The sequence below is a fragment of the Acidovorax sp. genome (assembly GCF_027492855.1).
Lineage (GTDB): Bacteria > Pseudomonadota > Gammaproteobacteria > Burkholderiales > Burkholderiaceae_C > Acidovorax.
Window position 1 is genome coordinate 57,672 of the sequence record NZ_JAPUDY010000072.1, and the last position, 56,412, is coordinate 114,083.

Annotated in this window: 55 protein-coding genes and 2 tRNA genes (2 of these 57 running past the window's edge); 23 read left to right on the forward strand and 34 right to left on the reverse strand. The window is 63.0% G+C overall.

Annotated elements, in window-relative coordinates:
* Window positions 1-162, forward strand: the 3' portion of a protein-coding gene (gene ugpE, locus Q0105_RS13790) for a sn-glycerol-3-phosphate ABC transporter permease UgpE (RefSeq protein ID WP_298212709.1). The gene continues 690 nt to the left of window position 1, outside the view; 162 of the gene's 852 nt are visible here — the last part of the coding sequence; its start codon lies beyond the left edge, outside the window; its stop codon occupies window positions 160-162.
* Window positions 163-234: 72 nt separating this feature from the next.
* Window positions 235-1,245 (forward strand): sn-glycerol-3-phosphate import ATP-binding protein UgpC, encoded by a 1,011-nt coding sequence (locus Q0105_RS13795; protein ID WP_298212710.1) that lies wholly within the window; start codon window positions 235-237, stop codon window positions 1,243-1,245.
* 22 nt (window positions 1,246-1,267) lie between these two features.
* Here Q0105_RS13795 and Q0105_RS13800 read toward each other — a convergent pair whose 3' ends face one another.
* A complete protein-coding gene (locus Q0105_RS13800) occupies window positions 1,268-2,485 on the reverse strand; it encodes a GGDEF domain-containing protein (protein WP_298212711.1) in 1,218 nt (405 codons plus the stop codon).
* Between the two features lie 150 nt (window positions 2,486-2,635).
* Here Q0105_RS13800 and ugpQ point away from each other — a divergent pair, with 150 nt between their 5' ends.
* Entirely contained in the window at window positions 2,636-3,409 is a 774-nt protein-coding gene (gene ugpQ, locus Q0105_RS13805; protein WP_298212712.1) for a glycerophosphodiester phosphodiesterase, read from the forward strand.
* Between the two features lie 13 nt (window positions 3,410-3,422).
* Here ugpQ and Q0105_RS13810 read toward each other — a convergent pair whose 3' ends face one another.
* Complete coding sequence (locus Q0105_RS13810; protein WP_298212713.1) at window positions 3,423-3,701, reverse strand: hypothetical protein; 279 nt, start codon at window positions 3,699-3,701, stop codon at window positions 3,423-3,425.
* Window positions 3,702-3,772: 71 nt separating this feature from the next.
* Here Q0105_RS13810 and hemA point away from each other — a divergent pair, with 71 nt between their 5' ends.
* From hemA to Q0105_RS13840, 6 genes are all read left to right on the forward strand, one after another.
* Window positions 3,773-5,089: a glutamyl-tRNA reductase gene (hemA, locus tag Q0105_RS13815; protein WP_298212714.1), complete on the forward strand. Its 1,317-nt coding sequence runs from the start codon at window positions 3,773-3,775 to the stop codon at window positions 5,087-5,089.
* Between the two features lie 115 nt (window positions 5,090-5,204).
* Window positions 5,205-6,293: a peptide chain release factor 1 gene (prfA, locus tag Q0105_RS13820; protein ID WP_298212715.1), complete on the forward strand. Its 1,089-nt coding sequence runs from the start codon at window positions 5,205-5,207 to the stop codon at window positions 6,291-6,293.
* Between the two features lie 175 nt (window positions 6,294-6,468).
* The gene (prmC, locus tag Q0105_RS13825; protein WP_298212716.1) at window positions 6,469-7,314 is read left to right on the forward strand and encodes a peptide chain release factor N(5)-glutamine methyltransferase; all 846 of its coding nucleotides are present in this window, start codon (window positions 6,469-6,471) and stop codon (window positions 7,312-7,314) included.
* 61 nt (window positions 7,315-7,375) lie between these two features.
* On the forward strand, window positions 7,376-7,702 hold the full coding sequence (gene grxD, locus Q0105_RS13830; protein WP_298212717.1) for a Grx4 family monothiol glutaredoxin: 327 nt from the start codon (window positions 7,376-7,378) through the stop codon (window positions 7,700-7,702).
* A gap of 158 nt (window positions 7,703-7,860) precedes the next feature.
* The gene (locus Q0105_RS13835; protein ID WP_298212718.1) at window positions 7,861-8,868 is read left to right on the forward strand and encodes an AAA family ATPase; all 1,008 of its coding nucleotides are present in this window, start codon (window positions 7,861-7,863) and stop codon (window positions 8,866-8,868) included.
* Between the two features lie 117 nt (window positions 8,869-8,985).
* Window positions 8,986-10,350, forward strand: coding sequence for a hemolysin family protein (locus tag Q0105_RS13840; RefSeq protein ID WP_298212719.1), 1,365 nt, complete (start codon window positions 8,986-8,988; stop codon window positions 10,348-10,350).
* Window positions 10,351-10,409: 59 nt separating this feature from the next.
* Here Q0105_RS13840 and Q0105_RS13845 read toward each other — a convergent pair whose 3' ends face one another.
* Both Q0105_RS13845 and Q0105_RS13850 read right to left on the reverse strand, forming a co-directional pair.
* Window positions 10,410-11,114, reverse strand: coding sequence for a lytic transglycosylase domain-containing protein (locus Q0105_RS13845; protein ID WP_298212720.1), 705 nt, complete (start codon window positions 11,112-11,114; stop codon window positions 10,410-10,412).
* A gap of 2 nt (window positions 11,115-11,116) precedes the next feature.
* On the reverse strand, window positions 11,117-12,859 hold the full coding sequence (locus Q0105_RS13850) for a proline--tRNA ligase (RefSeq protein ID WP_298212721.1): 1,743 nt from the start codon (window positions 12,857-12,859) through the stop codon (window positions 11,117-11,119).
* A gap of 92 nt (window positions 12,860-12,951) precedes the next feature.
* On the opposite strand from Q0105_RS13850, the gene Q0105_RS13855 reads away from it, so the two are divergent.
* Window positions 12,952-13,626 (forward strand): RNA pyrophosphohydrolase, encoded by a 675-nt coding sequence (locus tag Q0105_RS13855; protein ID WP_298212722.1) that lies wholly within the window; start codon window positions 12,952-12,954, stop codon window positions 13,624-13,626.
* Between the two features lie 71 nt (window positions 13,627-13,697).
* Here Q0105_RS13855 and proB read toward each other — a convergent pair whose 3' ends face one another.
* The 4 genes from proB to rplU all read right to left on the reverse strand — a co-directional run bounded on the left by proB (window position 13,698) and on the right by rplU (window position 16,785).
* On the reverse strand, window positions 13,698-14,840 hold the full coding sequence (gene proB / locus Q0105_RS13860) for a glutamate 5-kinase (protein ID WP_298212723.1): 1,143 nt from the start codon (window positions 14,838-14,840) through the stop codon (window positions 13,698-13,700).
* A gap of 104 nt (window positions 14,841-14,944) precedes the next feature.
* The gene (cgtA, locus tag Q0105_RS13865; protein ID WP_298212724.1) at window positions 14,945-16,015 is read right to left on the reverse strand and encodes an Obg family GTPase CgtA; all 1,071 of its coding nucleotides are present in this window, start codon (window positions 16,013-16,015) and stop codon (window positions 14,945-14,947) included.
* Between the two features lie 185 nt (window positions 16,016-16,200).
* The gene (gene rpmA, locus Q0105_RS13870; RefSeq protein ID WP_008905145.1) at window positions 16,201-16,458 is read right to left on the reverse strand and encodes a 50S ribosomal protein L27; all 258 of its coding nucleotides are present in this window, start codon (window positions 16,456-16,458) and stop codon (window positions 16,201-16,203) included.
* Window positions 16,459-16,473: 15 nt separating this feature from the next.
* On the reverse strand, window positions 16,474-16,785 hold the full coding sequence (rplU, locus tag Q0105_RS13875; RefSeq protein ID WP_005794184.1) for a 50S ribosomal protein L21: 312 nt from the start codon (window positions 16,783-16,785) through the stop codon (window positions 16,474-16,476).
* Between the two features lie 160 nt (window positions 16,786-16,945).
* Between rplU and Q0105_RS13880 the strand changes: the two genes are divergently transcribed.
* The 8 genes from Q0105_RS13880 (at window position 16,946) to Q0105_RS13915 (ending at window position 23,811) form a co-directional block, all read left to right on the forward strand.
* Complete coding sequence (locus Q0105_RS13880) at window positions 16,946-17,941, forward strand: polyprenyl synthetase family protein (RefSeq protein ID WP_298212725.1); 996 nt, start codon at window positions 16,946-16,948, stop codon at window positions 17,939-17,941.
* 40 nt (window positions 17,942-17,981) lie between these two features.
* Window positions 17,982-18,058: transfer RNA gene (locus Q0105_RS13885), tRNA-Pro, on the forward strand.
* Between the two features lie 131 nt (window positions 18,059-18,189).
* Window positions 18,190-19,929: a type IV-A pilus assembly ATPase PilB gene (gene pilB, locus Q0105_RS13890; RefSeq protein ID WP_298212726.1), complete on the forward strand. Its 1,740-nt coding sequence runs from the start codon at window positions 18,190-18,192 to the stop codon at window positions 19,927-19,929.
* A gap of 20 nt (window positions 19,930-19,949) precedes the next feature.
* The gene (locus Q0105_RS13895) at window positions 19,950-21,170 is read left to right on the forward strand and encodes a type II secretion system F family protein (protein ID WP_298212727.1); all 1,221 of its coding nucleotides are present in this window, start codon (window positions 19,950-19,952) and stop codon (window positions 21,168-21,170) included.
* Window positions 21,170-22,042, forward strand: coding sequence for an A24 family peptidase (locus tag Q0105_RS13900; RefSeq protein ID WP_298212728.1), 873 nt, complete (start codon window positions 21,170-21,172; stop codon window positions 22,040-22,042). The genes Q0105_RS13895 and Q0105_RS13900 overlap by 1 nt, the downstream gene beginning before the upstream one ends.
* 11 nt (window positions 22,043-22,053) lie before the next feature.
* A complete protein-coding gene (coaE, locus tag Q0105_RS13905; protein WP_298212729.1) occupies window positions 22,054-22,680 on the forward strand; it encodes a dephospho-CoA kinase in 627 nt (208 codons plus the stop codon).
* An 85-nt stretch (window positions 22,681-22,765) separates the two neighbouring features.
* A complete protein-coding gene (zapD, locus tag Q0105_RS13910; RefSeq protein WP_298212730.1) occupies window positions 22,766-23,521 on the forward strand; it encodes a cell division protein ZapD in 756 nt (251 codons plus the stop codon).
* Between the two features lie 71 nt (window positions 23,522-23,592).
* Window positions 23,593-23,811, forward strand: a complete 219-nt coding sequence (locus Q0105_RS13915; RefSeq protein ID WP_298212731.1) for a DNA gyrase inhibitor YacG — start codon at window positions 23,593-23,595, stop codon at window positions 23,809-23,811.
* 101 nt (window positions 23,812-23,912) lie between these two features.
* Here the strand turns inward: Q0105_RS13915 and Q0105_RS13920 are convergent, their stop codons facing one another.
* The 5 genes from Q0105_RS13920 to Q0105_RS13940 all read right to left on the reverse strand — a co-directional run bounded on the left by Q0105_RS13920 (window position 23,913) and on the right by Q0105_RS13940 (window position 30,440).
* Window positions 23,913-24,338, reverse strand: a complete 426-nt coding sequence (locus Q0105_RS13920) for an NUDIX domain-containing protein (RefSeq protein WP_298212732.1) — start codon at window positions 24,336-24,338, stop codon at window positions 23,913-23,915.
* The gene (locus Q0105_RS13925; RefSeq protein WP_298212733.1) at window positions 24,331-25,203 is read right to left on the reverse strand and encodes an ATP-binding protein; all 873 of its coding nucleotides are present in this window, start codon (window positions 25,201-25,203) and stop codon (window positions 24,331-24,333) included. Before Q0105_RS13925 ends, Q0105_RS13920 begins: the two co-directional genes overlap by 8 nt.
* Before the next feature lie 59 nt (window positions 25,204-25,262).
* Complete coding sequence (gene argJ / locus Q0105_RS13930; protein WP_298212734.1) at window positions 25,263-26,492, reverse strand: bifunctional glutamate N-acetyltransferase/amino-acid acetyltransferase ArgJ; 1,230 nt, start codon at window positions 26,490-26,492, stop codon at window positions 25,263-25,265.
* Between the two features lie 95 nt (window positions 26,493-26,587).
* Entirely contained in the window at window positions 26,588-29,341 is a 2,754-nt protein-coding gene (gene secA / locus Q0105_RS13935; RefSeq protein ID WP_298212735.1) for a preprotein translocase subunit SecA, read from the reverse strand.
* Window positions 29,342-29,477: 136 nt separating this feature from the next.
* The gene (locus Q0105_RS13940) at window positions 29,478-30,440 is read right to left on the reverse strand and encodes a M23 family metallopeptidase (protein WP_298212736.1); all 963 of its coding nucleotides are present in this window, start codon (window positions 30,438-30,440) and stop codon (window positions 29,478-29,480) included.
* A gap of 32 nt (window positions 30,441-30,472) precedes the next feature.
* Here Q0105_RS13940 and Q0105_RS13945 point away from each other — a divergent pair, with 32 nt between their 5' ends.
* Entirely contained in the window at window positions 30,473-30,772 is a 300-nt protein-coding gene (locus tag Q0105_RS13945; RefSeq protein WP_298212737.1) for a hypothetical protein, read from the forward strand.
* Between the two features lie 46 nt (window positions 30,773-30,818).
* Here Q0105_RS13945 and Q0105_RS13950 read toward each other — a convergent pair.
* From Q0105_RS13950 to petA, 6 genes are all read right to left on the reverse strand, one after another.
* Window positions 30,819-30,894: transfer RNA gene (locus Q0105_RS13950), tRNA-Thr, on the reverse strand.
* Between the two features lie 49 nt (window positions 30,895-30,943).
* Window positions 30,944-31,474 (reverse strand): ClpXP protease specificity-enhancing factor, encoded by a 531-nt coding sequence (locus Q0105_RS13955; RefSeq protein ID WP_298212738.1) that lies wholly within the window; start codon window positions 31,472-31,474, stop codon window positions 30,944-30,946.
* Between the two features lie 54 nt (window positions 31,475-31,528).
* Complete coding sequence (locus Q0105_RS13960) at window positions 31,529-32,140, reverse strand: glutathione S-transferase N-terminal domain-containing protein (protein ID WP_298212739.1); 612 nt, start codon at window positions 32,138-32,140, stop codon at window positions 31,529-31,531.
* A 117-nt stretch (window positions 32,141-32,257) separates the two neighbouring features.
* Window positions 32,258-33,019 (reverse strand): cytochrome c1, encoded by a 762-nt coding sequence (locus Q0105_RS13965; RefSeq protein WP_298212740.1) that lies wholly within the window; start codon window positions 33,017-33,019, stop codon window positions 32,258-32,260.
* Between the two features lie 17 nt (window positions 33,020-33,036).
* Window positions 33,037-34,452 (reverse strand): cytochrome bc complex cytochrome b subunit, encoded by a 1,416-nt coding sequence (locus Q0105_RS13970; protein WP_298212741.1) that lies wholly within the window; start codon window positions 34,450-34,452, stop codon window positions 33,037-33,039.
* An 11-nt stretch (window positions 34,453-34,463) separates the two neighbouring features.
* Window positions 34,464-35,063 (reverse strand): ubiquinol-cytochrome c reductase iron-sulfur subunit, encoded by a 600-nt coding sequence (petA, locus tag Q0105_RS13975; RefSeq protein ID WP_298212742.1) that lies wholly within the window; start codon window positions 35,061-35,063, stop codon window positions 34,464-34,466.
* A 169-nt stretch (window positions 35,064-35,232) separates the two neighbouring features.
* On the opposite strand from petA, the gene mscL reads away from it, so the two are divergent.
* Window positions 35,233-35,661 (forward strand): large conductance mechanosensitive channel protein MscL, encoded by a 429-nt coding sequence (gene mscL, locus Q0105_RS13980; protein ID WP_298212743.1) that lies wholly within the window; start codon window positions 35,233-35,235, stop codon window positions 35,659-35,661.
* Window positions 35,662-35,736: 75 nt separating this feature from the next.
* Here the strand turns inward: mscL and pdxA are convergent, their stop codons facing one another.
* From pdxA to Q0105_RS14005, 5 genes are all read right to left on the reverse strand, one after another.
* Entirely contained in the window at window positions 35,737-36,771 is a 1,035-nt protein-coding gene (pdxA, locus tag Q0105_RS13985; RefSeq protein ID WP_298212744.1) for a 4-hydroxythreonine-4-phosphate dehydrogenase PdxA, read from the reverse strand.
* 98 nt (window positions 36,772-36,869) lie between these two features.
* The gene (locus Q0105_RS13990; RefSeq protein ID WP_298212745.1) at window positions 36,870-37,667 is read right to left on the reverse strand and encodes a Nif3-like dinuclear metal center hexameric protein; all 798 of its coding nucleotides are present in this window, start codon (window positions 37,665-37,667) and stop codon (window positions 36,870-36,872) included.
* Window positions 37,668-37,749: 82 nt separating this feature from the next.
* Window positions 37,750-39,717, reverse strand: a complete 1,968-nt coding sequence (locus tag Q0105_RS13995) for a TRAP transporter large permease subunit (RefSeq protein ID WP_298212746.1) — start codon at window positions 39,715-39,717, stop codon at window positions 37,750-37,752.
* A complete protein-coding gene (locus Q0105_RS14000) occupies window positions 39,717-40,334 on the reverse strand; it encodes a TRAP transporter small permease subunit (protein ID WP_298212747.1) in 618 nt (205 codons plus the stop codon). The genes Q0105_RS13995 and Q0105_RS14000 overlap by 1 nt, the downstream gene beginning before the upstream one ends.
* A 76-nt stretch (window positions 40,335-40,410) precedes the next feature.
* On the reverse strand, window positions 40,411-41,529 hold the full coding sequence (locus Q0105_RS14005; protein WP_298212748.1) for a TRAP transporter substrate-binding protein: 1,119 nt from the start codon (window positions 41,527-41,529) through the stop codon (window positions 40,411-40,413).
* 295 nt (window positions 41,530-41,824) lie between these two features.
* Between Q0105_RS14005 and Q0105_RS14010 the strand changes: the two genes are divergently transcribed.
* Window positions 41,825-42,976 carry a trypsin-like peptidase domain-containing protein gene (locus Q0105_RS14010; RefSeq protein WP_298212749.1) on the forward strand — a complete coding sequence of 384 codons (1,152 nt, stop codon included), beginning with the start codon at window positions 41,825-41,827 and terminating at the stop codon, window positions 42,974-42,976.
* A 122-nt stretch (window positions 42,977-43,098) separates the two neighbouring features.
* Here Q0105_RS14010 and tatC read toward each other — a convergent pair whose 3' ends face one another.
* From tatC to galE, 10 genes are all read right to left on the reverse strand, one after another.
* On the reverse strand, window positions 43,099-43,893 hold the full coding sequence (gene tatC, locus Q0105_RS14015; RefSeq protein WP_298212750.1) for a twin-arginine translocase subunit TatC: 795 nt from the start codon (window positions 43,891-43,893) through the stop codon (window positions 43,099-43,101).
* Between the two features lie 65 nt (window positions 43,894-43,958).
* A complete protein-coding gene (tatB, locus tag Q0105_RS14020; protein WP_298212751.1) occupies window positions 43,959-44,423 on the reverse strand; it encodes a Sec-independent protein translocase protein TatB in 465 nt (154 codons plus the stop codon).
* Window positions 44,424-44,481: 58 nt separating this feature from the next.
* On the reverse strand, window positions 44,482-44,718 hold the full coding sequence (gene tatA, locus Q0105_RS14025; protein WP_298212752.1) for a Sec-independent protein translocase subunit TatA: 237 nt from the start codon (window positions 44,716-44,718) through the stop codon (window positions 44,482-44,484).
* A gap of 106 nt (window positions 44,719-44,824) precedes the next feature.
* Entirely contained in the window at window positions 44,825-45,181 is a 357-nt protein-coding gene (locus tag Q0105_RS14030; RefSeq protein WP_298212753.1) for a histidine triad nucleotide-binding protein, read from the reverse strand.
* 70 nt (window positions 45,182-45,251) lie between these two features.
* Entirely contained in the window at window positions 45,252-46,292 is a 1,041-nt protein-coding gene (locus tag Q0105_RS14035; RefSeq protein ID WP_298212754.1) for a patatin-like phospholipase family protein, read from the reverse strand.
* Window positions 46,285-46,668, reverse strand: coding sequence for a hypothetical protein (locus tag Q0105_RS14040; RefSeq protein ID WP_298212755.1), 384 nt, complete (start codon window positions 46,666-46,668; stop codon window positions 46,285-46,287). Before Q0105_RS14040 ends, Q0105_RS14035 begins: the two co-directional genes overlap by 8 nt.
* Window positions 46,661-47,038, reverse strand: a complete 378-nt coding sequence (locus Q0105_RS14045) for a phosphoribosyl-ATP diphosphatase (RefSeq protein ID WP_298212756.1) — start codon at window positions 47,036-47,038, stop codon at window positions 46,661-46,663. The genes Q0105_RS14040 and Q0105_RS14045 overlap by 8 nt, the downstream gene beginning before the upstream one ends.
* A 5-nt stretch (window positions 47,039-47,043) precedes the next feature.
* Window positions 47,044-47,442, reverse strand: coding sequence for a phosphoribosyl-AMP cyclohydrolase (hisI, locus tag Q0105_RS14050; RefSeq protein ID WP_298212830.1), 399 nt, complete (start codon window positions 47,440-47,442; stop codon window positions 47,044-47,046).
* A 112-nt stretch (window positions 47,443-47,554) separates the two neighbouring features.
* The gene (hisF, locus tag Q0105_RS14055) at window positions 47,555-48,355 is read right to left on the reverse strand and encodes an imidazole glycerol phosphate synthase subunit HisF (RefSeq protein ID WP_298212757.1); all 801 of its coding nucleotides are present in this window, start codon (window positions 48,353-48,355) and stop codon (window positions 47,555-47,557) included.
* A gap of 122 nt (window positions 48,356-48,477) precedes the next feature.
* Window positions 48,478-49,488 carry a UDP-glucose 4-epimerase GalE gene (gene galE / locus Q0105_RS14060; protein ID WP_298212758.1) on the reverse strand — a complete coding sequence of 337 codons (1,011 nt, stop codon included), beginning with the start codon at window positions 49,486-49,488 and terminating at the stop codon, window positions 48,478-48,480.
* Between the two features lie 344 nt (window positions 49,489-49,832).
* Between galE and Q0105_RS14065 the strand changes: the two genes are divergently transcribed.
* Together Q0105_RS14065 and Q0105_RS14070 are read left to right on the forward strand one after the other, a co-directional pair.
* Complete coding sequence (locus tag Q0105_RS14065; protein WP_298212759.1) at window positions 49,833-52,532, forward strand: bifunctional glycoside hydrolase 114/ polysaccharide deacetylase family protein; 2,700 nt, start codon at window positions 49,833-49,835, stop codon at window positions 52,530-52,532.
* A protein-coding gene (locus Q0105_RS14070) for a tetratricopeptide repeat protein (protein ID WP_298212760.1) crosses the window boundary here: on the forward strand, window positions 52,492-56,412 show its 5' portion. It continues 24 nt past the right edge of the window; 3,921 of the gene's 3,945 nt are visible here — the first part of the coding sequence; the start codon lies at window positions 52,492-52,494; the stop codon falls past the right edge of the window. Before Q0105_RS14065 ends, Q0105_RS14070 begins: the two co-directional genes overlap by 41 nt.

Here is a 56,412-nt window from a genome sequence, read left to right on the forward strand (position 1 = left end):
CCCGTGGTCATCGGCATCAAGCGCATGCTGGCTGGCGGCGATGCGGGCAATGAATGGAACATCGTGATGGCCACGGCCCTCCTGGCCATGTTGCCGCCTGCGCTGGTGGTGGTGCTCATGCAGCGCTGGTTCGTCAAGGGCCTGGTGGACACCGAAAAGTAAGCACAAATACAAGCAAAAACAGCCTCTACCGCTTTAAGAATAAGCGCTAACGGCTACCAAATTCATAGCAAAATGGCATCTCTCTCCCTTCGCAACATCATCAAGCGCTACGGGCACGGGCCCAAGGCCAACCAGGTCATCCACGGCGTGAACGCCGAGGTGAAAGACGGCGAGTTCGTCGTCATCGTCGGCCCCTCGGGCTGCGGCAAATCCACCCTGCTGCGCATGGTGGCGGGCCTGGAGGAAATCTCCGGCGGCGAACTGCGCATTGGCGACCGCGTGGTGAACGACCTGGAACCCGCCCAGCGCGACATCGCCATGGTGTTCCAGAACTACGCGCTCTACCCGCACATGACGAACTTCGAGAACATGGCCTACGGCCTGAAGATCGCCAAGGTGCCCAAGGAGGAAATCAAGGCGCGCGTGGACAAGGCCGCCAAGATCCTCGAACTCGGCCACCTGCTCGAACGCAAGCCGCGCGAGCTGTCGGGCGGCCAGCGCCAGCGCGTGGCCATGGGCCGGGCCATCGTGCGCCAACCGCAGGTGTTTTTGTTCGACGAACCCTTGTCCAACCTCGACGCCAAGCTGCGCGCCCAGACCCGCCTCGAAATCCAGAAGCTGCACCGCGAGCTGGGCATCACCAGCCTGTTCGTCACACACGACCAGGTCGAGGCCATGACCCTGGCCGAGCGCATGATCGTGATGAACGCGGGCAACATGGAGCAGTTCGGCACGCCCGAAGAGGTCTATCACACGCCCGCTTCCACTTTCGTGGCCAGCTTCATCGGCTCGCCGCCGATGAACCTGCTCAAGAACGCGCCGGGCGGCAAGCAGGGCATGATTCTGGGCATTCGCCCCGAGCACCTGGACATCGGCCCGGACGGTTGGGAAGTCACGGTGGAAACGGTGGAACTGCTCGGCGCCGAGCGCCTGATCTATGCCCGCATGGGCGACGATGCACTCATCGTGCGCATCGAAGAAGGTCGCCCCGCCCCGCGCACCGGCGACACACTGCGTGTGGCCCCGCGCGAAGACCGCCTGCACTGGTTCGACGCCGCCAGCGGCAAACGCCTGGCGACCTGATAGCCCAAGGCCACCCGTCCGGTTATTGGCAGACCCTGTTGCGCCCCGTGCGCTTGGCCCGGTACAGCGCTGCATCGGCACGCTGAATGCATGCCTGTACCGACTCCTCATCGTTCCACAGGGCCACGCCCACTGAGGCCGTCACCGTCAGTGGCTCCGGCTCGCGCAGCACAGGGGTCTGAGCCAGCCGTGTGCACATGTCCTGCGCCTTATTCAGCAGGCTGTCCTCGTGCACCGGCATCAGCACGCACAAAAACTCTTCCCCGCCCCACCGCGCCAACAGATCCGTTTCGCGCAGTTGCGCCTTGACCCGGGCCGCAACGGCCACCAGCACCGCATCACCGACGTCGTGGCCATGGTTGTCGTTGATCGACTTGAAATGGTCCAGGTCCAGCATCACGACGCCCACACTCGTAGGGCTGCGCGCCCTGCGCCGCTCCTCTTGGTGCAGGGCATCCATCAGGGCGCGTCGGTTCAGGCATTGGGTGAGCGGATCAATGGTCGCCAGCAACTGGACACGCTCCAGCGCCTGCGCCAGTTCCTGGTTGCTTTGCTCCAGCTTTTGCGCCAGCTTGCGCCGCGCCACGTCGCCCTCGATGTCATGGCGATGCACCGTGTAGGCCGAGAACCCGTAGAGCTGAAGCATCACCACCACCACCACTGCGCTCAGTGCCCACATCATCTGCTGTCCACCCACAGGCTCCAGCGCACCCGCCATCCACTGCGGGGTGGCAAGCCCCAAGCAGAAGGTCAACAAAATAGGCCAGTGCGTGCTGAGGTTGTGGATGGCAAACAGGCCCACGGTCACCATCCCGACCGTCATCATTAAAAAAACCGTTGAATTCGGCTGCAACCCAGGGAGCACGGCCCCACTGCCCCAAGCCACCCCGAGAAAATAGAAATAAACCGTCAACCCATGTAACCAGCGCCACCGCCGCGCCGAAGAATCCAGGACCTTTTTCAACCGGCCGACAAACCACAGGTTCAGCATCTCCATCACCAGCAGACTGCCCACCCACAGCTCCAGCAGATGCACCGACACCACGTCTCGCATCACCCAGGCCATGAATCCAAAACCAAGAAACGACACACAAGACGAAAACTGCTGCCTCTTGATCAGCACCTGAGCCAGACCTGCTTCGATCGCATTTTTGTCCACATCGTCCAGCACGACATCGCTGGCAGCATGGTTCTTAGCTTCATGCATTGATGACCTTTGATCGGCCTGTAAACAGGCCATTTATGAATTTTCAGGGTAGCGACCATGGCACTGAAGCGCAAGCAGACACACCCGACAATCCAGCAATACACTTCGGTTTTGTGACCATTGCGGCAGTACCAAGGACACCGCCCGGCGCAGGCCACGCCCCTACCCATGAGCAGCAGCACCATGACGCAACTTTCCCCCTGGCCCTACCCCCGCTGGATCGCCCACCGAGGCGCTGGCAAGCTCGCCCCCGAAAACACCCTGGCCGCGTTCCGCCTGGGCGCGCAACACGGCTACCGCATGTTTGAGTGCGATGCCAAGCTCAGTTCCGACGGCGTGCCGTTTCTGATGCACGACGCCACGCTGCCGCGCACCACCAACAGCGCCCAGGTGCTGGGCGCCTCGGCCAGCACCACGGGGGGCGACCATCCCTGGTCCGTGCTGTCGCAGCTCGACGCGGGCGGCTGGCATTCGCGCGGCCATGCGGGCGAGCCGCTGCCCACGCTGGAGAACATGGCGCGTTACTGCCTGGCCAACGGTTTTTTCCTCAACATCGAGATCAAGCCCACGCCGGGCCTCGAAGAAAAAACCGGGCAGGTGGTGGGCACGCTGTGCGCAGGCCTGTGGCAAAACCAGGCCGTGCCGCCGCTGTTCTCGTCATTCAAGCCCGAGGCCCTGGCAGGCGCCATGGCCACGGCGCCCCACATCCCCCGCGCGCTGCTGATCGATGCCCTGTGGGACGGCTACCTCGACGTGGCCCGCCAGTTGGAATGCGTGGCCATCGTGTGCAACCACGCGCTGTGGGATAGCGCCCTGGTGGCCCAGGTCAAAGGCCTGGGCATGCGCACGCTGAGCTACACGGTGAACGATGAGTGGGCTGCGCAGCGGCTCATCGACCTCAAGACGGACGGGATCATCACCGACCGGGTGGACCTCTTCGCGCCCGCAGCGGGCTGAACAGCAAGGCGTTTCAGCCTTTCCAGCCCCGCATCAATAACCACTGGCAGGTAGCAGCGGCCACTACCAGCGCGGCATAGGTCAGCATCTTGCCGTCGCGCCCCCCAAGCGCCAGCCCACCGGCCAGCACCGCGAGCCCCACCACAAAAACCACCACAAACTGGCGCCAGCCCGCCAGCTTTGTGGCCCCCTTGGCGCCCAACAGCCGCCCGCACAACACCAGCAGCAGGGCAACAAAGGCAGCGGGTGCCACAAAATTCAGCAAGTGGTTAAGAATGTCCAGGGGACCCATGAATTGACCCAAATCAAGGCTTGAACAAGCAAGGCCACCTGTTCCGGCCAACGATTTTATAATTGGGGACCATGGCAGTCTGGGCCCTCGGCATCAACCACACCACCGCGCCGCTCGACCTGCGCGGCCGGTTCGCGTTCGCGCTCGACCAGATCGCACCCACATTGCACGGTTTGCGCCAGTCGCTGGGCACCGCCAGCCGCCACCCCGGCGTCGAAACCGCCATCATTTCCACCTGCAACCGCACCGAGATTTACTGCGCAGGCGAGCAGCCCGCTGTGGACCACACCTTGGGCTGGCTGGCCCATAGCGGCGGCGTGAGCCCCGCGCTGCTGCGCTCGCACTCGTACACCCTGGAAGACAGCCTGGTCGCGCGCCATGCCTTCCGCGTGGCCAGCGGGCTCGATTCCATGGTGCTGGGCGAGGCCCAAATCCTGGGCCAGATGAAAGACGCCGTGCGCGCCGCCGAAACGGCTGGCGCCCTGGGCACCACGCTCAACCAGCTCTTTCAGCGCAGCTTTGCCGTGGCCAAAGAGGTGCGCACCAGCACCGAGATCGGCGCCCACAGCATCAGCATGGCGGCTGCCGCCGTGCGCCTGGCCAGCCAGTTGTTTGAAGACCTCGGCAAGATCCGCGTGCTGTTTGTCGGCGCGGGCGAAATGATCGAGCTGTGCGCCACACACTTTGCCGCCAAGAACCCCAAGCAGATCGCCATTGCCAACCGCACGCTGGAGCGCGGCGAAAAACTCGCCACCCGTTTTGGCGGCGAGGTGATGCGCCTGGCTGACCTGCCCGAGCGCCTGCACGAGTTCGACGCCGTCATCAGCTGCACTGCCAGCAGCCTGCCCATCATCGGCCTAGGCGCCGTAGAGCGCGCTTTGAAGAAGCGCCGCCACCGCCCCATCTTCATGGTCGACCTGGCCGTGCCGCGCGACATCGAGCCCGAGGTCAAGGCCCTGGGCGACGTGTACCTGTACACCGTGGACGACCTGGCCACCGTGGTGCAAACCGCCCAGGCCAACCGCCAGGCCGCCGTGGCCCAGGCCGAGGCCATCATCGATGCGGGCGTGCAGAGCTTCATGCACTGGATGGAGCTGCGCAGCCCGGCTGCCGCCGACGGCGGCGTGGTGCCCCTGATCCAGCAGCTCAACGCCCAGACGGACGAGTGGCGCGCCCTGGAGATCGCCCGCGCCAAAAAGCTGCTGGCCAAGGGCGAGGACATGGACGCCGTGCTCGAAGCCCTCTCGCGCGGCCTCACGCAAAAAATGCTGCACGGCACCCTGGCCGAGTTGCGCGCGGGCGATGCCGAGATGCGCGCCCAGACGGCGCAGACCGTCTCGCGCCTGTTCCTGCGCTCGCAAAGCAAAACACCCCACAACGGCCTGTAGCGGCGCCCGCCCGCACCCCAAGCCACCCCGATTTCAATAAAAATCGGCACCTAGCGCTTATCCATCAAGCGCTAACAGCTACAAATTTAGTAGCAAATCTCTTTTCCCAAGCCCCATGAAACCCTTTCTCCGAACCCAGCTGGAACGCTACGCACAGCGCTTGGGCGAACTCGACTTTTTGCTCTCGCGCGAGGACATCATGAGCGACATGGCGCAGTACCGGCGCATCTCCGTCGAACATGCCGAGGTCACGCAGGTGGCGGGCCGCTACGCCCGCTACCAGCAGCGCGAGGCCGACCTGGCCGGTGCGCGCGAGATGCTGGCCGACCCCGACATGGCCGAGATGGCGCAGGAAGAAGTCACCGCTGCCTCTGCAGAACTGCTACAGCTCGAAGACGAACTGCAGCGCCTGCTGCTGCCCAAGGACCCCAACGACGCACGCAACGCCTTCGTCGAAATCCGCGCGGGCACGGGCGGCGATGAATCCGCCCTGTTTGCGGGCGACCTGACCCGCATGTACACCCGCTACGCCGCCAACGTGGGCTGGAAGGTGGAGGTGGTGAGCGAGAACGCGGCCGAGCTGGGTGGTTACAAGGAAATCGTGCTGCGCATCGAAGGCGACCACGTGTATGGCGCACTCCAATTCGAATCTGGCGGCCACCGTGTGCAGCGCGTGCCCGCCACAGAAACGCAGGGCCGCATCCACACCAGCGCCTGCACCGTGGCCGTGATGCCCGAGCCCGACGAACACGAGGCCATCAAGCTCAACCCAGCCGACCTGCGCATCGACACCTTCCGCGCCAGCGGCGCGGGCGGCCAGCACATCAACAAAACCGACTCGGCCGTGCGCGTGGTGCACTTGCCCACCGGCATCGTGGCCGAATGCCAGGACGGCCGCAGCCAGCACGCCAACAAGGCCAAGGCCCTGCAGGTGCTGCAGGCCCGCATCCAGGAGAAAGAACGCAGCGAACGCGCCGCCAAAGAGGCCGCGCTGCGCAAGGGCCTGATCGGCAGCGGTGACCGCAGCGACCGCATCCGCACCTACAACTTCCCGCAGGGGCGGCTGACCGACCACCGCATCAACCTCACGCTTTACAAACTGCTGTATGTGATGGAAGGCGACCTGGCCGACGTGCTGCAGGCCCTGGCCCACGCGCGCGAAGCCGAGCAACTGGAAGAGCTGGAGATGGGCAGCACGGGTTGACCGCTTCAGAAATAAGAATCCAATGGCCTGATGCGTGACCTGCCTCAGACTCCACACTCACAACCCGTTCGGGCTGAGCCAGAACGGCAGGGGTGGTATTCATGGCAGGTAGATATTCAGGTCAAATTAGCCTCTAGCGCTTTATGAATAAGCGCCAAAAGCTATCAAAATCATAGTGATCCATACAACCCCCACCCTCGCCCAGGCCTTGGCCCAGGCCCACACCCTGGGCCTGGCGCGCATCGACGCGCAACTGCTGCTGCTGCATGCCCTGGCCCGCCCCGATGCCGGCCGCGCCTGGCTGCTGGCACACGACACCGATGTGCTGGACGAGGTGGTGCACGGAGATTTCCTGGCCCTGTGCCAGCGCCGCGTGGCGGGCGAGCCCGTGGCCTACCTCACTGGGCGCAAAGAGTTCTACGGCCTGCCCCTGCAGGTGGACGCGCGTGTGCTCGACCCACGCCCCGACACCGAAACCCTGGTGAACTGGGCGCTGGAAGTGATCGCCCCCCTGCCATCACCCCGTGTGGTGGACCTGGGCACCGGCAGCGGCGCCATTGCGCTGGCGTTGCAAAGCCAAAACCCCAACGCCCAGGTGCTGGCCGTGGACGCCAGCACCGACGCGCTGGCCGTGGCGCAGGCCAATGCCGAGCGGCTGGGCCTGCCCGTGCGGTTTCAGCACGGCAATTGGCTGCTAGGGGTTGGTGGGCTTGTTTTTGACGCCATCGTCTCCAACCCGCCCTACATTGCCAGCGCCGACCCGCACCTGGCCGCCCTCACGCACGAACCCTTGTTGGCCCTGGCCAGCGGCGCCGACGGGCTTGAGGACATCCGCACCATCGTGGCCCAGGCGCCCGCCCACCTCCAACCGGGCGGCTGGCTGCTGCTGGAGCATGGCCACGACCAGGCCCCCGCCGTGCGGGCGCTGCTCACCGCCCAGGGCTTTGCCCAGGTGCAAAGCCGCAACGACTTGGCAGGCATCGCACGCTGCACGGGCGGGCAGTGGCCGACAGTGAAATAATCCCCCCATTGCGGGCTTCCTATTCATTTCAAGCCCGCCAGCCTCTTTCAAGGAGATTCCCATGAGCGACAACACCCAACAACGCATCGACGGCCTCGTCAAAACCAACGACATCGTGCTCTTCATGAAGGGCAATGCCAGCTTTCCCATGTGCGGTTTCTCGGGCCGCGCGGTCCAGATCCTGAAAGCCAGCGGCGTGGACCCCAAGGCCCTGGTTACCGTCAACGTGCTCGAAGACGACGAAATCCGCCAGGGCATCAAGGAATACAGCAACTGGCCCACGATTCCGCAGCTGTACGTGAAGGGCGAGTTCATCGGCGGCTCGGACATCATGATGGAGATGTACGAATCGGGCGAACTCAAGCAGGTGCTGGGCACCGAGGGCTGATTACCCCCCACCCTACCCAACCAGCCGCCTTCGGGCGGCTTTTTTGTGGCGTATTGGTGTGCCCGCAACAGCCACACCAATCAGGGGCTTTTCCGATGCTGGCGCGGGCATTTTGTGTGCTTGAATGGTTGCGTGACCCCCATCACAAGGAGCATGCAATGACCAGCCATAGCCTTGTTCCCCAGCCACCCGCCCTGCGCCTGCCGGTGGCCCAGATGCGCAACGTGTTCCACCCCGGCGATGTCGAGCGCAAGCTCGCACGGCTGCAGGAGTCCGGCAACCAGCGCGAATACGAAACCCTGCGCACCGTCTACGAACGCATGCTGGAGCGCGGCCCCGAGCGCTTTCAGGTCAAGCCCTCGGGCATCCCCGACATGGCCGACCTGTACGCGCAGTTGCCCAACTTCACCGAGGTGCTGGACGACGTGAAGCGCCACGTCGCGCTGGCCCAGGACAGCAGCGATGGCCTGGAGGTCACGCCCATGCTGCTGCTGGGCCCGCCCGGCATCGGCAAGACACACTTCGCGCGCCACCTGGCGGAGCTGCTGGGCACGGGCATGAACCTGCTGCCCATGAGCTCGATGACCGCAGGCTGGCTGCTGTCAGGCTCGTCCGCGCAGTGGAAGGGCGCGCGCCCCGGCAAGGTGTTCGAGGCGCTGGTGGAGGGCGAATATGCCAACCCCGTCATCGTGGTGGACGAGATCGACAAGGCCGCGGTGGATGCGCAATACGACCCGCTGGGCGCGCTGTACAGCCTGCTGGAGCACGACACGGCGCAGAGCTTCACCGACGAGTTCGCCGAGGTGGCCATCGACGCCAGCCAGGTGATCTGGATCACCACGGCCAACGACACGCGGGGCATCCCCGACCCGATCCTGAACCGCATGAACGTATTCGAGGTGGAGGCCCCCACGCTGGAGCAGGCACGCGCCATCGCCCGCAACCTGTACACAGGCATCCGCGCGGGGCACGACTGGGGTCGCCTGCTGGACCCGGAGCCCCTGGACGATGTGCTGGACCACCTGGCCCAGATGCCGCCGCGCGAGATCCGGCGCGCGCTGATGACGGGCTTTGGCAATGCGCGACTGGACCGCCGCAGCACGGTGGAAATCACCGATTTGCCCAAGGCCACCTCGGGGCGCAGCCGCATCGGCTTCGTGCAGTAGCCGCCGCACGGTGCGGGCGGGCCGCGCGCATGCGTGGCCCCGGTATCCGCCCGCAAGGCGCACAGATACACTCGGGTAGCCGCTGTGCCCCGGCCTGCGCCGCTCTCCCCCTCTTCCATGACCCTGTCCCAAAGCCTTTTTGTCATCGCGCTGCTGATTGCAGCCAGTGCCTTTTTTTCCATGGCCGAGATTTCGCTCGCGGCCGCACGCCGCCTGCGCCTGCGGCAGATGGCCGACGAGGGGGATGCCCGTGCAGACCGGGTGCTGCGCATGCAGGAGCAGCCGGGCGACTATTTCACGGTGGTGCAGGTCGGTCAGAACGCCGTGGCCATCCTCGGCGGTATCGTGGGCGAAGGGGCGCTGAGCCCACACTTCAGCGCGCTGTTTGCGCTGTGGCTGTCTGAATCGACGGCGGAGAAAGCCGGTTTTCTGGCCTCCTTCCTCGCCATCACCTCGCTGTTCATCCTGTTTGCCGACCTGTTCCCCAAACGCCTGGGCATGGCCGAGCCCGAGCGGATGGCGGTGCGCCTGGCCGAGCCCATGGCCTGGTGCACGACGCTGCTGCGCCCGCTGGTGTGGCTCTACAGCCGGGGGGCCGATGCGCTGTTCCGGGTGCTGGGGCTGTCGTCGCTGCGCGATGACCGCATCACCTCCGACGACATCCTGGCGATGATGGAGGCAGGGGCGCGTGCCGGCGTGCTGGCGGCGCGCGAGCAGCAGGTGATCACCAATGTGTTCGAACTCGACACGCGCACGGTGTCCAGCGCCATGTCGCCGCGCGACCGCATCGCCTTTTTCTTGCGCGACGAGCCCGATTCCGTGATCCGCCTGCGCATTGCCGCCGAGCCTTTTTCGACCTACCCCGTGTGCGAGGGCGACATCGACCACGTGGTGGGTTATGTGGATGCCAAAGACCTGTTCCAGCGCGTGCTGAACAACCAGCCCATTTCACTGGCCGACGACAGCCTGGTGCGCAAAGTGCTCATCGTGCCGGACCGGCTCACGCTGTCGGAGGTGCTGGAGCAGTTCCGGCAGGTGCACGAGGACTTTGCCGTCATCGTGAACGAATACAGCCTGGTGGTCGGCGTGGTGACCCTGAACGACGTGATGAGCACCGTGATGGGCGACCTGGTGGGCCCGGCGGATGAAGAGCAGATCGTGCGGCGCGACGAGGATTCGTGGCTCATTGACGGGGTCACGCCCGTCGAGGACGTGCTGCACGCGCTCTCGCTCGACGAACTGCCCCACGACGGCGAATACGAAACCCTGGCGGGCTTTTTGATGGTGATGCTGCGCCGCGTGCCGCGCCGCACCGACAGCGTGAGCTGGGGCGGCTACAAGTTCGAGGTGCTGGACGTGGACAGCTACCGCATCGACCAGGTCATGGTCTCGCGCCTGAACCCGGCCCACGGCAGTGGCCGCAATCCTCCACCACCACCGCCAATGCCCCCAGAGGAGCGCGCTGAAGGGACTGCGGTCTAGGCGGTAGCCTGGGCGTATGGGCAGAGCCGCTGGCGACGGCGGCATTGCCCCTTTTTTTTTCAGACAGCGGGTGCCGAAGGAGGCCTGTCGGCAAACAGCCAACTGCGCTGGGCCCCAAACACCGCATCTGGATAGGGCGCACGGCCCCGGCTGCCGTTGTAGCGGCCCAGGGCCATGAAGAGGTCGCCCTGCTCCCGGTCGATGTAGTGGCGCAAAATCACGCAGCCAAATCGCAGATTGGTCTGCATGTGAAACAGCTTGCCCGCGTCGCCATCGCCAATCACCCGCGTCCAGAACGGCATGACCTGCATGTAACCCCGCGCCCCGGCGCTGGAGACGGCAAACTTGCGGAAACCGCTCTCCACCTGGATGAGCCCCAGCACCAGCGACACATCCAGCCCGGCGCGTTTGGACTCGTACCAAACCGTTTGCAGAAAGTCGCGGCGCACCTCCCATTCGGGCTTGCGGCGGCGCAGCCGGTCGCTCTGGGTGCCCAGCCAGCGCAGGTAGTGCAGGCGGGATTCGGTGGTGAAGAACTCCGGCTCAGGCGGCGCCTGATTGGCAATGGCTGAACTCAGGGCCGTGCGCACGGAGTCCATCAGCGGCTCTTCGAGCTGCCCGCCCGCATGCGCTGCCTGTGGCGCGGCCAACCAAGCAGCAGGCGCCGCCAGCGAGGCCACGGACAACAGGCATGTGCGCCGCGAGAGGCCCGCTTCGGCGGCAGGCCGTGCCAGAAGCGAGGTGCTCGTGTCCAACGGGCTCATACTCATACAGCGATGCGGCCCTTCACGTGGGCCAGAATGTCGGCAACAGCCACCTTGGTGGCGGCCGCGTCACGGCGGTGCTGGTACTCCACGACGCCGTCCTTGAGGCTCTTGTCGCCAATGGTCACGCGGTGCGGCACGCCGATCAGTTCCCAGTCGGCAAACATGGCGCCGGGGCGCTCGCCACGGTCGTCCAGGATCACGTCCACACCCGCAGCCAGCAGGTCGGCATAGAGCTGCTCGGCCGTCGCCTTGACGGCCTCGCTGCGGTCCATGCCCACGGGGCAGACGACCACGGTGAAAGGCGCGATCGCGTCGGGCCAGATGATGCCGCGTTCGTCATGGTTTTGCTCGATGGCAGCGGCGGGCAGGCGCGTGACGCCAATGCCGTAGCAGCCCATCTCCAGGGGCTGGGGCTTGCCGTTCTCGTCGAGGAAGGTGGCGTTCATGGCGCGGCTGTATTTGGTGCCCAGGTAAAACACATGGCCCACTTCGATACCACGCTCGATGGCAAGTTCCCCCTTGCCGTCGGGCGAGCGGTCGCCCGCCACCACGTTGCGCAGGTCGGCAATGGCATCGGGCTCGGGCAGATCGCGGCCCCAGTTGACGCCGGTGATGTGGAAATCCACCTCGTTGGCGCCACAGATCCAGTCGGCCATCAGCGCCACTTCGCGGTCCACCACGAGCTTGAGCGGCTTTTTCAAGCCGATGGGGCCCAGGTAGCCGGGCTTGCAGCCAAAGTGATCCTCTATCTCGCCCAGGGTGGCGAAACGGAACCCGGCCAGGCCTGGCACCTTGCCAACCTTGATCTCGTTCATGTCATGGTCGCCGCGCAGCAGCAGCAGCCAGACCTGGGTTTTGACGATTTCGCCCGCTTCATTGGTTTCGTCGGTGGCCAGCACCAGCGATTTCACCGTGGTCTGGAGCGGCACGGAGAGCAGCTCGGCCACGTCGGCGCAGGTGCTCTTGCCGGGGGTAGCTGTCTTGGTGAGGGCCTGGGCGGCGGCGGCGCGTGGACCTGCGGGCGCCAGGGCCTCGGCCTTTTCCATATTGGCGGCGTAATCGCTCTCAGGGCAATAGACGATGGCGTCCTCGCCCGTGGCGGCGATCACCTGGAACTCTTCGGACAGGTCGCCGCCAATGGCGCCGCTGTCGGCGGCCACGGCGCGGTAGGTCAAGCCAAAGCGGTCGAAGATGCGGCGGTAGGCCTGGGCCATGACCTGGTAGCTGGCCTTGGCGGCCACTTGATCGCGGTCAAAGCTGTAAGCGTCCTTCATGATGAACTCGCGGCCCCGCATCAGGCCAAAGCGTGGGCGGCGTTCGTCACGGAACTTGGTCTGGATCTGGTAGAAGTTCTTAGGCAGCTGCTTGTAGCTCTTGAGCTCCTGGCGCGCGATGTCAGTGATCACTTCTTCGCTGGTGGGCTGCACCACGAAGTCGCGGCCATGGCGGTCCTGGATGCGCAGCAGCTCGGGGCCCATCTTGTCGAACCGCTCCGTCTCCTGCCACAGCTCTGCGGGCTGCACCACGGGCATGGTCAGCTCCACAGCGCCTGCGCGGTTCATTTCCTCACGCACGATGGCCTCGACCTTGCGGATCACCCGAAGGCCCATGGGCATGTAGTTGTAGATACCTGCGCCCAGCTTCTTGATCAGCCCTGCCCGTGTCATGAGTTTGTGGCTGACCACTTCCGCGTCGGCCGGGGCTTCCTTGAGGGTGGAGATAAAGAATTGGGAGGCTTTCATCGGAATCGACTTCAGGCAGAACAGAGCAGTCCACTTGCTGCGCGCTAGGCGCCGTGCATAATGGACACAGTTTAAAAATTTGGGGTTTGATTATGCTTGACCGGGACGGCTTTCGGCCGAACGTCGGCATCATCCTGCTCAACCAGAGAAACCAGGTGTTCTGGGGCAAGCGCATACGCACCCACAGCTGGCAGTTTCCGCAAGGTGGCATTGACCGGGGCGAAACCCCCGAGCAGGCCATGTTTCGCGAGCTGCACGAAGAGGTGGGATTATTGCCCGACCACGTGCGCGTGGTGGCCCGCACCCGGGACTGGTTGCGCTATGAGGTGCCTGACCGGTACATCCGCCGCGATGCGCGCGGACATTACAAGGGCCAGAAACAAATCTGGTATCTGCTCCAACTGGTGGGCCACGACTGGGATCTGAACCTTCGTGCCACCAACCATCCGGAGTTCGATGCCTGGCGCTGGAACGACTACTGGGTGCCGCTGGACGTGGTGGTCGAGTTCAAACGCGGCGTCTATGAAATGGCGCTGACCGAGCTTGCCCGGTATCTGCCACGCTATGAGCAGCGCAACCGCTATCTGCGCAGCGGCATGCGCACCCGCGAGGGCGAGCACGCAGGAACGAGCCCGTACCGCACGGGGTCGTTGCTCGTCAATCCGGGCATGGAGTTGCCGCCTGGTGCCAGTTTTGACCCGGACCCGCAGACCAGCATTCCGGGTGAGCTTGACGGATTGCCGCCGCTCTCGACCGCCCCGCGTTAAGGAACACAGAAACGCACCGTCCATGAAAAATGCCTGCAGTTGCAGGCATTTTTTGTGAGCGCGCCTCCCGGTCAGGCGCCGACGGTCAGCACCAGATTGTCGCGGTGCACCATCTCTGGCTCGGCCACGTAGCCAAGCAGTTTTTCAAACTCGGTGGAGGGCTTGCGGCACAACAGGCGCGCTTCTGCCGCCGCGTAGTTCGCCAGGCCCCGCGCAATCTCGGCCCCCGAGGTGTCCCGCACGGCGATCACGTCGCCACGGGAGAAATCGCCCTCGACTGCCGTCATGCCAATGGGCAGCAGGCTCTTGCCCTCATCGCGCACCTTGGCTGCCGCCCCTGCATCCACCACCACAGAGCCGCGCAGCTGGAGGTGGTCTGCCATCCACTGCTTGCGGGCTTGCTTTTTCTGCGTCTGGGCCACCAGCAAGGTGCCCAAGGGCTCGCCCCCCACCAGGCGCACCAGCACGTCCGGCTCGCGCCCCCAGGCAATCACGGTGGATGCGCCTGAGCCTGCCGCGCGCTTGGCCGCCAGAATCTTGGTGATCATGCCGCCCTTGCCAATGCTGGAGCCCGCACCACCGGCCATGGCCTCCAGCGCCAAATCCCCGGACTTGGCTTCGTGCACGAACTGAGCGGACGGATCGCGGCGCGGATCGGCGGTGTACAGGCCCTTCTGGTCGGTGAGGATGATCAGCGCATCAGCCTCCACCAGATTGGCCACCAGGGCGCCCAGGGTGTCGTTGTCGCCAAACTTGATTTCGTCGTTGACGACTGTGTCGTTCTCGTTGATCACCGGCACCACGCCCAGGCGCAGCAAGGTGAGCAAGGTCGAGCGCGCGTTCAGGTAGCGCTCGCGGTCCGCCAAATCCGCGTGGGTGAGCAGCACCTGGGCACTGCCCATGCCCTGCTCGCGCAGTTTGGTCTCGTACATCTGCGCAAGGCCCATCTGGCCCACCGCCGCCGCCGCCTGCAGTTCATGGACTTCCTGCGGCCGCGTCGTCCAGCCCAGGCGCTTCATGCCTTCGGCAATGGCACCACTGGACACCATCACCACCTCGCGCGGTGCGCCGCCGTCGCCGCGCACCAGGGCCGCCAGTTGGCGGCTCCACTCGCCGATGGCTGTTTCATCCAAGCCACGGCCTTCGTTGGTCACAAGGCTGGAGCCCACCTTGACCACGATGCGGCGGGCATCTCGCAATACGCTGGAAACCATTGTTTAAGGTCATTTTGGCTGCTAGCGCTTATTCATCAAGCGCAAGCAGCTATTAAAAATATAGCATTCAAGCCAAACAGATCATCCGCGTGCTGCGTGTTGCGTCAGGCAGGCGCGTCCCCGGCGAACCGTGGGTCCACTTCCACGGGCTCGTTCTCTGTGCGCTGCTCGGACTGCACATGGCGGAAGATCGCATGGATCAGCGGTTCGCAGCCCTCGCGCGTCAGCGCGGAGATCTCGAACACAGGCCCCTTCCACTTGAAGCGCTTCACGAAATCCTTGACGCGCGCCTCCCGCTCTTCGGCGGGCACCATGTCGAGCTTGTTCAGCACCAACCAGCGGGGCTTGTTGTAAAGCTGCTGATCGTATTTTTTCAGCTCGTTAACGATCGCCTTGGCCTGGGCCACCGGGTCCACCGCATCATCAAACGGCGCCAAGTCCACAATGTGCAACAGCAAACGGGTGCGCTGCAGGTGGCGCAGGAACTGGTGGCCCAACCCGGCGCCTTCCGACGCGCCTTCGATCAGGCCTGGAATGTCGGCCACCACAAAACTCTGCTCGGGCCCCACGCGCACCACGCCCAGGTTCGGGTGCAAGGTGGTGAAGGGATAGTCGGCAATCTTGGGCCGCGCATTGGAAACCGCTGTGATGAAGGTGGACTTGCCTGCATTCGGCATGCCCAGAAGCCCGACGTCGGCGAGAACCTTGAGTTCGAGTTTCAGATTCTTTTTTTCACCCGGCCAGCCTGGTGTTTTTTGGCGTGGCGCACGGTTGATGGCGCTCTTGAAACGCATGTTGCCAAATCCGCCATCGCCGCCCTTGGCGATGGTGATGATCTCGCCCGGATTGAGCAATTCATACAGCACCTCACCCGTTTCCGCGTCGGTGATGATGGTGCCCACAGGCATCTTCAGTGTGATGTCGGAGCCCGCCGCGCCAAACATGTCCGAGCCCATGCCATGTTCGCCGCGCTTGGCTTCATGGCGGCGCGAATAGCGGAAATCCACCAGGGTGTTCAGATTGGGGTCGGCCACAGCGAACACATGCCCGCCGCGCCCGCCGTCGCCGCCATTGGGGCCGCCGAACTCCTTGTATTTTTCGTGCCGAAACGACACGCAGCCATTGCCACCATCACCGGCGGCAATGTCAATAAAGGCTTCATCGACGAACTTCATGGGGTATCCAGTTTACAAAAGGGCGCCGCACCGACGGACAAGCGGCCAATGGCCGATTGTGGCGGAACAGCGGGGCGCCCCTTCCAGGCGCCGCGGGCAGATAGCGGCATGCAGCCGCCATCGTACAAACCAAACAACAAAGCCCCGGCAAAGCGGGGCTTCGATGCGTGCCAGAGGAAAAATCCTCAGGCAGGAGTCACATTGACCGTGGACTTGGACAATGCACCCTTGGTGCCAAACGACACGTGGCCGTCCACCAGGGCGAACAAGGTGTGATCCTTGCCCACGCCGACGTTGTTGCCGGGGTGGAAACGTGTGCCACGTTGGCGCACGATGATCGAGCCAGCGCTGATCAGTTCACCACCGAACGCCTTGACACCCAGCATCTTTGGCTTGGAGTCGCGCCCGTTTCGCGTAGAGCCGCCGCCTTTTTTCTGTGCCATGACTAGCTCCTTCGATTAAGCAGCAATCGCACCGATTTGCAGCTCAGTGAACTGCTGGCGATGGCCTTGGCGTTTTTGATAGTGCTTGCGACGGCGCATCTTGAAGATGTGCACTTTGTCGTGCTTGCCGTGGGCCACAACAGTGGCTTTCACGGTTGCGCCGGACACCAGGGGCGTACCCACCTTCAGTTCAGCGCCGTTGCCGACAGCCAGAACCTGGTCGATCACGATCTCCTGGCCTACGTCCGCAGCAATCTGTTCTACTTTAATTTTTTCGCCGGAAGCAACGCGATACTGCTTGCCGCCGGTTTTTATGACCGCGTACATGTTGACCTCTTGATATGAGTTCTGCAGACGAATTTCCGCAGAGCCGACGATTATAGCGCATCGCCAACCAACGGTCTAGCCCCTTGATTGGCTGCCGCAACGACCCACCGCCAGGCCACAAAGACCCCACTCAGGTCTTCCTATAATCCGGGCACTTTCTGTGACCGCCATCTTGACTGACCATACCGCCCCCGCAGCATCCCCCCTCGCGCTCGTTGCACACGACATGCACGAGGTTGACAAGGTCATTGAGCAGCGCCTGACCTCCAGCGTGCCGCTGGTGGCCCAGATATCGCAGTACATCATTGCGGCCGGGGGCAAGCGTCTGCGCCCCGCGCTGTTGCTCATGGTGTGCGGCGCTCTGGGCTATGGCGGGGCGCACCGGTTCAGCCTGGCGGCGGTGGTCGAGTTGATCCATACCGCCACCTTGCTGCATGACGACGTCGTGGACGCATCCACCCTGCGGCGCGGGCGCCCCACGGCCAACGAGACATTCGGCAACCCCGCCAGCGTGCTGGTGGGCGACTTTCTGCACACCCGCTCCTTCCAGATGATGGTGGAAGCCGGAAGCATGCGGATCATGGAAATTCTGTCTGAGGCCACAAACGTGATTGCCGAAGGCGAAGTGCTTCAGCTCATGAACATGCACGACGCCTCGCTGGATGAGGCCGGTTACCTCCGCGTGATCCGCTCCAAGACCGCCAAGCTGTTCGAGGCCAGCGCCCGACTCGGCGCCGTGTTGGCCGACAGCACGCCAGAGATCGAGGAAGCGTGCGCGACCTATGGCCAGGCGCTGGGCACCGCCTTCCAGATCATCGATGATGTCCTGGACTACGATGGCGACGCCTCGGAAATGGGCAAAAATCTGGGCGACGACCTCCGGGAGGGCAAATCCACGCTGCCGCTGATTGCCGCCATGGAGCGGGGCACCCCCAGCCAAGCCCTTGTGGTTCGCCAAGCCATCGAGCAGGGCTCAACCGAACAATTGAGCGAGATCATCCGCATCGTGCGCGCCACTGGGGCACTGGAAGTCACGCGCACAGCGGCCTTCTCTGAAGCCCGCCGGGCCATGGCTGCGGCAGAGCGACTCCCTGCCAATGTCTATTCAAAGGGATTGCTAGAATTAGCAGCTCAGCTGTTAGCACGACGCAACTGAGGCATCCAATACATCTGCACTTGGGTGCCACGACAAGCTACGGGGTGTAGCTTAGCCTGGTAGAGCGCTACGTTCGGGACGTAGAGGCCGGAGGTTCGAATCCTCTCACCCCGACCACCAATCAACGGCACTCCCCGGATTTGCGCCTTTCTTGTGGCGCAGTTACCAATATCCAGCGCTGTACACGCTTTGCGCAATCGGTGATGATAGGATGGTTTCTTTTCCACACCTAACACATTACCGGTTACATGGCTGCTGTTGATACTGCCCCTAAAGAAGCCTCTGCAGTCGCCCTTCCCGGACTGGGTCGGGCATTGATGTCCGCCGGAAAACTGACCCAGAAGTCAGCCGAGGATATTTACAAAAAATCACAAACCAGCCGAACCAGTTTTATCGCCGAACTGACCGGCTCCGGGGTGGTATCTCCGGCGGATTTGGCCTATACCGTGTCTACCGTATTTGGCGCCCCCCTGCTGGACCTCGACGCCATTGACCAGCAGCGCCTTCCCAAAGAATTGCTCGACGGGAAAATATGCCAGGCTTACCGCGTGGTAGTCCTCAGCAAGCGCAATAACCGCTTGATCGTTGCGACAGCCGACCCAACGGACCAGGAAGCTGCAGAAAAAATCAAGTTCACCACCCAGATGGGGGTGGATTGGATTATTGCAGAATATGACAAACTGAGCCGACTGATAGAAACCACCACAAAATCCACCAGCGAATCCATGGATACGTTGGTGAGTGGCGGTGGGGATTTTGAATTCGACGATGTTTCCATCGAAGAGACCTCCGAAGAATCAGATACCGGCACTACCGAGGTTGAAGACGCCCCCATCGTCAAGTTTCTTCACAAAATGCTGCTCGACGCCTTCAATATGCGAGCCTCCGATTTGCATTTTGAGCCCTATGAACACCAGTACCGCGTACGTTTCCGCATTGACGGGGAGCTGCGCGAGATAGCATCGCCCCCGATTGCCATCAAGGACAAACTTGCATCGCGAATCAAGGTGATTTCACGCCTGGATATCTCAGAAAAACGCGTGCCCCAGGATGGCCGCATGAAGCTGAAGGTGGGTCCAAACCGGGTGATCGACTTCCGGGTCAGCACCTTGCCGACCCTGTTTGGCGAGAAGATCGTGATCCGTATTCTGGACCCAAGCAGCGCCAAACTCGGCATTGATGCGCTGGGCTATGAGGCCGTAGAAAAGGAGCGACTCCTTCAAGCGATTGGTCGCCCTTATGGCATGATTTTGGTGACGGGGCCTACCGGCTCCGGAAAGACCGTTTCGCTTTACACCTGCCTGAATCTATTGAACAAACCTGGCGTCAATATTGCCACCGCAGAAGATCCTTCCGAAATCAACCTACCCGGCGTCAATCAGGTTAACGTCAACGAGAAGGCGGGGATGACATTTGCTGTCGCACTCAAGTCCTTTCTCCGCCAGGATCCTGACATCATCATGGTGGGTGAAATCCGAGATCTGGAGACTGCCGATATTTCGATCAAGGCTGCCCAAACCGGGCATTTGGTGCTGTCAACCCTGCACACAAATGATGCGCCAACAACGTTGACGCGGATGCGAAATATGGGGATCGCCCCCTTTAACATTGCATCCAGTGTGATATTGATCACTGCGCAACGGCTGGCACGCCGGTTGTGTCCCGTCTGCAAGACGCCGGCGGATATTCCCCACGAAGCCTTGGTGGAAGCCGGCTACGCAGAACATGAACTTGATGGCTCCTGGGTGACTTACCGCCCCGTCGGCTGCTCTGCCTGCAACAACGGCTACAAAGGCCGACTGGGTATCTACCAGGTCATGCCGATTTCAGAAGATATTCAGCGCATCATCCTTCGAGATGGAAGCGCCCTGGAGATCGCGGAACAGGCAAGGGCCGAAGGCGTGCGCTCTCTGCGGGAATCGGGACTTCATAAAGCCAAGCTGGGCCTGACTTCTCTTGAAGAAGTTCTGGCGGTTACCAATGAATAATATCCACTGACGAGGGCTGCATGGCTACCGTAGCATCCAAAAGAGATATCAAAGATTTTGTCTTCGAATGGGAAGGCAAGGACCGCAATGGAAAAATCGTCAGAGGCGAGGTCCGTGCTGCGGGGGAGAATCAAGTTCAGGCCACTTTGCGACGCCAAGGGGTATTTCCGACAAAAATCAAGAAGCGCCGCATGCGCTCGGGCAAAAGAATTAAGCCCAAAGATATCGCACTGTTCACCCGGCAACTGGCGACGATGATGAAAGCAGGCGTCCCGCTACTGCAGGCGTTCGACATTGTGGGCAGAGGCAACACCAATGCCAGCGTGACCAAACTACTCAATGATATTCGATCCGATATTGAAACCGGAACGTCGTTGAATGGTGCCTTCCGCAAACACCCCATGTACTTTGACAGTCTCTACTGCAATTTGGTGGAGGCAGGTGAGGCTGCAGGTATCCTGGAGGCCCTGCTGGACCGGCTCGCCACCTACATGGAGAAAACAGAGGCCATCAAGTCAAAAATCAAATCGGCTTTGATGTACCCTATTTCCGTGGTTATTGTGGCTTTCGTGGTGGTAACAGTGATCATGATTTTCGTGATTCCTGCTTTCAAGGAGGTATTTACATCTTTCGGAGCTGATCTTCCCGCCCCCACACTCTTTGTGATGGCCATTAGCGAGATTTTCGTTAAATGGTGGTGGCTGATTTTTGGCGCCTTGGGCGGCGGATTCTTCTTTTTCATGCAGGCCTGGCGCCGCAATGAAAAGATGCAGATGTTCATGGATCGCCTGCTGCTGCGTATGCCTGTTTTCGGTGCGCTGATCGACAAATCCTGCGTTGCGCGCTGGACCCGGACCTTGTCCACCATGTTCGCTGCGGGCGTTCCCCTCGTGGAAGCGCTGGACTCGGTGGGCGGCGCTGCGGGCAACTCCGTGTACGCCATGGCGACCGACAAGATTCAACAGGAAGTCTCCACCGGCACCAGCCTGACCGCTGCTATGGGCAATGCCAATGTCTTTCCTTCCATGGTGCTGCAGATGTGCGCCATTGGGGAAGAGTCGGGTTCTATTGACCACATGCTCGGCAAAGCCGCCGATTTTTACGAAGCCGAAGTGGATGACATGGTGGCGGGCCTGTCCAGCCTGATGGAGCCCATCATCATTGTTTTCCTGGGCACGCTGATTGGTGGCATCGTCGTCTCCATGTACCTTCCTATCTTCAAGCTCGGTCAGGTCGTGTAATGGGGCTGGATGTGTGGTGGGACGCTGCCCTGGGTGGCGTGGTGGGGTTGCTTATCGGTAGTTTTTTGAACGTCGTCATTTACCGGCTCCCCAAGATGATGGAGCAGCAATGGGCAGCAGACCTGGCCCAGTTGGAAGCGGAAAAGCAGGGCCGGGAGCTTCCCGCAGGCACGCCAGAGCCGTTCAACCTGATGACGCCCCGCTCGCGCTGCCCGTCTTGCGGGCACATGGTGCAGTGGTATGAAAACATTCCGGTGCTGAGCTACCTGTTCTTGCGCGGCCGCTGCTCGGCCTGCAAGGTGCGCATCAGCCCCCGTTACCCCTTGGTCGAAATCGCCACGGGTGCGCTGTTTTTCTTTTGTATTTATCGCTGGGGTGCAACCCCAGCAGGCCTTGCCTGGTGTGGCTTCTCCGCAGCCCTGGTCGCGCTGGCCTTCATCGACTGGGACACAACCCTTCTGCCCGACGACATTACCCTGCCTTTGCTGTGGGCAGGTCTGATTGCCGCCGCCATGCAGTGGATCGAGGTTCCGCTGTACGCATCCGTGATGGGTGCCGTGGGCGGGTACCTGTCTTTGTGGCTCGTTTATTGGGGCTTCAAGCTGGCCACGGGCAAAGAAGGCATGGGGTATGGCGACTTCAAGTTGTTTGCAGCGCTCGGTGCCTGGTTTGGCTGGCAAGCGCTCGTGCCCATCATCCTGATGTCGTCGGTCATTGGCGCCATCGTCGGGATCGCGATGAAAATTTTCAGCCGTCTGCGTGAGGGGGGCTATATCCCCTTTGGCCCCTTCCTGGTGGGCGCGGGGCTCACTGCCATGGTGTTCGGCCCTAACGCCATTTTGGGCACGGTGCTGAACTTGTTCGGCCTGTGAATGCAACGGGCGTGACCAAGGTAGCGAAGACCTTCCCTTGCCGACTGGGCCTGACTGGCGGCATCGGCAGCGGCAAGAGCACGGTGGGTCGCATGTTCGTGTCGCTGGGCGCCACATTGATCGATGCAGACCAGATCGCCCGCGATGCCACCGGCCCGCAAGGCGCTGCCATGGAGGCCATCCGCAGCACGTTTGGCGAAGCCTTTATCGATGCGTCGGGGGCGCTGGACCGGGCACGCATGCGCGAGCTGGCTTTCACCCGCCCGGAGGCACGTATCCAGTTGGAAGGCATCGTGCATCCGCTGGTCACCCTCCGCAGCCAGGCCCTGGCGCAGCAGGCCACTGCTGCGGGCTCCCGGCTGATCGTGCATGACATTCCACTGCTGGCAGAGTCAGGCCGGTGGGCGCGGCGGCTGGACGCCGTGGTGGTGGTGGATTGCGCAGTCGAGACGCAGATCACACGCATCATGCAACGCAATGGCCTCGCGCGGGAGGTGGTTCAGAGCATCATCGCCTCGCAGGCAACACGTAGCGCGCGCAGGGCGGTGGCGGATGTGTTGATTGCCAACGATGCCCGCTGCACGCTCGAAGAGCTACAAGCCCAGGTGTGCCAGACAGCCGCACTGTTCGGGCTATGATGCGAAAGAAACCGTTTGTGCTTTCGTCCCCTGCCGTGCGCCACCGGCGTCAGAATATTCCCTGAGCCCCCAGGAACCCGCCAGCGTGATCCTTTACGAATACCCCTTTAACGAGCGTCTCAGAACCTATCTGCGGCTTGAGCAGTTGTTCCGCCGGTTGGGGGAGCTGATCCCCCGCTCCCATGCGCTCGATCACCATTTCGCCCTGGTCACGATCTTCGAGATCATGGATGTGGCGGCTCGGGCCGACCTGAAGTCGGACGTGCTCAAGGACATCGAGAAGCACAAGCACCAGCTCGACAGCTACCGGGGCAATCCCTCCATCTCGGAGGCTGCGCTCGATGCCGTGATTGCCCAGCTAGACCGGTGCTTTACGGCGCTCAACGCCCAAAACGGAAAATCCGGCCACACGCTGACCGAAAACGACTGGCTGATGAGCATCCGCAGCCGCATCGGCATCCCCGGCGGCACCTGTGGGTTCGACCTGCCCGCCTACTATGCGTGGCAGCACCACACCCCCGAAGTTCGGCAGCAAGCGCTGGAGCAATGGGCGTCTACCCTGGCGCCGTTGGCCGAATCCATTTATGTGCTGCTCAAGCTGCTGCGCGATTCGGGTGTGCCCCAGAAGGTGGCGGCGGAGCGTGGCCAGTTTCAGCAAAACCTGCCGCAAGGCCGCACCTTCCAATTGCTTCGGCTGCGTATTGACCCGGCTCTGAACCTGATCCCCGAAATCAGCGGCAACCGCTTGATCGTCTCGGTGCGGCTCATGCGGCTGGGGGACGACGACCGCTTGCACGCCTGCAGCGAAGATGCCGCCTTTGAACTCACCCTGTGCGCCTAACCACAACGGACTGCGCTCTGGATCGGCACGCAAGCAAGCCACCAAGACACTGAAGACAGCGACGAACGAGGATGACCCAGCGAACCAGCAGCCCCCCAGCAGCACGCACCGTCACCTGCCCCAGTTGTGGCGGTGACAGCGTTTACAGCCCCGCCAATGCCTACCGCCCCTTCTGCAGCGAGCGCTGCAAGCAGGTGGACCTGGGCGCCTGGGCCAGCGAGGACTTTCGCATGCCCGCCGAAGCCCCGCCGCCGGATGCTCCCTACGGCGACCCGCGCCTGCAGCATTGATACAGGCTGGTGATCGGGTGGATATTGATCAAATCAGGCTCTACCGCCCGACGAATAAGCGCTACAAGCTATTAATTTGATAGCAAATCCCTATCAAGCTCTCACTCTGCGGTGAACTGCAGACCCCGTTCCTCGGCCAGCCATTGCAACACCGGGTAGGCGCCAGGCAACACGGGTGCTACCGTCAACGGCATCTGCTGCCAGGCCATCTGCTGGCCCTCGCGCATCTCGAACTCACCCGTCCAGGCCTCCACCTTGCACCAATGCAAGCGCACCAGGGCATGGGGGTAGTCGTGCTCCGTAACCTTCCAGACGCTGGCAGCCCCGATGGTCACGCCCAGCTCTTCGATCAGCTCGCGGCGCAGCGCCTCTTCCACCGTCTCGCCCGCCTCCAGCTTGCCGCCCGGAAACTCCCAATAGCCCGCATAGGGCTTGCCGGGCGGGCGGGTGGACAGCAGCATCGCGCCATCGCCGCGCAGCAGGATGCCCACGGCCACCTCGGTGTGTTTGCGTGTTGCTTCAGCCACTGTGGCGCCCTGCATAGTCACGCGCAAACTGGTAGGCCACGCGGCCGCTGCGCGAGCCGCGCTCCAATGCCCAAACCAAGGCCTCGGGCCGGGCCGCCGCGATGGCAGCGGCCGACACGCCCAGCGACGACAGCCACTGGGCCGTGATGGTCAGGTACTCGTCCTGGCTGAAGGGGTAGAAGCTCACCCACAGGCCAAAGCGCTCCGACAGGGAGATCTTCTCCTCCACCACCTCGCCCGGATGCACTTCGCCGTCGTCGGTGTGGGTATAGGTGAGGTTTTCCTTCATGTATTCGGGCAGCAGGTGGCGCCGGTTGCTGGTCGCGTAGATCAGCACATTGGGTGTGGCAGCGGCCACCGAGCCGTCCAGAATGGATTTCAGCGCCTTGTAGCCGGGCTCGCCGTCTTCAAAGCTCAGGTCATCGCAAAAGACGATGAATTTCTCGGGCCGTGCGGACACCACATCCACGATATCGGGCAAGTCCGTAAGGTCGGCCTTGTCCACCTCGATCAGGCGCAGGCCCTGCGCCGCGTAGGCGTTCAGGCAGGCCTTGATGAGCGAGGACTTTCCGGTGCCGCGCGCGCCGGTCAGCAGCACGTTGTTGGCGGGTAAGCCCCGCACAAACTGTTGCGTGTTGCGCTCGATCTTTTCCTTCTGGCCATCGATCTCCTTGAGATCCGCCAGCGCCATCGCAGCCACATGGCGCACGGGCTCCAGGGTGCCGTGGCCGCTGCTGCGCTTGCGGTAGCGCCAGGCAATAGAGGCCGGCCAATCCGGCGCGCCCAGAGGCTGCGGCAATACAGATTCGATGCGGGCGATGAGCTGCTCGGCGCGCTCGATCAGATGTTCAAATTTCTCGTTCATTTCGGCACCTGGCGCTTATTTATCAAGCGCCAATAGCTATCAAAATAATAGCAACCTCATCAAGACCGATAGTCGGCATTGATGGTCACATACTCATGGCTGAAGTCACAGGTCCACACCGTGTCCACGGCATTGCCACGGCCCAGCAGCACGCGCACGGTGATCTCGGCCTGCTTCATTACGCGCTGGCCGTCTTCCTCGCGGTAGGCGGGGTTGCGACCGCCCTGCACGGCCACATGCACGTCGTCCAGGTACAGGTCGATGCCCGTCTGGTCCAGATCGTCGATGCCTGCATAGCCCACAGCTGCCAGAATGCGGCCCAGGTTCGGGTCGCTGGCAAAAAAAGCCGTCTTGACCAGGGGCGAATGCGCGATGGCATAGGCCACCTTGCGGCACTCCTCGCCCGTTTTGCCGCCTTCCACCCGCACGGTGATGAACTTGGTGGCGCCTTCACCATCGCGCACGATGGCCTGGGCCAGCTTCTGCGACACGGCCAGCATCGCCGCCTTGAGGGCCTGGCCCTCGGCGTTGTCGAGCGAGGTGATGGGCCCATGCGCGGCCTTGTTGGTGGCAACGACCACGAAGGAGTCGTTGGTCGACGTGTCGCCATCGATGGTCACGCGGTTGAACGAGCCATCGGCCAGCTCGCGCGCCAACTGCTGCATCACGGCGGGCGCCACGCAGGCATCGGTGGCCAGAAAGCCCAGCATGGTCGCCATGTTGGGGCGAATCATGCCCGCGCCCTTGCTGATGCCGGTGATGGACACCGTGGCGCCGCCGATCTGCACCTGCGCCGAGAAGGCCTTGGGCAGGGTGTCGGTGGTCATGATGCCTTCGGCGGCGCGGGCCCAGTGGCCAGGCTGTGCATCGGCAATCGCAGCGGGCAGACCGGCCTCGATGCGGTCATTGGGCAGCGGCTCCATGATCACGCCGGTGGAGAACGGCAGGATCTGCTCTGGCGCCACCTGGAGCAGACGTGCCATCGCAACACAGGTGGACCGTGCACGCGCCAGGCCATCAGCGCCCGTGCCCGCATTAGCGTTGCCCGTGTTGATCACCATCGCGCGAATCGATTCGCCGCTGGCCAAATGTTCGCGACTGATTTGCACCGGCGCCGCACAAAAGCGGTTCTGGGTGAAAACGCCCGCCACGCTGGCTCCTTCGTCCAGCAGGAACACGGTGAGGTCTTTGCGGTGGGCCTTGCGGACACCGGCTTCGGCAACACCGATACGGACACCGGCAATCGGCTGCAGATCGGAGGCGTTGGGAGCGGAGAGATTCACGGGCATGGAGGTCTTTCTCAAAAACTGCGGCCAATTATCCGGAAAACCGTGGCGCGCCAATGAAAACACGGGCCGAAGCCCGTGTTGTATGCATCAGAAAATCAGGCCAGCTTGCCGTGGCACTGCTTGTATTTTTTGCCGCTACCGCAAGGACAAGGGTCGTTGCGCCCCACGCGGATGCCTTCGGGCAGCGCATCGCCCACCGTCTGGGCATCCACCGTGGTCTCCACTTCGCCTGTTTCGGTGGGCGCGGTGTAGGTAACGTTGGCAATGCTCTCGGCGCGGGTTTCCATGTCCTGCGCAGCCTGGTCGAGTTGGGCCTGCGACTGGACCTGAACGGTCATGAGAACCTTGGTGACCTCGTTCTTGACCTGATCGATCAACTGGCGGAACAGCTCGAAGGCTTCACGCTTGTACTCCTGCTTGGGCTGCTTTTGGGCATAGCCGCGCAGGTGGATGCCCTGGCGCAGGTAGTCCAGCGCAGAGAGGTGGTCACGCCAGTTGGAGTCAAAATTCTGCAACAGCACCACGCGCTCGAACTGCGTGAAGTTCTCACGGCCCACTTGCTCCACCTTGGCGTCGAAAGACCCATTCGCGGCGTGCAGCACCTTCTCCAGAATCTCGTCGTCAGTGACGCTGCTCGAGCCCTGCACTTCCTGCTGCAGCGCCAGAGAGACTTGCCACTCTTCGGCCAGCGCCTTTTCCAGCGCGGGCAGGTCCCACTGCTCTTCCAACGACTCGGCGGGCACGTACTGGCGCACCAGATCGGTCATGCAGTCCTCGCGCATGGCGGCGATCACATCCGACAGATCGGAGGCGTCCAGGATGTCGTTGCGCTGCTGGTAGATCACCTTGCGCTGGTCATTGGCCACATCGTCGTACTCCAGCAACTGCTTGCGGATGTCGAAGTTGCGGGCTTCCACCTTGCGCTGGGCCGACTCGATGGAGCGGGTCACGATGCCGGCTTCGATGGCTTCGCCATCGGGCATCTTCAGACGGTCCATGATGGCCTTGACGCGGTCGCCCGCGAAGATGCGCATCAGCGAATCGTCCAGGCTCAGGTAGAAGCGCGAGGAGCCGGGGTCACCCTGGCGGCCCGAACGGCCACGCAGTTGGTTGTCGATGCGGCGGGACTCATGGCGCTCGGTGGCGATGATGCGCAGGCCGCCCAGAGCCTTGATCTTCTCGTGGTCCACCGTCCACTGCTCGCGCAATGCGGCCACCTTGGCGGCGCGATCGGCTTCGGACAGCGACTCATCGGCCTCGACGGCCGCCACATCCTTCTCGATGTTGCCGCCCAGCACGATGTCGGTACCACGGCCTGCCATGTTGGTGGCGATTGTGATCATGCCGGCACGGCCGGCCTGGGCCACGATGTCTGCCTCGCGGGCGTGCTGCTTGGCGTTGAGCACCTGGTGCGCCAGGCCTTCCTTGTTCAGGAGTTGATCGATGATTTCAGAGTTCTCGATCGACGTGGTGCCCACCAGCACGGGCTGGCCGCGTTCGTGGCATTCGCGGATGTCCTTGATGGCCGCTTCGTACTTCTCGCGCGTGGTCTTGTACACGCGGTCAAGCTGGTCGTCGCGCTTGCTGGGGCGGTTGGGCGGGATGACGGTGGTTTCCAGGCCGTAGATCTCCTGGAACTCATAGGCCTCGGTGTCGGCCGTGCCAGTCATGCCAGCGAGCTTGTTGTACAGGCGGAAATAGTTCTGGAAGGTGATCGAAGCCAGCGTCTGGTTCTCGGCCTGGATGTTCACGCCTTCCTTGGCTTCCACTGCCTGGTGCAGGCCTTCGCTCCAGCGGCGGCCCGACATCAGGCGGCCGGTGAACTCATCCACGATCACGATCTCACCGTTTTGCACCACGTAGTGCTGGTCGCGGTGGTACAGATGGTTGGCCCGCAGCGCTGCATACAGGTGGTGCATCAGCGTGATGTTGGCCGGGTCGTACACCGAGGCGCCTTCGGCGATCAGGCCGTGGCTGGCGAGCACGCGCTCGGCGGTCTCGTGGCCCTGTTCGGTCAGGAACACCTGGTGGCTTTTTTCGTCCAGGGTGAAGTCGCCGGGCTTGGTCACGCCCTCGCCCGTGCGCGGGTCGGCCTCGCCCTCTTGGCGCACCAGCACGGGCACCACCTTGTTCATGGCGATGTAGGTGGCCGTGTGGTCTTCGGCCTGGCCGCTGATGATCAGGGGCGTGCGCGCCTCGTCGATCAGGATGGAGTCCACCTCATCCACGATGGCGAAATTCAGGCCCTGCTGCACACGGTCGGCAGCCTCATAAACCATGTTGTCGCGCAGGTAGTCGAAACCGTATTCGTTGTTCGTGCCGTAGGTGATGTCGGCGCGGTAGGCCTCCTGCTTTTGCTCTCGCGGCATGTTGGGCAGGTTAATGCCCACCGTAAGGCCCAGGAAGTTGTACAGGCGCCCCATCCACTGCGCATCGCGATTGGCGAGGTAATCGTTCACCGTCACCACGTGCACGCCCTTGCCCGACAGGGCATTGAGGTACACCGGCAGCGTGGCTGTAAGGGTCTTGCCCTCGCCCGTGCGCATTTCGGAAATCTTGCCGTGATGCAGCGCCATGCCGCCCAACATCTGCACATCGAAATGGCGCATCTTCATGATGCGCTTGGAGCCTTCACGCACCACGGCAAACGCCTCGGGCAGGATGTCGTCCAGCGATTCGCCCTTGGCTACGCGCTCCTTGAACTCCTGGGTCTTGGCCTTGAGCTGCTCGTCCGACAGCTTCTCGTAATCGGGCTCCATCGCATTGATGCGGGACACCGTCTTGCGGTACTGCTTGAGAAGCCGGTCATTGCGGCTGCCGAATATTTTGGTGAGGAAGTTGGTGGCCATGCGAACAGGACCGCTTGCCCGCTGCAATCAGCGCGCCAAGCGACCGAAATCCCTAAGATGAATTGAGTTCAGGTGGGTCCTCTGGCCGGTTTTGCAAGCACTGCAAACCCAGGCAGAGAATGCCGGACCCGCGATTTTACCTGCCCGATGTGGGCGCTGCCCCCCGGGCCGACGCCACCAGCGTATTGGCGGCCGTGCCACCCGCGCTCAGAAACTTCTGGGGATCCTGAAAAACCCCTTGGACCAGCACCTCGAAGTGCAGATGCGGCCCCGTGGAGCGCCCGGTGGTGCCGACCTCGGCAATCTTCTGGCCGCGCCGCACGATATCCCCTTGCTTTACCAGGGTACGCGAGGCATGGGCATAGCGGGTGACCAGTTGGTTGCCGTGGTCCACCTCGATCATGTTGCCGTAGGCCGGGTGGTATTCCTGCGTCACGACCACGCCACCCGCAGCGGCCAGGATGGGCGTGCCCGTGTCAGCCTGAAAATCAAGCCCGGTGTGCAGGGCCGACTGCCCGGTGATGGGGTCGATGCGCCAGCCAAAGGACGATCCGGGCGCCTTGCCGGTCACGGGCGCATGCGTGGGAACCATCTTCTTGCGGATGTGCTGGTCGAACAGGCGTGATTCCATCACTGTCATCAGGTCCACCCGCTGGTTGGTCAGGCGTTCTAGCTCATCGAGCGTGGCCTGCAGCTCTTCCATGGACAGGTTGTGGGCACTCACCAGCGCACCGCCGCGCCCCTCGGCCTTTTGAATGTCTCCTGGGGCCATCCCAGCCAGCCCAAGAACGCGGTCCCCCAGGGATTCCAGTTGCACCATGCGGGCCTGCATCTCGCCCACGCGGCGCGCCATGGCATCGAGGTTGGCGCGCATGAAACGGTCGCGCTCGGCAAACTCGTCCTTGACCACCAGTTGCACCATCGGGCCGACGATGGGCCAGCCCTCGCGTGCACCCTTCAAAAACACCCAGTGGTACAAGGTGGCGGCCACCAGCATGAGGCACAGCGACACCGCCAAACCCGCCAGTACGAGGCGCGTGCCAGACAGATGAATGGCCCGGCTGCGCGCCAACCTGGCGTCCGTGATAATCAAATGCACTACGAATTCCCTGCGCCCGAAGACGCCACACCATGAATCGCCGCCACCACGCCGTCACCGTGCAGCAAGCCAGCGCGGAATCTCCCACGCTGGCCAGGCTCACGGCACTGACACGCGACTCCAGCGACCGACTCAAGGCGGTTGAGTTGCTGATTCCGGCAGCACTGCGTCCAGCCATCCAGGCAGGCCCCATCGATGGGGACAGCTGGTGCCTGCTGGTCAAAAGCAATGCTGCAGCGGCAAAAATACGCCAACTGCTGCCTGCGTTGCAGGCGCATCTGCGCAGTCGGGGGTGGGAGGTTAACGCGATTCGCCTGAAAATTCAAACCTGACGGTCAACGCCAGGCCAGGGAATGCGAAAAAAGGCAAGAGAAAAGATGGTGCCGGTTGTCGGAATCGAACTGACGACCTACCGCTTACAAGGCGGGTGCTCTACCAACTGAGCTAAACCGGCGAAGGCAGTATTTTATCCTGTAAATACCGCCTGAAATTTGAAAGCGCGGCTATTTGATGCGCTTGAGCGAAGGCCGCGCACCGCCCGATGTTGGCGGAGGCCGGGGTGCATCGCCCCCATCGTCCTTGCCACCGTCTTCACTGCCCACCAGTTGGACCACGCGGTCCTCCGAGGAGGACGCAGTGCCTGCCCCCTCGGGCTCGGCGGACGCAGGGCTTTCGGCCAACTCCAGGGTCACATCGCCGCCCGCCAGCACATCCACCGGCGGCGGGAACGCCATGCCTTGCCCATTTTCACGGGCGTAGATCGCAATCACCCGGCCCACAGGCACCAGGATCTCGCGCGGCTTACCACCAAAGCGGGCCTTGAACTCGATGAAATCATTGCCCAACTGCAACGCGCTGGTGGCGTCGAAGCTGATGTTGAGCACGATCTCGCCGTCCTTCACATACTCGCGCGGCACCTGCACGGAATCGTCCACACGCACAGCCACATAGGGCGTCAGCCCGTTGTCGGTGCACCACTCGTACAGGGCACGAATGAGATAGGGGCGCGTGGATGTCGATTCCTGAACGGTCATGTAGATCGGTGGCGGCTGCTGCGGTGGATGGAGCGAAAGTTCTGGCAGGCTTGCTTACTTGCGCATGACCTTTTCGGACGGTGTCAGCGCCTCGATGTAGGCAGGGCGCGAGAAGATGCGCTCGGCGTACTTGAGCAACGGGGCGGCGTTCTTGGACAGGTCGATGCCGTAGTAGTCCAGGCGCCACAGCAGCGGAGCGATGGCCACGTCGAGCATGGAGAAGTTGTCGCCCAGCATGTACTTGTTCTTGAGGAACACAGGGGCCAGTTGCGTGAGGCGGTCGCGGATATGCGAACGGGCCTTTTCCAGCGCCTTTTCGTTGCCCTTGGTGGCGCGCGACTCGAGCGTGTTCACATGCACGAACAGCTCTTTCTCGAAGTTCAGCAGGAACAGGCGCACGCGGGCACGGTCCACCGGGTCGCCAGGCATCAGTTGGGGATGGGGGAAGCGCTCGTCGATGTACTCGTTGATGATGTTCGACTCGTACAGGATCAGGTCACGCTCCACCAGGATAGGTACCTGGCCGTAGGGGTTCATCACGCTGATGTCTTCGGGCTTGTTGTACAGGTCCACATCGCGGATTTCGAAGTCCATGCCCTTCTCGAACAGGACGAAACGGCAGCGGTGGGAGAAGGGACAGGTCGTACCCGAGTAAAGCACCATCATGGTGGGAGGCTCCTAAAAATCAAAAGAGTGGGACGCCAAAAGCGCCCACTCTACAAACAATCCATCGGCGCCCCAAGGGGCGCCTTGTCAAGGATTTGCGGCTCGTGCTGTTTTTTATTACTTCACGTCTTTCCAGAAGGCTGCATTCAACCTCCAGGCGATGACGGTGAAAACACCGAGGAAGATCAGCACCCACACGCCCACTCGGACGCGGGTGTTCTGGGCAGGTTCGCCCATCCACTGCAGGTAGTTCACCAGATCACCCACGGTCTGGTCGAATTGCAGCGGGGTCATCGTGCCGGGCTTGATCTGCTCCCAGCCCTTGAACACATGGGTCTTGTGGCCGTGGCTCTCGTGTTCTTCGAACACGGGACGGCGATCGCCCTGCAGTTCCCACAGTGCATGGGGCATGCCCACGCTCGGGAAAGCCAGGTTGTTCCAGCCGGTGGCCTTGGTGTCGTCACGGTAGAAGGTACGCAGGAAGGTGTAGAGGTAGTCCGCACCCGTGCCGCCATGGCCCGCACGCGAGCGAGCGATCACGGTCAGGTCGGGCGGGTTGGCGCCGAACCATTCCTTGGCCTGCTTGGGATCAATGGACGCCTTCATGGTTTCGCCGACCTTGTCGGTCGTGAACAGCAGGTTGTCCTTGATCTGCTGCTCGGTCAGGCCGATGTCGCGCAGGCGGTTGAAGCGCATGAACGCTGCAGAGTGGCAGTTCAGGCAGTAGTTGACGAACACCTTGGCGCCGTTTTGCAGCGAAGCCATGTCGGTGGTCTTGTTGGGCGCCTTGTCCCAGGCAATGGTGTCACCACCGGCAGCGTGGGCCGCACCGGCGGCCAGACCTACGGCGGCGATCAACGTGAGGATGAGTTTCTTCATTGTTGTTGTCTCCAGGCTCAGTGCGCCACAAAGGTCACGCGGTCAGGCACGGGCTTGGTTTTGCCGATACGGCTCCACCAAGGCATCAGCAGGAAGAAGCCGAAGTAGAACAGGGTTCCCACCTGCGACACACGCTCGCCGATCGGCGATGGGGGCTGGACGCCCAGGTAACCCAGGATCAGGAAGTTGATCACGAAGATGCCGTACAGGTACTTGTGCCAGTCAGGACGGTAGCGGATCGACTTGACGGGGCTGAAGTCCAGCCATGGCAGGAAGAACAGGATGACCACAGCGCCGCCCATCACGACCACACCCCAGAACTTGGCGTCGATCGACAGCATCAGCAGCACGGCCACCACGGCGGCACCGGCGATGCCTGCCTTGATGAAGCTGGGCAACTTGGCCTTGAGTACGCCGAAGCCAGCACCCAGCAGCACGCACAGGATGAGGGCATACATCATCTCGCTGGTGATGGCGCGCAGCATCGAGTAGTACGGCGTGAAGTACCAGACCGGCGCGATGTGCGCGGGGGTCTTGAGTGGATCGGCCGGGATGAAGTTGTTGTATTCGAGGAAGTAGCCACCGAACTCGGGTGCAAAGAACACCACGGCAGTGAACGCCATCAGGAACATGCTCAACGCGAAGATGTCATGCACCGTGTAGTAAGGGTGGAAAGGCACGCCATCGAGCGGCTTGCCATTGGCATCCTTGGGCGCCTTGGGGCCCTTGATTTCCACGCCGTCGGGGTTGTTGGAACCCACATCGTGCAGCGCCAGCAAGTGGGCCACCACCAGGCCCAGCAGGACCAGCGGCACGGCGATCACGTGGAAGCTGAAGAAGCGGTTCAGCGTGGCGTCGCCCACCACGTAGTCGCCACGGATCAGCAGCGCGAGGTCAGGGCCGATGAAGGGAATGGCGGCAAACAGGTTCACGATCACCTGGGCGCCCCAATACGACATCTGACCCCAAGGCAGCAGGTAGCCCATGAAAGCCTCGGCCATCAGGCAAAGGAAGATGGCGCAGCCGAAGACCCACACCAGCTCGCGCGGCTTGCGGTAGCTACCGTAGATGAGGCCACGGAACATGTGCAGATAGACCACCACGAAGAACGCCGAGGCGCCCGTGGAGTGCATGTAACGGATCAGCCAGCCCCAGGGCACATCGCGCATGATGTACTCGACCGACTCGAACGCCTTGGCGGCGTCGGGCTTGTAGTGCATGACCAGGAAAATGCCGGTCACGATCTGGATGACCAGCACCACCAGGGCCAGCGAGCCGAAGATGTACCAGAAGTTGAAGTTCTTCGGAGCGTAGTACTCCGACATGTGCACCTTGTAGGCGTCGAATGCGGTCGGGAAGCGGTTCTCGAACCAGTTCGTGACTTTGGCACCCGCCGAGGCGTTGGGGGAGATTTCTTTGAATTCGTGGGCCATGTCGTTCTCCGTCAAGCCTTCTTGTCTTCGCCGATGATCAGTCGCGTATCGGACAGGTACATGTGCGGAGGAACTTCGAGGTTGTCAGGCGCTGGCTTGTTCTTGAACACGCGGCCCGCCATGTCGAACGTGGAGCCATGGCAGGGGCACAGGAAGCCGCCCTTCCAGTCGTCGGGCAGCGAAGGCTGGGCACCGGGCTGGAACTTGTCGGAAGGCGAGCAGCCCAGGTGCGAGCAGATGCCCACGCCCACAAAAATCTCGGGCTTGATGGAGCGTGCCTCGTTGCGGGCGTACTCGGGGGTCAGTTCGGACGGATTGCGCTGGGACTTCGGATCTGCCAGTTGGCTGTCGAGCGCAGGCAGTTCTGCCAGTTGCTCGGGGGTGCGCTTGATGATCCAGACGGGCTTGCCGCGCCACTCCACGGTGATTTTTTCTCCGGGCTTGAGGGCGGAAATATCCACCTCTACCGCAGCCCCGGCGGCCTTGGCACGCTCAGAAGGCTGGAAAGTACTCACGAAAGGAACGGCGGTTGCCACGCCGCCCACCGCACCAGCACATGCTGACGTGATGATCCACGTCCGCTTGCTGGAGTCGATTGGAGTGTCACTCATGGGGATCCTCGATTGATCATCGCTAGATTGGGGTCAACCGCGAATTGTAGCGGAGTGAAAATGGTTATTTCAACGCCGGTATCTGTAGCGCCTGTCTTGACAGTGCATTGCGCTGAGTGATACTCCGGCCTGACATAAATCAACATCCATTCACACAAGGAGTCACAACATGGGGATGATGCAAGAGTTCAGGGAGTTCGCGGTCAAGGGCAATGTGATTGATCTCGCAGTAGGCGTGATCATTGGCGGGGCATTCGGCAAGATTGTGGATTCGGTGGTGTCCGACCTCATCATGCCGCTGGTGGGGCTGGTGTTCGGCAAGCTCGATTTCTCCAACCTGTTCGTGGTGCTAGGCACGGTGCCTGAGGGCACGGTCCGCACGCTCGATGCGCTCAAGAAAGCTGGCGTGCCGGTGCTGGCCTATGGCAACTTCCTCACGGTGGCCGTCAACTTCATCATTTTGGCGTTCATCATCTTCATGATGATCAAGCAGATCAACCGCCTCAAGCGCGAAGCACCGGCTGCCCCCGAAGCTCCCGCAGCCACGCCAGAAGACATCACCCTGCTGCGCGAGATCCGCGACAGCCTGAAGAAGTAAGCCACGGGGCAATTTGGCGCCCCGGATTGCTATCATATTAATAGCGCCTACCGCTTGATAAATAAGCGGTAGGCGCTATTTCCATTCACACAAAGCACGCGCCATGCGCACCGCCTCGATGAGGCTGGCCGCATCGGCCACGCCCTGCCCCGCGATGTCGAACGCGGTGCCGTGATCAGGGCTGGTGCGCACCAGCGGCAGCCCCAGCGTCACGTTTACGCCTTTGTCAACGCCCAGGTACTTCACCGGGATCAAGCCCTGGTCGTGGTACATCGCCACCACCACATCGAACTCACCCGCGCGCTCTGGCGTGCTGCGCGCCCGCATGAACACCGTGTCGGGCGCGAACGGGCCGTGCACATCAAGCCCCTGCGCACGCGCGGCGGCGATGGCCGGGGCGATCAGCTCCAGCTCCTCGCGGCCAAACAGGCCGCCCTCGCCCGCATGGGGGTTGAGGCCCGCCACCGCGATGCGCGGCACGCGCCCCAGGCTGCGCTGCAGCGCGGCATATGTGATCTGCAGTGTCTGCAGCACATTGGCCTCGGTGACGGCGGCAATCGCGTCGCGCAGCGACACATGGATGCTGACCAGCACGGTGCGCAGCTCATCATTGGCCAGCATCATGCGCACGGGCATCTGCGCCACGGGCACGCCCTGGTGGGCGGCAGCCTCGGCCTGCAGCAGCTCGGTGTGGCCCGGAAACTCCACGCCTGCCGCAGACAAAGCCTCTTTGTGCAGCGGTGCGGTGACCAGCGCAGCCACCTCGCCACGCAGCGCAGCGCGCGCCGCCCAGACCACGCTGTCGGCGGCCGCCCGCCCGGCCTGCGCACTGATCTGCCCCCAAGGCGCTGGCCCCGCGATGCCCGGCAAAGGCAGCACGGGCACGCAGCGGGGCGGCATGCCCAGCGCCTCGTGCGGCGCACCGATCTGCGCCACCGGAACACCCGGCACGCCGGGGCGCGCAATGGCCTGGGCTGCGCGCCGCAGCGTTGCCACGTCGCCCACCACAAAGCAGTGGAGCAGTTCATGGGGTGCATCGCGAAAGGCCTTGGCCACGATCTCGGGGCCGATACCGGCGGAGTCTCCCTGCGTGATGGCGATGGTTTTCATGGACTTCGAGAGAAATAGGCCGCTAGCGCCTTATCAACAAGCGCTAGCAGCTATGAATAAGTGAGCAAAAATTTCGCCCGTTGTGCGCCACCAGAGCGCTACGCCGGGTTGTCGATCTCGATGAACTGGTGGCTGAGCCCCAGCTGGGCCGCCACCTGCGCCGCCACGGCCGGTGCACCATAGCGCTCGGTGGCATGGTGCCCGGCGGCGATGAAACTCACCCCCATCTCGCGCGCCAGGTGGGCCTGGGGTTCGGAGATTTCGCCGGTGATAAAAGCATCGGCGCCCGCCGCAATGGCCGATTCGAAATACCCTTGCGCGCCGCCGGTGCACCACGCCACGCGGCGCACAGGGCGCTGCGGCTGCGCCGCCCCGTTTGTGGCCAACGGTTGCACCAGCGTCACGGCACGGCCCAGCGCCTGCGCCACGTGGTCGGCCAGGGCTTGGCCGCTGTCGAACGCTGCCGGTGCGGCAAAGCCCAAGTTCTGCTCGCCAAACCGCGCATCGGCCACAAAACCCAGCACCCGGCCCAGTTGGGCGTTGTTGCCCAACTCGGCATGGGCGTCGAGCGGCAGGTGGTAGGCGAACAGGTTGATGTCGTGCGCAAGCAACAGTTGCAACCGCTGTTTCATCCAGCCGGTCACGCGGCCGTCCTGCCCGCGCCAGAACAGGCCGTGGTGCACAAAAATCGCATCCGCTCGCGCGGCAATGGCCGCTTCGATCAGGGCGCGGCTGGCGGTGACACCGCTCACGATGCGGGCGATGTCGGCCTTGCCCTCAACCTGCAGGCCGTTGGGGCCATAGTCCTTGAAAAGCTGCGGCTGCAGCAGCGCATCGAACGCCTGCAACAGGGTCTGCCGGGTGACCGTGGCGGAGGTGGGTGGGGTCGTGATCATGGCGCTATTGTGAACACGTTCCAAAACGCACAAGGCACCACGAGGGTGCCTTGTGCCAAGGGAAAAGCGAAGCTTTGTCCAACTACCTGTACAGCACCTCGGGCAGCCACAAACCGATGCCGGGGAACATGTACAGCAGCACGATGGCCAGTATCTGGATACCCATGAAAGGCAGCATGCCCGCAAAAATCTGGTTGAGCGTGACATGCTTGGGCGCCACGCCCTTCAGATAGAACGCGCTCATGGCCACGGGAGGGCTCAGGAAGGCGGTTTGCAGGTTCAGCGCCACCAAAAGGCCGAAGAACAGCGGGTCCACCCCGAAGTTGTCGAGCAGCGGGATGAAGATGGGCATGAAGATCACGATGATCTCGGTCCACTCCAGCGGCCAGCCCAGGATGAAGATGATGACCTGCGACAGCACCAGGAACTGGACCTTGGAAAGGTTCATGCTCAGCACCCACTGCTCAACCAGCTCTTGCCCGCCCAGAAGCGCAAAGGCGGCCGAGAAGATGGCAGAGCCGACGAACAGCCAGCACACCATGGCACTGGTCTTGGCGGTCAGGAACACCGACTCCTTGACCACGCCAAAGGTGAGCTGCCGGTAGGCCGCAGCCAGCACAAACCCGCCAAACGCCCCCACAGCCGCCGCCTCGGTCGGCGTGGCCAGGCCAAACACGATGGAGCCCAGCACCGACAAAATCAGCACCAGCAGCGGGAAGAAGCTCGACAGCAGCATCTTGAAGATTTCAAGGCGCGCGTAGCTCAGGATGGCGTAGAACGCGAGCAGCGCCAGCGCCCCCACCCCCAGCCCAATCCAGAAGCTGGTGGACGCGGGCTTGGTGGTGGCAGCGGGCTCGCCCGTACCGGCATCCCCGCTGGCCTTGGGCGGCTCGGCCAGGGTGCCTGCCGCAGCTTCGCTGGCGGCGGGCTCGGCACCCGGTGGTTCTGCCACGGCGTCCGTGTCTGCAATGGGGGGCTCGGCCAGGCCAGAACCTGCGGGCTCCGCCAATCCGCCGTCCGACGAGGAGGTGTTCTCATACGTCCCGCCGCCCAGGGCCTGCAGTTCGGTATAGGTCTCCTCCACCACGACGCGGGTAGCGCTCTGATAACTGGCCACCGCAACCACTGCGAACAGGATGGCGGGCAGCAACACGATGCCCAGCTGGCCAAGGAGGTAGCGGGTCGATACGTTCTGGTTGCTGCGGCCCTTGAGGGCGCTGACCAGGCTGCCCAGGGCCCAGCCGTCGGATGTGGCGCCGATGGCCTTGAGACCTTCAGGCAGGGGCACCACGCGTTGCGCGGCCGTGAGTGGTGGCGCCCATTCGGGCTTGAGCTTGGCCATGATGACCACGTACAGGATGTACAGCCCCGCCAGCATGATGCCGGGGAAAAACGCCCCCGCATACAACTGCACCACCGACACCCCGGCAGTGGCGCCATACACGATGAGCAGCACCGAAGGCGGAATCAGAATGCCCAGGCAGCCGCCCGCCGTGATGACCCCCGCCGACAGCCGCACGTCATAGCCCGCCCGCAGCATCTGCGGCAGGGCCAGCAGGCCCATCAGCGTGACCACCGCGCCGACGATGCCGGTGGCGGTGGCAAACACCGCGCAGGTCACCAGCGTGGCCACCCCCAGCGACCCCGGCAGGCGTGCCAGCGACAGGTGCAGGCTGCGAAACAGCTTGTCGATCAGGTTGGCACGCTCGACCAGATAGCCCATGAACACGAACAGCGGGATCGAAATCAGCACGTCGTTGCCCATGACCGAGAACGCACGCTGCACCATCAAGTCCAGCGTCTGCTTGAGCGCCCCGGCCGCCGTCTGCTCCCCAGAGTGGTAGGCAAAAAAGGCGAACAGTATTCCCATCCCCATGAGGGTGAAGGCCGTCGGAAAGCCCAGCATGATGGCCACAACCACCAGCGACAGCATCAGCAGGCCGTAGTGGCCGTTGGTCATTTTGTCCACGCTGAACACCATCGCCAGGGCGGCGACGATGATCAGCGCCATCAGCGTGAAGCCGAAATACAGTTCCTTGCGGATCTTCATCAGTGGCCGCCTTTCTGCACGACCAGGCGGTCCAGTTCTTCGATATCGGTGTCTTTGACATTCACCATCTGTTTGAGCTTGTCCACGTCCACTTCCTCGACGTCGTCCTCACGCTTGGGCCACTCGCCCGTGCGGATGCACAACACACAGCGGATGATTTCGACAATGCCCTGCAGCAGCAGGAAGGCGCCGGCCAGCGGCACGACGAACTTGAAGGGATACAGGGGAAGCGGGTCGGCATTGAAGGTCTGTTCGCGCATGGCGAGCGAATCCTGAAAGTAGTACCAACCCGCGAACGTCAGGGCGATGATGCCGGGCAGGAAAAAAACGATGTAAAGCACCAGATCGATGGTGGCCTGGGTGCGCGGCGCAAAGAAGCCATACAGCACATCGCCACGCACATGGCCGCCCTTGGCCAGCGTGTAGGCCCCGGCGGTCATGAACAGCAGGCCGTACAGCATGATCTGGACATCCAGCACCCACGCATGCGGCTTGTTGAGGACATAGCGAGAGAAAACCTCCCAGGTGATCAGCAGGGTGAGGCCAACCACACTCCAGGCGCAGGCCTTGCCGAACCAAGTCGAAAGTCGGTCAACGGAAAACAATAGTTTTTGCATGGCAACCCTATTTCGGGACAGAAAAAGGGCGCCTTGAGGCCATCGCCTGCAGGCGCCCTTGCTTCACAGCAGTGGTTTAGGCCTTCTTGGCCCCTTTGCCGAAATAGTGGCTGTAGGCCATCTTGAAGTCCACCAGGTAGTCGTTCTGCCATTGCCCGGCGCGTTGGGCAAACGCCTTTTGCGACGCCAAAATCTTCTTGAACAGCGGGTTTTCGTCGCCCTTCTTGGCGATGATCTTGTCCCAAGAGGCCAGTTGGGCGCGCAGGATGGCATCGGGGGTTTTGTAGAACTTGACGCCCTGCTTCTTGAGCTCTTCGTAGTCCTTGGAATTGCGCTCGATGGCCTTCCAGCTCATGTCGGCACTTGCGGCCTGGACGGCGTAATCGACGATGGCCTTCAGTTCTGCAGGCAGGGCGTCGAGCTTGCCCTTGTTGAACAATATCTCGAACTGCTCGCCGCTCTGGTGAAAGCTTTGCAACATGCAGTTCTTGACCACGTCGGGGAAGCCCAGCACGCGGTCGGACGAGGCGTTGTTGAACTCGGCACCATCAATCAGGCCACGGTCCAGCGCGGGCACGATTTCGCCACCGGGCAGCGGGTTCACGGCGGCTCCCATGTCGGTGAACATGTCCACCGCCAGGCCCACAGTGCGGAATTTCACGCCCTTGATGTCCTCGACCTTGGCAATCGGCTTCTTGAACCAACCCAGCGGCTGCGAAGGCATGGGGCCGTACAGGTAGGACACCACGTCCAGGTTCAGGCTTTTGTAGATCTCTTCGAGCAGCGCCTTGCCGCCGCCGTAGTTGTGCCAGGCCAGCACCATGTTGGGGTCCATGCCAAACGCCGGGCCGGAGCCCCACAGCGCCAGGGCGGAGTTTTTGCCGTAGTGGTAGGCCACCACGCCGTGGCCGCCATCCAGCGTGCCCTTGCCCACGGCCTCCAGCAACTGGAACGCAGGCACCACCGCACCCGCAGGCAACACCTCGATCTTCAGCCGGCCACTGGCCATGTCGTTGACCTTCTTCGCGAAATCCTGTGCGTACTCGTGAAAAATGTCCTTGGCCGGCCAGGTGCTCTGAAAGCGCAGACTGGTGGTTGTCTGCGCCGTCGCGACCATGGGGGCGCTCATTGCGCCGGCTGCGACGGCTGCGCCCTTGAGCAGGCTGCGGCGGCGCGGTGTGTTGCTATGCGTCATGAATGATGTCTCCGTAATAGTGAATGCAATCTGGTGTTGCAATTTCATTGTCGGCATGACCCCCCCTGGCCCTACAGGGTTTACACCATGCGCAAAATGACAAAATCTGCGAATTGGGTGAAAAAAATTTCACACCAGCCCAGCCCTGACTGCTTGCGCCGCCAGCCATCGGTCCGGCCTGAAGCCCCTGTCCACAAGGGAATCGGGCGTTCAGCGACAATCATTCGTGCGCGCCTCATCTGCGGCGGGCACGCGGCTCCAAGCCCCTCTCCCTGAGTCACTCAAAAAAAGCACCATGAAGCGCATTTGGCTCCTTTTCTCCCAGACCGTGACGGTGTTCGTTGCGGCGTATTTCGTGGTCGCCACCCTTCAGCCGGACTGGCTGGGCCGGGGTACCACCCGCTCAGGGGCCGGCATTGCGCTGCTGGAGGCGCCGTCCTCGCCCTCCTCTCAGCCTGCGGCGGGCAGTTTTAGCGCGGCGGCGCGCAAGGCGGCACCGGCCGTGGTCAGCATCAACACCAGCAAGGAAGTGCGCCACCCGCGCAGCAACGACCCGTGGTTCCAGTTCTTCTTTGGCGACCAGGGCAGCCAGGCGCAGGCGGGCCTGGGCAGCGGCGTGATCGTGAGCCCTGACGGCTACATCCTCACCAACAACCACGTGGTCGAAGGCGCTGACGAGATCGAGGTCACGCTCACCGACAGCCGCCGTGCCCGCGCACGCATCATCGGCACCGACCCCGACACCGACCTGGCGATCCTCAAGGTCGAGCTCGACAAGCTGCCCGTCATCGTGCTGGGCAACTCCGACGGGCTGGACGTGGGCGACCAGGTGCTGGCCATCGGCAACCCCTTCGGCGTGGGCCAGACAGTGACCAGCGGCATCGTGAGCGCGCTGGGCCGCAGCCAGCTCGGGATCAACACTTTCGAGAACTTCATCCAGACCGACGCGGCCATCAACCCCGGCAACTCGGGCGGTGCGCTGGTGGACGTGAACGGCAACCTCATGGGCATCAACACGGCCATCTACTCGCGCTCGGGCGGCAGCATGGGCATCGGGTTTGCGATTCCCGTCTCCACCGCGCGCATGGTGCTCGATGGCATCGTGAAGGACGGCCAGGTCACGCGCGGCTGGATCGGCGTAGAGCCCAACGAGCTCTCGCCCGAGCTGGCCGAGACCTTTGGTGTGAAGAAGGCGACCGAAGGCGTGATCATCACCGGCGTGCTGCAGGACGGCCCCGCAGCCCAGGCGGGCATGCGCCCCGGCGACGTGATCGTGCGCGTGGACGGCAAGGACGTGGGCAATGTGTCCCAGTTGCTGACCGCCGTGGCCGCGCTCAAGCCCGGCACCAGTTCGGTCTTCAATGTGCAGCGCGGGGACAAACAGGTGGAGCTGAGCATCAACCCCGGCGTGCGCCCCAAGCCCCAGCAACGCGCCATCCGGCGATAAGAGACCGGCCCCACGAACGCTATAAAAACAATAGCTGCTAGCGCTTTATTTATAAACGCTGGCAGCTATTTTCGCTTGAATTTCAGCTTGCCAAGGCGCTCCCGCCCCGGCGCACCCCAGCGTCAAGATGCCGAGGTGGACTCCTCGGTCTCTTCCGGGGCCTTGGTGTGCTTGATGAAGATTTGCGCCGCCCAGATGCCCACCTCGTACAGCAGGCACATGGGGATGGCCAGCGACAGTTGCGAGACCACGTCGGGCGGCGTCACGATCGCGGCGATCACGAAAGCCAGCACGATGAAGTAGCCGCGGAATTCGCGCAGTTTTTGCACGCTCACCACACCCATGCGGGCCAGCACCACCACGGCAATAGGCACCTCGAACGCCAGCCCGAAGGCCAGGAACATCGACAACACAAAGCTCAGGTAGGCCTCGATGTCAGGTGCGGCGGTGATGCTCTTGGGCGCAAAGCTCTGGATGAAGGCGAACACTTGGCCGAACACCAGGTAGTAGCAAAACGCCACGCCCACGAAGAACAGCAGCGTGCTGGAAACAACGAGCGGCAGCACCAGCTTTTTTTCGTGCGAATACAGGCCCGGCGCCACGAAGGCCCAGACCTGCCACAGCACGAAGGGCAGCGCCAGCAAAAAGGCCGACATCAGCAAGATCTTGAGCGGCACCATGAACGGTGAGATCACCGAGGTGGCGATCAGCGTGGCGCCCTTGGGCAGGTGGGCCACCAGGGGCGCCGCCAAAAAGTCATACAGCGCGCCAGGGCCGGGAAAGAAGAACAGGATCGCCGCCGCGATGGCGATGGCGATGATGGCCTTGACCAGCCGGTCGCGCAGCTCCATCAGGTGCTGCACAAACGGCTGCTCGGTACCGGCCAGCTCGTCTTCTTTGGAAGGGGTTTCGGACATGGTGGGTTTTCAGGGCGTGGGGGCCGTCGCCCATGCAGCGCGCGGCCAGTGCACCGGCGCAAGCATCAGTGGAATTTTTGGGGACGGTAGCGCGCCACGCGGGCTGCGCCGGACTGCGCCTTGGTGCGCACACCGGCCTTGGCCTTGTACCACTGGGGCATCGCGCCGCGCTTGAGGCGCCAGTTTTTGCCAGGGTGCCTGTAGGCAGGCACCACCGCGGTGGCGGGCTCCTGCAGGGCCGCGCTGGCGGTGTCAGTGGCTTCTGCCCAGTCCTTTTCGAACTCGCTTGCGCTGGTCTGGATGGAGCTTTGCACGTCGCGTGCGGCGTTCTCCACCGTGTCCTTCATCTTCTTGAGCTCATCGAGCTCCATGGACCGGTTGACCTCGGCCTTCACATCCGACACATAGCGCTGGGCCTTGCCCAGCAGGGTGCCGACGGTGCGGGCCACGCGGGGCAGCTTTTCGGGGCCGATGACGATGAGCGCAACGGCGCCGATCAGCGCCATCTTGGACAGGCCAATATCAATCATGGGTCAGGCGCCGGGGCAAAAGAATGCGCGGCGGGTGTCGGCGTGCAGCAGCACCGGCTCAGCTTTTTTGCTTGGCTTCGACATCGATGGTGGTCTTGTCGGCAGCTTGGTTGTTGGCAACCTGGCCTGCGGGCGGTGCGGCAGGCGCGTCAGCCGAGCCGTCCTTCATGCCGTCCTTGAAGCCCTTGACGGCGCCCCCGAGGTCGGAGCCCATGTTCTTGAGCTTCTTGGTGCCAAACACCATGACAACGATCAGCAGCACGATCAGCCAGTGCCAGATGGAAAAAGAGCCCATGGAATATCTCCTAACGAATTGCAACCATTTTAGACGGGGGCCGTTGCCGCCGTTCGACGCAAGCGCCCACCAACGGGAAACTACCGGCCCGTGCTGTCAGCCTGGGTCAGCCTTTGAGCCAGGGGCGGGGCCCGCCCATCACGTGCATGTGCAGGTGGTGGATTTCTTGCCCGCCTTCAAGCCCCGTGTTTACCACGACGCGAAAGCCGCCCTCGGGGTACGGATTACAGCCCTGCTCCAGAGCCAGCTTCGGCGCCAGCGCCATCATGCGCCCCAACAAAGGCGCGTGTTCGGCAGTGACCTGGGCCATGGAGGGGATATGCACCTTCGGAATCATCAGAAAGTGCACCGGCGCCCAAGGGTGGATGTCGTGGAAGGCGAAGATTTCTTCGTCTTCGTAGACCTTCTTCGAAGGAATCTGGCCTGCGATGATTTTGCAGAAAAGGCAGTTCGGATCGTGCATGGTGGGGGAAGAAGAAAAGCAAAGCCTGTGGCTGTGGGTGGATGCAGGCTTGTGCACCCACGGCCCTGTTTCATGCATTGTCGGTGATCTTGATCGTGGGCCGCACGCCCACGTCCTTGCGGTGCGCCTTGAGCCACGCCTGCCCGGCCTCGCGGCCCAGCACGAAGAGCTTGCGCACAAACGCCAGGTCCGCGCGCTGCTTGCTGTCGGCCCCGAACGGCGCCAGCACCGAGCCCCCGTCGATGCGGTGCATGCGCACGTCTTTGTAGCGGCGTGGGTCGAGCTTGCCCTCGGCCAGCAGGCGCCGCACGAACTCAATGGCGCGCAGCTCGGCCAGCAGACTGGCATTGAAGGTGACCTCGTTCATGCGCTCCATGATCTCGGCAGCGTTGTCGGGCACATCCCGGTGTTCGATGGGGTTGATCTGCACTAGCAGAATGTCCGAGGTCTCGGTTTGGTAGATCAGCGGGTACAGCGCCGGGTTGCCCGAATAGCCACCGTCCCAATACGCCTCACCCTCGATCTCGACGGCCTTGAACACCATGGGCAGGCAGGCCGATGCCATCACAGCGTCGGCGCTCAAACGGGGGCCCGAGAAAATCTCGCCCCGGCCGGTGCGCACGTTGGTAGCGCACACGAACACCTGGGGGCCTGCCAAGCCGGCCTTGCCAGTGCGGGCCGCGCACAGCAGGCCAAAGTCCACCTCGCGCTCCAGCAGCTTGCGCAGGGGGTTGAGCCCGAGCGGATTGGTCTGATAGGGCGACAACCACTGCGACATCATGCCCACCAGCGGGTTGGCGGACGACAGCGGGGTGCCCCAGGTCATGCTGCCCAGCGTGCCCACGCCTTCCCACAGCCGCGTGAGCGACTCGCGGGCGAGCGCGCAGCCCGCCTGGTGGGCTTCTTCGGGGTCTTTGTGGGCCTGGGCCGCCTGGGCAAAACCATGCGCCAGGGCCACGGCATTCATAGCACCCGCGCTGGTGCCGCTGACGCCGTCGAACTGCCAGCGCCCGTCTTCGAGCAGCGCATCCAGCACGCCCCAGGTGAGCGCGCCGTGCGAGCCACCGCCCTGCAGCGCCAGGTTCAAGCGCGGGCGAACCGCGTCAGGCATCGATGGCCTGGCTCTTGTTCATGGCCACCATGCCACGCACGATGCGGTACAGGAACCAGATGGAGATCAGGCCCCAGGCGATCCAGCCCGGAATGATGAGAATCCACAGCGGCGCGGTGAGGATGTACAACACACCCGCCCAGATCACGGTGCGGATACGCCACGAGAAATGGCTGGCCTGCCAGGTGCCCTCGGCATCGCTCTTTTTCACGAGATCGATCACCAACGCAATGATCAGCAGCGCCGCACCCGGCTGCGCGCCGGGAATGACCGCGCCCACGGCCACGATCAGGTGCAGGATGTAGCTGACCCAACCAACGGCCTTGAGGTCTTCGGCCTTCTGGTCATTGCTTGGCACGTCGATGATGTCACTCATGGGAGTCCTCCTCTCCAGTACGCGCAACCGCCTTGCGCAAGGCTTTTTCCTCGATACCGCTGGTGCCCTCGCGGCGCTCCAGCTCGGTCACCACGTCGGCGGGGCTCAGGCCGTAATGGGCCAGCGCCACCATGGAGTGAAACCACAGGTCCGCCACTTCGTACACGAGCTTGGACTTGTCGGCACCGTGGTCCACATCCTTGGCCGCCATCACCACCTCGGTGGCCTCTTCGCCGATCTTCTTGAGGAAGGCGTCGGGGCCCTTGTACAGCAGGCGCGAGACGTAACTCACCGAAGGATCGCCACCGTTGGCGGGCTTGCGGCTTTCAATCACGGCCGCCAGGCGGGCCAGGGAATCGTTGGAGCTCATACGCCTTACTTGTAGATGGACTCGGGGTCTTTCAAGACCGGATCGACCGGCTGCCAAGCGCCGTTCTTGAGCACGCTGAAAAAGCAGCTGTGGCGGCCCGTGTGGCAGGCAATGCCGGGCTCATGGCCCAGTTGGGTGACCTTGAGCAGCACCACGTCGTTGTCGCAATCGAGGCGAATCTCGTGCACCGTCTGCACATGGCCCGATTCTTCGCCCTTGAACCACAGCTTGCCACGCGAGCGGCTGAAGTACACAGCGCGGCCGAGTTCGGCGGTTTTTTCGAGCGCCTCGCGGTTCATCCAGGCAAACATCAGCACGTCGCCCGTGCCCTGCTCTTGCGCGATGACGGGCACCAGGCCCTGCGCATCCCATTTCACTTCGTTGAGCCAATTCATGAAAGGAATTGTCGGTGATTTGAAATCCGGGGGATGGCTTGGCCTTGGGATATTTTGTATCTTTTTGGCCTCTAGCGCTTATTTATCAAGCGCCAATAGCTATTATTTTAATAGCAAACACCTACAAGCGCACCGGAATCCCGCGCTCGGCCATGCGGGTTTTGGCCTGACCCACGGTGTACTCGCCGTAGTGAAAGATGCTGGCGGCCAGCACCGCGTCGGCGCCGCCTTGTTGCACACCATCGGCCAGGTGATCAAGGTTGCCCACGCCGCCCGAGGCGATCACGGGCACGTTGACCGCGTCGCTCACGGCACGCGTGAGGGCCAGGTCAAAGCCGGACTTGGTGCCGTCGCGGTCCATGCTGGTGAGCAGGATTTCGCCCGCGCCCCGGCGCGCCATCTCGGCGGCCCAGGCCACGGCATCAAGCCCTGTGTTCTTGCGCCCGCCGTGGCTGTACACGTCCCAGCCCTCGCCCACGGGTTGGCCGTTGGCGCCGGTGCGCTGGGCGTCCTCGGCCGAGCGGCGCTTGGCGTCGATGGCCACGACGATGCACTGCGCGCCGTACTTGGCAGACGCGGCATTGATCACGTCGGGGTTGGCGATGGCGGCCGAATTGAAGCTGGTCTTGTCCGCGCCCGCGTTGAGCAGGCGGCGAACGTCCTCCACAGTGCGCACGCCGCCACCCACGGTGAGCGGAATGAACACCTGGCTGGCCACGGCCTCGATGATGGGCAGGATCAGGTCGCGACCATCGCTGGTGGCGGTGATGTCGAGAAAGGTGAGCTCGTCAGCGCCCTGCGCGTTGTAGCGCGCAGCAATCTCGACCGGGTCGCCCGCGTCACGCAGCTCAACAAAATTGACGCCCTTGACCACGCGGCCTCCGGTGACGTCAAGACAGGGAATGATGCGTTTGGCGAGCATGGCGGCGGGTTGTCCAGAGTAGGGAGAGTAGGGCAGAAAAAGCGAGGATGGGAAAAGCGCAAAACGGGCGCAAGATACCACGCGCCCGCTGTCACAAACCGTGCAGCACGGCGCAACGCGGCTCAGGCGAGCGTGCGGGCCGTGCCGTCCTGCCAGCGCCAGGCGTCCTGGCACATGCGATCAAGGCCGTGCTGGGCTTTCCAGCCCAGCAACTGCTCGGCCAGTGCCGGATTCGCCCAGCACTGCGCCACGTCCCCCGGCCGCCGCGCCACCACCCGGTAGGGCACCGGCCGACCGCTCGCTTTTTCAAAAGCTTTCACCATCTCCAGCACAGAGGCCGGGTGCCCCGTGCCCAGGTTAACGGTCAGAACACCCGCGTTGCGGCGCAGGTAGTGCAGCGCCGCCACATGGCCCTGTGCCAGGTCGCACACGTGGATGTAGTCACGCACGCCTGTCCCATCGGGTGTGGGGTAATCGTCGCCGTAAACACTCAGGTATTCACGCTGGCCCACCGCCACCTGCGCCACATAGGGCAGCAGGTTATTGGGCACGTCCTGCGGGTCCTCGCCAATGAGGCCGCTCTCATGGGCCCCGACGGGGTTGAAGTAACGCAGCCGGGCAATGCGCCATGCCCCTGGCTCGGCATGTGCGACGTCTGCCAGCACCTGCTCCATCATCAGTTTGGTGTGGCCATAGGGGTTGGTGGCTGACAAGGGGAAATCCTCGCTCACCGGCACCGTGGCAGGGTCGCCATACACGGTGGCGGACGAGGAGAACACCACGGTTCGCACCCCCGCTTCCTTCATCGCTTGCAATAAAGTGATCGTGCCGTTGACATTGTTGTCGTAGTATCGCAACGGCTCGCGCACAGACTCTCCCACGGATTTCAGCGCCGCAAAGTGGATCACCGCCGTAATGGGATGTTCGGTGAACACTTGGCGCAAAAAATCCGCATCACGCACATCGCCCTGAACATGTGCTGGTACCTGTCCCGTTATCCGGGCCACCCGCTCTAGCACCGATGTGCGGCTGTTGCAAAAGTTGTCCAACACCAAGAACGGCTCTTTCGCCGCCGCCAAAGCCACGCAGGTATGCGATCCGATGTAGCCCGCTCCGCCTGTTACAAGAATCAAAGTTGTATCCCTCACCATAAGGCCCACAGTGGGCGATTGAATTGTAAAAAATTATAAAAACTATCGAGCGCTTAGCTACGATCACACCAAATAATCAGGCCATCCCTAGAATTTCAATAATGTTTTTGGTTACGGATTTTTTCACCCGCCTATATTCTGACGCGATGGCCCCTGCAGCGCCGGAAAAGGGCATCAGTGTAGGCACCAGCACAAGAGTACGTCCATCGCCACGGCAGGTCATTGGATTGCTGGCATGGGCATGGTTATTCGTCCTGTGCGTGGCAGCAGCGCCGCAGCACGCACTGGCAGCAACACCTGCTGTAGCCCTTTATTACGGAGACGCAGTGCCTCCAGCGGATTTCCGCGCGTTCGATCTACTGGTGGTGGACCCGGGGCATACCAAGACCTCCACCCCACCAGAGCTACCCGGCACGGATATCTACGCGTACGTGTCTGTCGCAGAGGCACTGCCCTCGCGCCCCGACTACAAGGACATTCCCGCAGAATGGAAAATGGCGCGCAACGGCGACTGGAAGTCCGACGTAATCGACCAGACGCCCGAGCAATGGCCCGATTTTTTCGCCACCCAGGTAATCGCCCCGCTGTGGAAACAAGGTTATCGCGGCTTCTTTTTAGACACGCTCGACTCCTACCGCCTGGCCGCCAAGTTTGACGAGGAAGCCCAGCAGCGCGGTTTGGTGCGCGTGATCGAAACACTGCACCAGCGCTTTCCGGGCATCCAGCTCATCCTGAATCGGGGCTTCGAGATCGTGCCCCGCGTGCGCGACAAAATCCGCATGGTGGCGGCCGAATCGCTCTACCAAGGCTGGAACGCCCGCACCCAGCGCTACGAAAGCGTGAAAGAGGCCGACCGGCAGTGGTTGCAGAACCAGTTGCGCACCATTCGCGAGCGCGACGGCATTCCTGCCCTGGTCATCGACTACGTGCCTCCGCACGACCGCGCGCTCACCCGTTCCACCGCCGCACGCATTCAGGCCGATGGTTTCATCCCCTGGGTGACCGACTCCGCGCTCAGCACCATAGGCATCGGCAGCATCGAGCCCATGCCCCGGCGTGTGCTGATTGCCTACAACGGTGCCGAGACACCCGCCCTCAACTACACCGAAGCCCACCGTTTCTTGCAGATGCCCCTGAACCACATGGGCTATGTGGTGGACTTCGCCGATATCCGCAACGGCATCCCGCCCGCCATAAACGCCGACCGCTACGCGGGCGTAGTCACCTGGTTCAACGGGTACATGCCCGAGGACAAGGCCACGCCTATGGCGCGCTGGCTCCAGGCGCGGGTGGATGAACAAATGCCCCTGCTCGTACTGGGCAGCTTCGGCTTTCTACCGCCCAAGGCTCTGACACAGAAACTGGGCATCCAGCCCGCATCCCCCGCAGGCGGCGCCCCACAAATCGTCAGCAAACACGCCATCATGGGCTACGAAGTGGCGCCAGAACCCCTGCAGGGGCCCCGCTTTGCCTGGGCCAGCAGCCGTGGCGCGCCGCCTGGCGCCGAGCCGCTGATCGAGTTGCGCGATGGCGGCGGCCAGACCATGCTGGGCGGTGCCTTCATGCCCTGGGGTGGTTTTCTGTTCACGCCCTTCGTTACGCTGGCCATGCCGGGCACCGACTACTCCCGTTGGGTCGTTGATCCCTTTGCGCTGCTGACCAAGGCCCTGCGCCTGCCCGCCATCCCCGTTCCCGACACCACAACCGAAAACGGGCGCCGCCTGCTGTTCGCGCACATCGACGGCGACGGCTTTGCATCACTGGCAGAGCTGGCGGGCAGCCCGCTGGCAGCCGACGCCATGCGCCAGGTCATCGAGAAGTACCCCCACATTCCGCATGCGGTCTCGGTGGTCGAGGCCGAAACGGCGCCACATGGCCTCTACCCCGACATGAGCCCCCGGCTCGAAGAGGCTGCGCGCAAGATCTTCAAGCTGCCGCACGTAGAGTTGGCCAGCCACACCTTCTCGCACCCCTTTCTGTGGGATACCAGCGTGCGGCACGGCATGTTCAGCGGCGACTCCACCGCCGCCTTTGCACTGAACATCCCCGGCTACACCGTCGATCTCACGCGTGAGATCGTGGGATCGTCCGAATACATCAACCAACGCCTTGCTCCTCCAGGCAAGAAGGTCAAGATCCTGCTGTGGTCGGGCGACACCGCCCCCAACGCCAAGGCCCTGGAAATCACCGAGCGCGCGGGCCTGCTCAACATGAATGGCGGCGACACCTCGATCACGCTCAACACGCCCACGCTCACCGAGGTTGGCGCCCTGGGCATCACCAAGGGCGGGTTTCTGCAGGTCTACGCCCCCATCACCAACGAAAACATCTACACCAACCTGTGGAAAGGGCCGTTCTACGGGTTCGAGCGGGTGTTGCAGACCTTTGCCATGACCGAAACGCCACGGCGCATCAAACCCGTGGACATCTACTACCACACCTACTCCGCTAGCAAGCGCGCAGGCATCAATGCCTTGAACAAGGTTTACAACTGGGCCATGGCCCAACCACTGCACCCGGTGTACCCGTCAGAGTTCATCCGCAAGGTGCGCGACTGGCAAGGCTACGCGCTGGCCCGCGAGGGTAGCGGCTGGCGCGTGCGGGGCGATGGCGACCTGCGCACGCTGCGCCTGCCGTTGCAAATGGGCGAGCCCGTCATGGCCACCAGCCAAGGCGTGGCGGGCTGGTACCCGTCCACAGAGGGCCGCTACGTCCACTTGACTGGCGGCAAAGCCACCCTGCACACAGATCCGGCGCAACAACAAAGCCCTCTGCCCTATTTGCATGATGCCAACGCCCGACTGACTGCCTGGAAACCCAGTGCCGACGGCCGCAGCATTGCCTTTACCCTCACTGGCCACGCTCCGCTGGAATTCAGCCTGGGCGGTATGCAAGACTGCCAGGCTTTGGCCAATGGCCGGCCCCTGCAGGCAGCCACCGTCCCGCCAGCATCTGGCCAGCCGCTACGCGCGTACCGATTGACCCATGTTGTCGCAGACCTTCAAATCCAGTGCCCCGCCCGCTGAGCGGCCCATCCTGGCCCCGGCCTGGCAGATTGTGTTGCTTGCCGCCTTGGTAAGCGGCGGTTTGGTGCTGCTCTATCCGCGCCAGGCTCTGGAGCGGCGCCTGGCTGCCCTGGAAGACGGCACCGACGTGGCCTTGTCCGCAGCCTACCTCGTCAACCTGCTGCGCAGCGACCCGAACAACACCCGCTTGCGCTTGTTGCTGGCGCACCAGCAAACCACGCTGGGCGAGTTACCCCAGGCGCGTGCAACCCTGCTCCCCCTGGACCAATCCACCGACCCCGACGTGCAGCGCAACCTGCTGTGGGCGCAATGGGAAATCACCCACGCCCAGTACCAGCGCACACCGGAAGAAAAGGAAGAACAACGCGCAGCGCTGCGTGAGGAAATCAAGCGGCAACTGCGCAACCTGGCCACACAAGACTGGCCCGCAGATCGGCAAGTGCAACTGGGCAGTTGGGCTGCTCAGTACGAAGACCGCGTGGTCACCGCACAGACGCACCGCGAGCTTGCCGAGCAGGAATCCGACCCAGACAGAGCGTCTCAGCTGTACGAGCGAGCCGCGCGCGAAGCTTTGGCCATTTCCGACTACGACGCCTGCGCCGAACTCTACCTGCACGCACGTCGCACCACCTCAGACCCTGAGCGCGGCAAAGCCTACTTCCACGCGGCGGTGGACGCACTGCAATCCGCCAACCGCCCCGGCGATGCTCTGGCCCTGGCCGAGCGCGAAATCGGCCCACTGATTGACGACCCCGCCACCCTGGTGCGCATCATCAACCTGGCCCGCGCTGCTGCCCGCCCCGATGTGGCCGACCGCTACGTGCGCAAGCTGCTGCGCATTGCGCTGGCCCTGCCTGCAGAGCCCCTCGGCGTGCTGGCCGGACACACCAACAGCTGGGCCCTGCGGCCCGTGGCATGGCAGCCTCCCCCGCTTGAGGTGCCCCGCGTCACCTACGATGACGGCGCCCACTTGCTGCGCCCACCTGTCCCCGCTTCCCCTGGCTGGCGCGCCGTTGCCACGGCCCAGCCCAAGCAAAGCAGCATTACGCCCGGCATACCATTCGACGAAAAAACCTTCTCGCTCGCCTACCAGGTCTTCCTCGAAAACAACAAGCCCGACGACGCCTGGGCCATTGCCCGCGTCGCCGTGCAGCAGCGCCCAGACGACATGGTCTGGCGCGAGAGGCTCGCACATGTGTCGGAATGGACCCAACGGCCCGAAGTGGCGCTGGAGCACTGGCTCGTTCTCGCACAACGTACCGACCGGGAAGAGGCATGGCAGGCAGTGCTGCGCATTGCACCTGGCTTGTTCGACGACCGTGCCCTGGTGCAAGCGCTCAAGCACAACCTGCGTAGCGCACAGCGCGGCGGCAAATCGAGCAGCAAACTGACGCAAGAGCTGATCGAGGCCTACGAGCGCATGGGCGAACCCCAGGCTGCCATGGACTATCTGCAAGCCCACGGCCAAGGGCTGGAAGCACGCGAACAACTCGCACTGCTGGCAGAGCGGATGGGAGACCCCAAGACCGCGCTTGTCTATTGGCGCGAAGTGCTGGCCTTCCCAGGCGCACTGACCCACGAGCGGGCCATGCATGCCGCCGTCATCGCGCTGACCCTGCGGCGCCCCGACGAAGGCCTGGTTTGGCTGGAAGCCGCCACCAAGCTGAACACGCAGCCCACCGAGGCCCAGAACTTCTGGCGCATGACGGGGCAACTTGCACAAGGCCGCCAGCGCCAGATGCTGGCCATCGACGCCTATCGCAAGCTCATCGATCTGGAGGACTCGGAATCGGAAGACTACGAAGCCCTGGCCCAATTGCTGCTCCAGGACCACCCCCTGGAGGCTGCGCAAGTCCACGAATTGGCATGGCGGCGCTTTCAGGATCCAGGCGACCTGGTCGACGCACTCACCTTCCACGTCGCCCGCAGCCGCTGGGCCGATGCCGCTCGCCTGCTGCGCGAAGCCGACGCGCCGCCCGGCAGCAAGCCCACACCGGCTCAGAAAGCGCTGCTCAAGTTGCCAGAATTCATGCGACTGGCAGGCTCGTACCACCAAAACACGGGTAACCTGGCCAAGGCACGCGGCTACTTCGAGGCGGGCCTGCGCGTGGCCCCCGATTCCGCAGACATGCGCAGCGCACTGCTGTGGCTGTTCATCGACAGCAACGATGCCGTGGCCGTGCGCCTCCTGTTGGCCACCCACGAGGCCACCTGGAGCCTGGACACCGCCATGCATGACTCGCTGGCCGCGGCCTACCAGGCTCTATCACTGCCGCAAACGGCGTTGGATCGCTACCTCACGCCCCGCTTCGCGGGCCATGAGAAGGATTTCCTGTGGCTCATGAACTATGCCGACGCGCTAGATCAGAACCAGCAGATCGACCGCTCCTGGCGACTGCGCCGCCATTTGCTTGCTCAGCAGTGGAAACAGGTCCAGGCAGGGCTTGACCCCCGCCTGCCCACGACCGCAGAGCAGGCACGCAAAAACTGGCTGAACGAAACAGGCATTGACCAGACACGGCGCGTTGCGCGCGCACGCCTGGTGCTCACCCAAAAGCCCGGCGACCCGGCGCTGCACGTGCTGCGCGAATTGCTACGCCTGGATCGCGACGCCGAAAACAACTTCACCAACGCCGCCGCAGAAACCGCCATCGGCTGGCTTCAGGATGCTGGCGAATACACCGCCGAGCGGGGTTTTCTGTGGCACCAATACGCACGCAGTCAGGGCTTGCGCGCCAACCGCCCGCTGTGGGCCGACATCACCGTGGCACTGGCCGAAAAAGACACGGCGGCGACTGGGCAATTGCTCGAAACCTTTGATGAGCGCCTGCCGCGCTATGACCGCGTGAACGCCGCCCGCGCGGTGGACGACATGCGCCTGGCACAGACAGCCGCCTTCGAGGCGCTGGAACACCAGAACGACGACCAGCCCCTGCACCTGCAGCTCACCGAAAGCCTGTTGGCCTTCAGCGACCATGGCCGGGCCACCGCGCTGCAGCGGCGCCTTTCGGGTATCAACGAACGCGAGCTGCAAGAGACGGTGCATATCGCCATCAACCCGCGCATATCACTCGACCTGGGGCACACGCACATCCTGCGCGAATCCACCAACCCCCAGACCATCGTGCAACCGCCGAACGAGAAAGCCGTGCATGCCCGGCTCGCCTGGCGTCACACCGACGGCGAGACACAGCTCACGGCCGCACAGCGCAAGAGCTTTGCAACCTACACCTCCGCCGAGCTGGAGCATGAGCAACGCATAGACAACCGCTTGTCACTGCGCATGTCGTTGGGCATCAACCTGCCCAGCCAGGAAAGCCTGGCCCTGCGCGTAGCCGGCATGAAGGACAAGGCCAGCGTCGCGGTCCGCTACCAGGCCACGCGGCAGGACTCCATCACCGCCACGCTGTGGGGCGAGCGCTACCAACTGCAAACCGGCGGCGCGCTGGGGTCGGGACGACACCACATGCTGTACTACACCCACAGCTATCGCCAAGACTCCCCACGCCTGGACTTCAACGTCTTCTGGTCCGGCCACAGCTTCCGCCGCGCCGACCTGAGCTTGCTGAGCGAACGCGATGAGGGCTACCGCAGGCTCCTTCCTCCGGAATCCGAGGGCCCCGGGCCTGACTACTTCCTGCCCGACAGCTTCCGCTACTACGGCGTGCAGATTGCAACCAACATGCTCTACGAGCAGGAGTACACACGCAAGCTTCAGCCCTATGCCGCCATCAGCCGCACCTGGCACAGCCGCTTCGGCCCAGGCTATGGGCTGCGCCTGGGGCTGGCGGGCAGCGTGCTGGGTGCAGACCACTTCAGCGTCAACTGGAACTACGAGCGATCAGGCCTGCGCTCCGAAGGCCCTTCGCATGAATTGCAA

Coding starts and splice junctions, on each gene's coding strand:
- Q0105_RS13895 (WP_298212727.1), top strand. CDS start 19,950: ATGGCTACCGTAGCATCCAAAAGAGATATCAAAGATTTTGTCTTCGAA.
- Q0105_RS13800 (WP_298212711.1), bottom strand. CDS start 2,485: ATGGCCTGTTTACAGGCCGATCAAAGGTCATCAATGCATGAAGCTAAG.
- Q0105_RS13965 (WP_298212740.1), bottom strand. CDS start 33,019: ATGAAGAAACTCATCCTCACGTTGATCGCCGCCGTAGGTCTGGCCGCC.
- Q0105_RS13840 (WP_298212719.1), top strand. CDS start 8,986: ATGACCCTGTCCCAAAGCCTTTTTGTCATCGCGCTGCTGATTGCAGCC.
- Q0105_RS13850 (WP_298212721.1), bottom strand. CDS start 12,859: ATGAAAGCCTCCCAATTCTTTATCTCCACCCTCAAGGAAGCCCCGGCC.
- Q0105_RS14030 (WP_298212753.1), bottom strand. CDS start 45,181: ATGCACGATCCGAACTGCCTTTTCTGCAAAATCATCGCAGGCCAGATT.
- ugpQ (WP_298212712.1), top strand. CDS start 2,636: ATGACGCAACTTTCCCCCTGGCCCTACCCCCGCTGGATCGCCCACCGA.
- Q0105_RS13915 (WP_298212731.1), top strand. CDS start 23,593: ATGACCCAGCGAACCAGCAGCCCCCCAGCAGCACGCACCGTCACCTGC.
- Q0105_RS13955 (WP_298212738.1), bottom strand. CDS start 31,474: ATGACCGTTCAGGAATCGACATCCACGCGCCCCTATCTCATTCGTGCC.
- Q0105_RS13810 (WP_298212713.1), bottom strand. CDS start 3,701: ATGGGTCCCCTGGACATTCTTAACCACTTGCTGAATTTTGTGGCACCC.
- Q0105_RS13925 (WP_298212733.1), bottom strand. CDS start 25,203: ATGAACGAGAAATTTGAACATCTGATCGAGCGCGCCGAGCAGCTCATC.
- Q0105_RS14000 (WP_298212747.1), bottom strand. CDS start 40,334: ATGCAAAAACTATTGTTTTCCGTTGACCGACTTTCGACTTGGTTCGGC.
- proB (WP_298212723.1), bottom strand. CDS start 14,840: ATGGTTTCCAGCGTATTGCGAGATGCCCGCCGCATCGTGGTCAAGGTG.
- Q0105_RS14010 (WP_298212749.1), top strand. CDS start 41,825: ATGAAGCGCATTTGGCTCCTTTTCTCCCAGACCGTGACGGTGTTCGTT.
- tatA (WP_298212752.1), bottom strand. CDS start 44,718: ATGGGCTCTTTTTCCATCTGGCACTGGCTGATCGTGCTGCTGATCGTT.
- Q0105_RS13845 (WP_298212720.1), bottom strand. CDS start 11,114: ATGAGCCCGTTGGACACGAGCACCTCGCTTCTGGCACGGCCTGCCGCC.
- Q0105_RS13795 (WP_298212710.1), top strand. CDS start 235: ATGGCATCTCTCTCCCTTCGCAACATCATCAAGCGCTACGGGCACGGG.
- pilB (WP_298212726.1), top strand. CDS start 18,190: ATGGCTGCTGTTGATACTGCCCCTAAAGAAGCCTCTGCAGTCGCCCTT.
- tatC (WP_298212750.1), bottom strand. CDS start 43,893: ATGTCCGAAACCCCTTCCAAAGAAGACGAGCTGGCCGGTACCGAGCAG.
- rplU (WP_005794184.1), bottom strand. CDS start 16,785: ATGTACGCGGTCATAAAAACCGGCGGCAAGCAGTATCGCGTTGCTTCC.
- cgtA (WP_298212724.1), bottom strand. CDS start 16,015: ATGAAGTTCGTCGATGAAGCCTTTATTGACATTGCCGCCGGTGATGGT.
- Q0105_RS13835 (WP_298212718.1), top strand. CDS start 7,861: ATGACCAGCCATAGCCTTGTTCCCCAGCCACCCGCCCTGCGCCTGCCG.
- tatB (WP_298212751.1), bottom strand. CDS start 44,423: ATGATTGATATTGGCCTGTCCAAGATGGCGCTGATCGGCGCCGTTGCG.
- prfA (WP_298212715.1), top strand. CDS start 5,205: ATGAAACCCTTTCTCCGAACCCAGCTGGAACGCTACGCACAGCGCTTG.
- Q0105_RS14045 (WP_298212756.1), bottom strand. CDS start 47,038: ATGAGCTCCAACGATTCCCTGGCCCGCCTGGCGGCCGTGATTGAAAGC.
- Q0105_RS13900 (WP_298212728.1), top strand. CDS start 21,170: ATGGGGCTGGATGTGTGGTGGGACGCTGCCCTGGGTGGCGTGGTGGGG.
- mscL (WP_298212743.1), top strand. CDS start 35,233: ATGGGGATGATGCAAGAGTTCAGGGAGTTCGCGGTCAAGGGCAATGTG.
- Q0105_RS13990 (WP_298212745.1), bottom strand. CDS start 37,667: ATGATCACGACCCCACCCACCTCCGCCACGGTCACCCGGCAGACCCTG.
- grxD (WP_298212717.1), top strand. CDS start 7,376: ATGAGCGACAACACCCAACAACGCATCGACGGCCTCGTCAAAACCAAC.
- Q0105_RS13970 (WP_298212741.1), bottom strand. CDS start 34,452: ATGGCCCACGAATTCAAAGAAATCTCCCCCAACGCCTCGGCGGGTGCC.
- hisF (WP_298212757.1), bottom strand. CDS start 48,355: ATGCTCGCCAAACGCATCATTCCCTGTCTTGACGTCACCGGAGGCCGC.
- Q0105_RS13960 (WP_298212739.1), bottom strand. CDS start 32,140: ATGATGGTGCTTTACTCGGGTACGACCTGTCCCTTCTCCCACCGCTGC.
- Q0105_RS13995 (WP_298212746.1), bottom strand. CDS start 39,717: ATGAAGATCCGCAAGGAACTGTATTTCGGCTTCACGCTGATGGCGCTG.
- petA (WP_298212742.1), bottom strand. CDS start 35,063: ATGAGTGACACTCCAATCGACTCCAGCAAGCGGACGTGGATCATCACG.
- Q0105_RS14035 (WP_298212754.1), bottom strand. CDS start 46,292: ATGCCTGACGCGGTTCGCCCGCGCTTGAACCTGGCGCTGCAGGGCGGT.
- Q0105_RS14040 (WP_298212755.1), bottom strand. CDS start 46,668: ATGAGTGACATCATCGACGTGCCAAGCAATGACCAGAAGGCCGAAGAC.
- secA (WP_298212735.1), bottom strand. CDS start 29,341: ATGGCCACCAACTTCCTCACCAAAATATTCGGCAGCCGCAATGACCGG.
- argJ (WP_298212734.1), bottom strand. CDS start 26,492: ATGCCCGTGAATCTCTCCGCTCCCAACGCCTCCGATCTGCAGCCGATT.
- rpmA (WP_008905145.1), bottom strand. CDS start 16,458: ATGGCACAGAAAAAAGGCGGCGGCTCTACGCGAAACGGGCGCGACTCC.
- pdxA (WP_298212744.1), bottom strand. CDS start 36,771: ATGAAAACCATCGCCATCACGCAGGGAGACTCCGCCGGTATCGGCCCC.
- Q0105_RS14005 (WP_298212748.1), bottom strand. CDS start 41,529: ATGACGCATAGCAACACACCGCGCCGCCGCAGCCTGCTCAAGGGCGCA.
- Q0105_RS13945 (WP_298212737.1), top strand. CDS start 30,473: ATGAATCGCCGCCACCACGCCGTCACCGTGCAGCAAGCCAGCGCGGAA.
- hemA (WP_298212714.1), top strand. CDS start 3,773: ATGGCAGTCTGGGCCCTCGGCATCAACCACACCACCGCGCCGCTCGAC.
- Q0105_RS13855 (WP_298212722.1), top strand. CDS start 12,952: ATGCTTGACCGGGACGGCTTTCGGCCGAACGTCGGCATCATCCTGCTC.